Here is a 57,671-nt window from a genome sequence, read left to right as displayed (position 1 = left end):
TCTCAAAGGCAAGACGGTCGGGATCTCCGTGATCGGCGGCGGCACGCAAGGCCCGTTCAATCTGCTGCTGAAGCAGAATGGCGTCGATCCGGCCAAGGACATCAAGCTGGTCGAGGTCGGCTTTGCCATTTCTGAAGATGCGCTGCGGCAGGGCCGTGTCGATGCGGTCAACATGAACCAGCCGTTTGCCGCGCGCGCGGAGGCAAAGGGCGGCACTCGCAAACTGTTCTCGCTGTCGCAGGCCATGCCAAACATCGTGCATATCCTGGAAGCCTGCCGTGCGGATTTCGTCGACAAGAACCCGGAGCTGGTGAAGGCTTACGTGCGTGACATCACCTCCGGCATGAAGAAAGTGCTGGCCAACCGCGAAGAGACGTTGAAGGTGGTCAACGAAGTCCTGAAGGCACCTATTCCGGTTCTCGAGACCTATCTGCTCAAGGACAATGATTTCGGCCGCGATCCCGGTGCGGCACCGAATTTCCCTGCGATCCAGAAGATGCTGGACATCTACGCGGAGACAGGGATGCTACCAAAATTGGATGTCGCGCAATTCAAGCATTCGACGATTGTCGCTCCTTTGCAATAGGCGATAGGCGAACGATCCGAGTGAGGAAGTCGCGGCGTTCAGGATGATCCGGACGTTGCATGAAGAAGATGCACGTATGAAGAAGTTGCGATCACGGATCACGACGGACGGCCTCGATCGGGCCCCGCACCGCGCGTTCATGCGGGCCATGGGGCTCGACGACGCTGCGATTGCCAAGCCGATGGTGGGCGTCGTCAGCATGAAGGGCGAACAGACGCCCTGCAACATGACCCACGACTTCCAGGTCGCGGCGGCCAAGACGGGCATCGAGGAGGCCGGCGGGACGCCGCGCGAGTTTTCGACCGTGTCGGTTTCCGACGGCATCAGCATGAATCACGAGGGGATGAAGTTCTCCCTGTTTTCGCGGGAGCTGATTGCCGATTCGATCGAAGCCGTCGTCCATGGTCTCGCCTACGATGCGCTGATCGGATACGGCGGATGCGACAAGACGCTTCCCGGCGTGATGATGGGGATGGTCCGGTGCAACGTGCCGTCCATTTTCATCTATGGCGGTAGCTCGCTGCCGGGCCGTGTGGACGGGCGGGCCCTGACCGTGCTCGACTCCTATGAGGCTGTCGGCAGCTTCATGACCGGAGAGATCGACGGCGCCACGCTCGAGCGGATCGAGCGCGCCTGCCTGCCGACCATCGGCGCGTGCGCCGGGCAGTTCACCGCGAACACCATGGGGATGGTGTCTGAAGCGATGGGCCTCACCATTCCCAACGTGTCGATGGTGCCGGGCGTCTATGCCGAGCGCTCCCAGATATCCAGGCGGGCGGGGCGCCTCATCATGGAGATGCTGGAGCGCGGCGGGCCCTTGCCGCGCGACATCGTGACGCGGAAATCCCTGGAAAACGGTGCGGCAATCGTGGCTGCCACGGGTGGTTCGACCAATGCTGCGCTGCATCTGCCGGCGATGGCGAACGAGGCCGGGATCGCATTCACGATCGATGATGTCGGCGAGGTTTTTGCGAGAACGCCGCTGATCGGAAACCTGCGACCTGGAGGCAAATATACGGCGAAGGATGTCTACGATATCGGCGGCGCGGCCGTGATGATCCGGGAGCTGATCCAGAGCGGGCATATTGATGGCAGTTGCCTGTCCGTCACGGGGCGTACCCTTGCCGAAGAATATGGCGCCGCCAACGCACCCGACGGAGAGGTCGTTTACGCGGCTCGGGCGCCAATCATGCCCGATGGCGGCGTGGCAGTGCTGAAGGGAAACCTCTGTCCTGATGGCGCGGTGATCAAGGTCGCGGGCTTGAAGAGCCAGATGTTCGAAGGTGTGGCGCGCATCTTCGAAGACGAAGAAGCTTGTGTCGCAGCGGTTCGCGACCGCAGCTACAGTGCGGGCGACGTGCTTGTGATCCGCAATGAAGGGCCGGTGGGCGGTCCAGGCATGCGCGAGATGCTTGGCGTCACCGCGTTGATTTATGGACAGGGCATGGGCGAGAAGGTGGCCCTGATCACGGATGGACGATTCTCTGGCGCCACTCGCGGAATGTGCGTCGGCTATGTGTCTCCCGAAGCCTTCGTTGGCGGTCCGCTGGCGCTGGTTCGCGATGGCGACAAGATCCGGATTGATGCTGCAAATCGGCGGATGGATATGCTCGTCGACGAGCAGGAACTCACTGCTCGCCGGCACAATTGGAAGCCGCGTCCGCCTCGTCACCGTGCTGGCGCCCTCGCGAAATATGCGCGACTGGTTGGCCAGGCGCCAGGCGGTGCTGTCACGCATGAAGGGCCCGCAGAATGGCCCTGGTTCGAATGACGCGGCGCACCTGCTCGGAAACAGTCGGTAGTCTGGCAAATTTCTTGCTAAGCTCGTGCCGCTGACGGGGACGTTCAGCGAGTCTGTTGCGCAGGATTCGCGCGAGTGAAGTGAGACGGGATGAAGGTAGTGCCTTCGAGATCGAGCGAATGGGTGAGGCCGGTGAGGCCGCAAAAACCGGCTTCTGCAATCATCGAGATCGAGCGCGTCTCGCAGGTTTTCCAGACCTCGACGCGCAAGGATCATGTGGCGCTATCGGACATCTCGCTGACGATCGACGAGGGAGCCTTCGTCTCCATCCTTGGTCCGTCCGGCTGTGGCAAGTCGACCCTGCTTTACGTCGTCGGCGGCTTCGTCAGCCCGACCAGCGGCTCAGCAAAGATAAAGGGACGGACAATCACGGGGCCAGGGCCGGATCGCGGTCCGGTGTTTCAGGAATTCGCGTTGTTTCCGTGGAAGACCGTGCTGGGTAACGTGATGTATGGCCCGCGTCAGCAGGGCGTGCGGGCTACTGAGGCGGAAGCGCAGAGCCGGGCCCTGATCGAGATGGTCGGACTCAAGGGCTATGAGGGCTTCTATCCCAAGGAATTGTCCGGCGGCATGAAGCAGCGCGTGGCACTGGCCCGAACGCTGGCTTACGATCCTGAGGTTCTGTTGATGGACGAGCCATTCGGTGCGCTCGATGCTCACACCCGGACGCGCCTGCAGAACGATCTCCTGAACATCTGGGAGCGTGATCGCAAGACGGTGCTGTTCGTCACCCACTCTGTGGACGAGGCCGTCTTCCTGTCGGACAAGGTCGTCATGATGTCGACATCGCCCGGCCGCATCCGCGACGTCATCGACATCGACCTGCCGCGGCCACGCCGGCGTAACGAGCTGCTGCTCGACCCGCGCTACCAGAAATACGTCGTCGAGATCGAGCGGATGTTCGACGAGAGCGACCTAATTGGGTCTTCGTCATGATATCGCCTGCTGCCTTGGCGAGACGTGCTGCCCCGGTGCTTGCCTGCATCGGATTGCTCGCAATGTGGCAGGTGGCGTCGTTCGCGCTAAAGAATGACAGCTTTCCAACGGCGATCGAGGCGATCCGGGCGATTCCGGACATTCTTGGCGACAGGGAATCGCTGATCAACATCCTGGCCTCGCTGCGCCGCATGGCGATCGGATTCGGCATAGCGGTATTGATCTCGATTCCGCTGGGCCTGTTGATGGGCCGCAGCCGGGCCGTTGCGGCCTTCTTCAATCCGCTGCTGATGATCATCTATCCGGTGCCGAAGGCGGCCTTGATGCCGATCATCATGCTGTGGCTGGGCGTCGGTGATGTCACGAAGACGCTGGTGATCTTTCTGGGCGTCAGCCTGCCCGTGATCTATCACAGCTTCGAGGGCGCCAAGGCAGTGGAAGAGAAAATGCTCTGGTCGGGCGCCGCGATGGGGCTTTCACCTGCGCAACGGCTGGTCCGGATTGTGCTGCCGGCGGCGCTTCCGGAAATCTTGACCGGGTGCCGCACGGGACTCGTGCTGGCGCTGATCACGATGATCACCAGCGAGATGATTGCCCGCCAGTCGGGCGCCGGCAATATCCTGTTCAACGCGCTCGACATGGGCCAATACGACACCGTCTTTGCGATGATCATCGTCGTGGGGGCAATGGGAATTTGCCTGGATGCGATGTTCGAGCGGGTCCGCGCAAGGCTGGTGCGGTGGTCCGAGCCTCAGTTCGACATGCCGCTGAGCTTCTCATGACATCGCGCCTTCACTCCACAAGCATCCTCGGGCTCGCGCCAATCGTGCTGGTGCTCGCGCTATGGCAGGGCCTCGTATCATTTGGCTTTGCGCCTGCAGTCTTGCTGCCGCCGCCGGGATACGTCTTCGGCCGGCTGCTCCAGCAACTTTTTTCCTGGACGTTCCAGCAGGATATCGCGGCGACCCTGATCAGGTTGTTTGCCGGCTTTGCGATTGCGGTCGTGCTCGGTGTCAGCGTCGGCATCGCCGCTGCCGCCAATCCGGCCATCAACGCCGTGGTTCGGCCGATTGTTCGCGTATTGGCGCCGTTGCCCAAGGTTGCGCTTTATCCGGCACTTCTGTTGCTGCTCGGCTTCGGACACGGATCGAAGATCACGCTGGTGGCGGCAGACGCACTCTTTCCCATTTTGCTCTCTACCTATTACGGCGCGTCGACGGTGGAGCAGAAGCTGATCTGGTCGGCCATGGCGGCGGGAACGCCGCGCTATGAGATCCTGTTCAAGGTGGTGCTGCCGGCGGCGATGCCGTCGATCCTGACCGGTTGCCGGATCGGCCTTGTCATTTCCTGCATCGTGGTGTTTCTGGCCGAGATGATCACATCGACGGATGGGCTCGGACATGCGCTCGTCACGGCGGCCCGGACTTTTCAGGCCGTCGATATGTTCGTGCCGCTAATCACGATCTCGCTGCTGGGGTTGATCCTGAATGGTCTGCTGGGGGCCGTGCGCGCGTACCTGCTGCGGGGTTTCCCCGAAGCATGAACTGCGAAGAAGAAACCAGAAGACGGGAGTAAACCATGCTGGCTGATCGCATTGAGGCTAAATGGATCGACGCATTTTGCGAGATCTTTGAACGATGCGCCGTCAAGGCCGGCGATACCGCCGCGATCCTCTCGGAAACCCAGTCTCGTGCGTTGAATGTTCATCTGGCGGAGCTCGCGCTGCTGCGGATGGGCGCGCGACCGTTTCATGTGGTTATGCCGACCCCGCGTAACCGGAATATTGTTCCGGTTCGCTCAACGGGGGCGAGTGAGGCGATCCAACGGCTCGGGCCGGTCATCACCGCGCTTCAACAGGCCGGCTTTGTGGTGGATTGCACCATCGAGGGTCTGATGCATGCCGTGGAGACACCAGAGATCCTCAAGGCCGGTGCGCGCATCCTGGTGATCTCCAACGAGCATCCCGAGGCGCTGGAGCGGATGGTGCCGGATCCGGCGCTGGAGAAGCGCGTTCGCGCAGCGGCGAAGATGCTGCGCGGGACCAAGCGGATGCGGGTGACGTCAAAAGCCGGCACGGCGCTCGACGTCGATATGGTCGGCGCGTCCACGGTCGGCGTGTGGGGGTGGACGGACAAGCCCGGTACGTTGGCGCATTGGCCCGGCGGCATCGTTGTCAGCTTCCCCAAGAGCGGAACGATCAATGGCACGCTGGTGATGGCGCCCGGCGACATCAACCTGACCTTCAAGCGTTACCTGACATCTCCGGTGAAGATGACACTGAAGGACGATTATGTCGTCGAGCTCGACGGCGAGGGCACGGATGCCGCGATGATGCGTGCCTATCTCGCGGCCTGGGGCGATCGGGAAGCCTATGCGGTATCCCATGTCGGTTTCGGCATGAATCCGGGCGCACGCTACGAGGCGCTGTCGATGTATGACCAGCGCGATACCAACGGCACGGAGATTCGCGCCGTCTCCGGCAACTTCCTGTTTTCGACGGGGGCCAATGAATTCGCCGGCCGCTACACGGCGGGCCATTTCGATCTGCCGATGATGGGGACGACGATTGAGCTCGATGGCGTCGCAGTGGTGCGTGAAGGGGTGCTTCAGGACGTCTTCGGCTAATTGCGATCGAGTACGGGGGGCCGCGCCAGGTCGAAGTGCCGGAGCAGGTCGACCATTGCCTGAAGCCGCTTTGCCCGATAGGCGTCGACGTCGAGGCCGGAATAATCGAGAAAGCCTGCGCCCGTGCGCAGGCCAATCCGGCCCTCCTGCATGTTCCGCGAAATGACGTCCGGCGCGCGATACCGGTCACTGCCAAGTGCGCCTTCGAGATAGCGGCTGGCGTAGTACAAAATGTCGCCGCCGCCCCAGTCGATGAATTCGAGCAGCCCGAGCACGGCGTAGCGGAAGCCGAAGCCGTAGCGGATCGCCTTGTCGATCTCTTCGGCGCTGGCGACGCCTTCCTCGACCATGCGCGCGGCCTCGTTCATCGCGAGCGCCTGGATGCGCGGAACGATGAAGCCGGGCGTCGCCGCGCAGACCACCGGCACCTTGCCGATGCCTTCGAGCAGCGCCTTGACCTCGTCGATGATGGCAGGATCGGTAGCCTTGCCGGGCGAAACCTCGACCAGCGGTATCAGATAGGCTGGATTGAGCCAGTGCACGTTGAGGAAGCGTCGGGGGTTCGCGATGGCACCTGAGAGATCGTCGACGAGAATGGTCGACGTCGTTGAGGCGATGATCGTATCCGGGCCGATCTGCTTTGAAGCCGCCCCCAGGATCTCTCTCTTCAGTTCGACGACTTCGGGGACCCCCTCAAAGACTATTCCTGCGTCGCATAGTGCAACACCGCTCTGGCTGGCCGGCACCACCGAGATCCGTGCGATGAGCGGATCGACATCCGCCTCGGTCACTAGCCCCAGCTTCGACAGGCTGGCAAAGGTCTTCCTGACCTCGCCGAGCGCGTCAGCCTCCAGCCTGGCGAAATCTTCCGTTGAACGGGCCTTGATGTCGATCATCGTGACCGTATGCCCCGCGTAGGCGAACGCGACGGCGATGCCGCGGCCCATGCGGCCGGCCCCGAGACAGGCAATGTTAGCTCGGCTGGTCATCGGTCAAAATCCCTTGCGAAGACGCGTCTGCAGTTCGGCCTTGCCGAGATTGCCGAGCCCCAGCGTCTCGAGCGTCCGACCGCCTTGCGCAAAATCGTCACCGCAGACTGCGCCACCGATGGCCAGGAACGCCTTGGCCAATGGCGTGGCCACGCCCGCCAGGCCGGCGACGGAGACCAGCAGCGATAGCCCAAGCCGCAAATCTTCACGCATGTAGCGATGCTCCCTCAGCACGATCCGCTCGCGCCAGTCACCGGAATCGGTCAGCCGGTCATGCGAGCCGCGCCCATACATCCAGATCTCGCCTTCCCTCGCATAATGATGGGCGAGCGGAAAATGCGGTGCGCCATATCCGAGTGCCTCACGCACAGCGATCCGCTCGGCATCGAGTGCATCCGTAACTCCGCGAATCGCGGCTTGCGTTCCTTCCTTGTGGATGTCCCACCGCTCGAAATGCTCGATCGAGCCCGCATTCATCACGATCAGAGGCGGATGGATAATCGGGCCTGCGTTCATCAGCGCGCCGGAGAGAGCATCTCCGCATGGCTCGACCGCGCCGGGGAAAGCCTGTCCAATCACCTCAAGTGCATGCGGCGCTTGATCGAGCGGGAAAACGCCGACCGGAAGTCGCTTGGCGCGGATGGTGATCGCGACCTCGAATGGCCCGTGCTTGCGGGTCAGCCAGGGTAACGTCCCGGTCTCAGCAAAGCTCGCCTTGGCGCGATTGTCCGCATCCCGCGCAGCCTGTGCGAAGATCATCGAGCCGAACGTCGCCGGCGGCAGAAACACGACCTGTCCATCTCGTAGATGTGGAGCAAGCAGCCGCGCAATGTCGGGCTGCGCGAAGGCAGGTACAGGGCACAGGATCAACTCTGCGCCGTCGACCGCTTCGGCAATGTCGGTCGTTACCACCGCGAGCTTGACGTCGTGAGGACCGTTATGATCCTTCACCAGGATGCGCGAGCCGGCGGCGCGATGGGCTCCGACCTGGTCCGCGTCGCGGCGCCAGAGCCGGACCTCATGTCCCGACAGCGCAAAATCGCCCGCGGCCGCGAAAGAGCCGTTCCCCCCGCCTAGAACCGCAATCTTCAAGATGCTTCTCCTCGCGTGCGCGATTGCGCATCAAGCTGCTTCAGCAGAAAATGCTGGACCTTGCCCAGCGCGGTGCGCGGCAGGTCGGTGACGAAAACGATCTCGCGCGGAACCTTGTAGCGCGCGAGTTGTGCCTGAAGATGCACTTTCAACTCGTCTGCTTCCAGTCGACAGCCGGATCGCTGAATCACATAGGCGATTGGCACTTCGTCCCAACGCGGATCGGGCCGGCCGATCACGGCGCATTCGCTGACATCGGGGTGTTCGAGCAGGACGCGCTCGACCTCTGCAGGGTAGACATTCTCGCCGCCGGATATGATCATGTTTTTCTTGCGGTCGCGGACCCAGAAATAGCCGTCCGCATCGCACAGTCCGATATCGCCGGTGCGATACCAGCCGTCGTGCAGCGCATCGCGCGTGGCGTCCGCATTGCTCCAATATTCGAAGAACACGTTGGGGCCGCGAACCGCGATCTCGCCCGGCGCGCCCGCCGGCATCTCGTTGCCGACCTGATCAATCACCTTCGCTTCGCAGCACAGGCCGGCAAGTCCCGTCGATCCCGCGCGCGAGAGATCGCCACCAAGCCGAGTGTAGACTGCGATGGGACAAGTCTCCGTCGAGCCGTAGACCTGAAGCACCGGGACGCCACGGGCGACGAAGCGGTCGATCAGATGCGGCGGCACGATGGTCGAGCCGGTCGTGACGGCCTTGAGTGACGAAAGATCGGTCGTGGCCCAGGCGGGATGCTCGCTTACGGCCTGGATGATCGCCGGCACCATCACGGTCAGTGTCGGTCGTTCCCGTTCGATGGCTGCAAGCGCAGTGTCCGGCGTGAAGCGCGCGTGAACCGTGACCGTCGCGCCTAGCTGGAGTGCCGGCGTGGTTTGAATGTTGAGGCCGCCGACATGGAAAAACGGCAGCAGCGTCAGCACATGGTCATCGGACGTCATGTTGTGCATGTGCTGGCTCATGACGCCGTTCCAGAACAGCGCCTCCTGGCGCAGCACCGCGCCTTTGGGCCGTCCGGTCGTTCCTGACGTGTAGACAATGAGGAGCGGGCAGGAGAGATCAGTGTGCGGGTTGCGGCCGGTGCCCCGGCTTCGAGCCAACAGGTTTTCGAACGTCGTGCCGCGAAGCGGCTCGAAGTCGAGCCCGACAATTGCAGTCCCCTCAAGCTCGGCAAGAACCCCCTCAAATGCCTGCTCGAGCGCTAAAACCTTGGCGCCGGCATCGGTGAGGATGAAAAGCTGCTCGGCGATAGCGAGCCGCCAGTTCAGGGGCACCAGCATCGCGCCGAGCCGGGCGCAGGCATAAAGCAGAACCAGATAGTCCGGCCGGTTCAGGCTGAGGATGGCAACGCGGTCGCCCCGGCCTACGCCGAACTCCTGCTTCAATGTCGCCGCGGTCCGCTCGATCCGTGCGGCGAACGCTGCATAGCTCAACCGCTCGCCTTCAAAGGCAATGGCTGTCTTGTCTGGCGCGAACGCCGCGTTGCGATCGATCAGACTACAGAGGTCCACCGTCAGTCGTCCGTTTCGCCGGCCTCGTATAGTGCTTCGCGTCCGATCCGGTCGAGGCAGAGCTCGGCTGTCCAGGGCAGCATCAGCGAGCCGCAGCGGCTGTCTCGATAGATGCGCTCGAGCGGCAGCGAGCGGAGCATGGCCTGGCCGCCGCAGGTCCGGATCGCGAGTGTAGCGAGCTCATTGGCGCCCTCCATCACCGAATATTGCGCGGCATAGGCGCGCAGCACCTGCTCCTTGCTCGGATTGGCGCGGGCCTCGGTGACGGCCTGGAACCAGATCGCCTTGATCTGCTCGAGCTTGATCTGCATCTGCGCGACCGCAATTTGCTTGGTCGGATACATCCGGCGCTTGACCGGCGGCATGCCCGGTATTTCGCCGCGCAGATATCGCACGGTGAAGTCATAGGCGGCTTGCGCAAGGCCCATATAGGTCGGCGACAGCGTCAGGAACATGTGCGGCCAGCGCATCGCGGCCTGGAAATAGACACCCCGCGGCATCAGCGCCGAATCTCCCGGCACGAACACGTCCTTGAACAGCAGCGTGCGCGAGACCGTTCCGCGCATGCCGAGCGGATCCCAGTCGCCGACGACCGAAACGCCTTCCGATTTTGCGGGGATGGCGAGGTAAAGCGTATTGCGGCGCGAAGCCTTTTCGCCTTCCTCGATCTCGGTGCAGAGCACGCCGTAATAGTCCGCATGTCCGGAGAGCGATGCAAAGATCTTCTTGCCGTTGACGATCCAGCCGCCTTCGGCCGGCCGTGCTTCCGTGCCGAAAGCGACGCCGCCTGCCGCTGCCGCACCACCCTCCGAGAAGGGCTGCGAATAGATCGCGCCATCCTCGACGATGCGCTTGTAATGGACTGCACGCCGGCGCTCGTGCTCGGCGCGGGTCTCAGCGTCCATGTCGAGATCGTCGGCGAGCGGGCCCGACCACAGCGTCGAGCAGACATGCATGTTCCAGGTGAGCGCAGTCGCGCCGCAATAACGGCCGATTTCGGCTGCCGCCAAAGCGTAGGTCTGGTAGTTTGCGCCGAGCCCGCCATGTTTCTTGGGGACGGCAATGCCGAGCAGGCCGACGCGATGCAGGTCGCGATAATTCTCGGACGGGAAGATCGCCTCGCGGTCGTAAGTCGCGGCACGGCCAGCGAACACGCTCTGGCCGATCTCGCGCGCCCGCGCGATGATGCCGGCTTGTTCGTCGCTCAGGCGGAACGCGACGGGATCGAAGATCGGCGCATCGAGCGCGACCTTGTCGGTTGCGCCGATATTCTTGCTGACTTGCATGGTCATGGCGCAGTTACCCTACGTTTTGGTCGCGACGGAGTTCAGGAACCGGCCGAGGGCCCCGTCAAAGGCATCGGGGCGCTCAAGGTTCGCAAGATGGCCGGCACCGGCCAACTCGACATATTCGGCAGATGGAATGTAGGTCGCCGTCTTCGCCATCATGGCGGCCGGCGCGTTGTTGTCCCTGGAGCCGGACAGCAGCAGCGTCGGGATGGAAATGTCCTTGAGGGTGGCTCGCTGATCGAATCCAATCAAGGCCAGCATCATGGCGCGATAGCTCGCCTCGGGCACGCTTGCCATGCACTCGCGTGCGAGCTCCATTCCCTTGGGATCAGGATCGTCGCCCACGAGTTCCTCCACCAGAGAGGGCGCCAGCGACTTCATCGTTTCCCCACGATCGAGCGGTCCCAGGCGTGCGGCGATAAACGATTTCTGCCAATCGCCATCGGCCTTGCCGAAAGCCGGGCTGGTCTGCGCCAGCACGACTGCGCGCGCCAGTTTTGGGGATTGCACAAGCCATTTCTGGACGATCATGCCGCCGATGGAATGGCCAACCAGAATGGGCCTGCTCGCACCAAGCTGCTCGATGAATTGCTGGAGCGCATCGGCCAGGGCAGCGATGCTGACGCTGGCGAGCGGCGCCGATCCGCCATAGCCCGGCATGTCCCACGCAATCGCGTGGAAGCGGTCGCCGAATGTAGCAAGCTGCTGCCGCCAGGCCCGTGCCGCACCGCCGATGCCGTGCAGGAAAATCAGAGGCGTCGCGCCCGGATCGCCGGCGGCTTCATAGGCGAAGCGGCCGTCCTTTGTTATCATTGGCGCAGGCTGCGACACGCGACATCCTTTTGCTCGGCCCTTCGATGCTAACAGGCCTGTGAGGGATGGGAAGAGATAATTTTATACTTAAAGCAATTTTTGGGCCGGTCGTCGGCGTGCAGTTGTTCGCGGTGCCAAGTCGAGCCTTGTTTGCAAAAGTTTGAAGGTTAAAATATATCCAAGAGAGCGATCAGCAAAATGCAAGGAAGCCAGCGCATGTCCGGATTACCGCATTCGCCGCACGCGCTGGTGACCGGTGGCGGTCGCGGCATCGGTCGCGCCATCGCGGCAGCGCTCGTCGAGGCCGGCGCCACGGTGACGGTGCTTGGCCGGAACGCCGCGACGCTTGAAGAGGCCGTCAGTGCAGGAGCTGCGCATTTTGCAGCCGTCGCCGACGTCTCGAACGAAACCTCTTTGAAGGCCGCCATCGCTGAAGCGAGCGCGCGGCAGCCGATCGACATTCTGATCGCCAACGCGGGAAGTGCCGAGTCCGCGCCGTTCTTCAAATCCGACAGCGCCCTGTTCGCGCGCATGATGGACGTCAATTTCATGGGCGTGGTCCATGCCATCAGCGGTGTGCTGCCCGGGATGAAGGATCGCCCCTACGGGCGGATCGTCGCGATCGCGTCGACGGCCGGGCTCAAGGGCTATGCCTACGTCAGCGCGTACACTGCGGCCAAGCATGCTGTGGTCGGTCTCGTGCGGTCCCTTGCTATCGAGATGGCCGGCAGCAGCGTGACCGTAAACGCGGTGTGCCCGGGTTTCACCGACACGGATCTCGTCGCCGGCAGCATCGAAAACATCATGAAAAAGACGGGGCGTAGCCGCGAGCAAGCCATTGCCGAGCTCGCGAAACATAATCCGCAGGGGCGGCTGATCTCTCCTCAGGAGGTCGCGGATGCCGTGCTCTGGCTGTGCGGCGAGGGCGCCGGCGCAATCACGGGGCAGGCGATCGCCGTTGCCGGTGGTGAAATCTAGCGCGTATGGCGCAGGCGCGGAACAAAGAAGCTAAGGAGATCGCATGAGCAGACCAGCCAATCCCGTGACCTTACCGCTTGCGGACTATTCGCCGCAGCACTTCCTGTTGGCCGTAGTCGATGGCGTTGCAACAGTTACGCTCAATCGTCCGGAACGGAAGAATCCGCTGACCTTCGAGAGCTATCGCGAACTCACCGATTTCTTTCGCGCTTGCGCGTTCGATGATGCGGTCAAGTCCATCGTCATGACAGGCGCCGGTGCCAATTTCTCGTCCGGCGGCGATGTGTTCGAGATCATCGGTCCGCTCGTGAAAATGGACACCAAGGGGCTGACGGCGTTTACGCGGATGACCGGCGACCTCGTCAAAGCGATGCGGGCCTGCCCGCAGCCGATCGTTGCGGCGGTCGAAGGGATCTGCGCGGGCGCGGGCGCAATCATCGCCATGGCGTCGGACATGCGGCTTGCGGCGAGCGGGACCAAGGTCGCATTTCTCTTCAACAAGGTGGGCCTTGCCGGTTGTGACATGGGCGCCTGCGCGATCCTGCCGCGGATCATCGGACAGTCCCGCGCCTCCGAGTTGCTCTACACCGGCCGGTTCATGACTGCGGAGGAGGGCGAGCGCTGGGGCTTCTTCAGCCGCATCGTCACATCGGAGCAGGTGCTGCCCCAGGCACAGCTGCTGGCCAAGCAGATTGCGGAGGGACCGACCTTCGCCAACACCATGACCAAGCGGATGCTGGCCATGGAATGGGCGATGTCGGTGGAGGAGGCGATCGAGGCGGAAGCTGTTGCTCAAGCGCTGTGCATGACGACGGCGGATTTCGAACGGGCCTTCGAGGCCTTCGCCAACAAGGTCAAGCCGGTCTTCAGGGGCGACTAAGCCGGGCTTTGCCGGCATCCTGCCGCAATGGGGACTTGCGCGAAGGGGACTTGCGCGAAATTAGTTTAGGCTTAAAATAGTTTGGGCGGGTTGAACTGGCGAGGCTCCCATGAAAGTCGCGATCATTGGTGGCGGACCTGCGGGTCTCTACGCTGCAATCCTGCTAAAAAAGCAGCGGCCGAGCGCTGAGATTACGGTGTACGAGCGCAATCGCGCCGACGATACCTTCGGCTTCGGCGTGGTGTTCTCGGACGCGACGCTCGATAATTTCGAGAAGCACGATCTTCCGAGCTATCGCCGCATCACCCAGGAATTTGCTTACTGGGATGACATCGCCGTGCACTTCCGCGGAACGGTCCATCGGGTCGGTGGCAACGGCTTTTGTGGCTGCTCGCGGCAGAAGCTGCTCCTGATCCTCCAGGCGCGGGCGCGCGAACTGGGCGTCGCCCTGAATTTCGAAGCGGACGTCGAGGACGAATCCAGCTTCGCCGACGCCGATCTCATCCTGCTCGCGGACGGCATCAACAGCCGCTTCCGGGACAAATACGTCGGTCATTTCGCCCCGGAAGTCGATCTCCGTACCAACAAGTTTGCCTGGATGGGCTCGACCAGGCCGCTGGATGCCTTCACCTTCATCTTCCAGGAGACGGCGTGGGGACCGTTCATCGCCCATGCCTATCAATATCAAGCCGGGCACTCGACCTGGATTTTCGAGACCGATCCGCAGACGTTCGAGCGGGCGGGACTGACGGGACTGAACGAGACCGAATCTGCCGCGCGAATGGCCGAGATCTTCGGCTGGTTCCTCGAAGGGCACCAACTGCTCACCAACCGCTCGACGTGGCGTAACTTCCCGATGATCCGCAGCAAGCGCTGGGTCAAGGACAACATGGTGCTGCTCGGCGACGCCAAGGCAACCGCGCATTTCTCGATCGGCTCGGGCACCAAGCTCGCAATGGAAGACGCGATCGCGCTGGCTGACGCCATGGAGAGGGCGCCCAGCATCAAGGCGGCGCTGGACGTCTATGAGCACGGCCGCCGCGAAGAGGTCGAGAAGACGCAGCACGCCGCTGACGTCTCGCTGGTCTGGTTCGAACATGTCGACCGCTTCTGGGATTTTGATCCCGTGCAGTTCGCCTTCGGCGTGATGACGCGCTCGAAGGCGATCACCTATGACAATCTGAAACTCCGTGCCCCTGACTTCGTGGCGGAGGTCGAAAGATCGTTTGCCAAGCGTGTTCGTGACGGCGGCTTCGACGTCGACACCAAGAACCCGATGGTGCCGCTGTTCCAGCCATTCCGGCTGCGCGAGATGGAGATCGCCAACCGCGCCGTGGTATCGCCGATGTGCATGTATTCGGCGAAGGAGGGCGTGCCGACCGATTTCCATCTGGTGCATTACGGATCGCGCGCGATCGGCGGCGCCGGCCTGATCTTCACGGAGATGACCTGCGTTGCCCGCGACGCCCGCATCACGCCCGGCTGCACAGGACTGTGGAATGACGAGCAGGAGGCGTCGTGGTGGCGCATCGTTGATTTCGTTCATGCCAATTCGACTGCGAAAATCTGCCTGCAATTGGGCCACGCCGGGCGCAAGGGCGCGACCAAGCTGATGTGGGACGGCATGGATCGTCCGCTGGAGGAGGGCGGCTGGGACGTCTTTTCCGCATCGCCCCTGCCCTATTTCCCCGACAGCCAGGTTCCGCGTGAGCTCGATCGCGCCGGCATGAATGCGGTGAGGGACGCTTTCGTCGCGGCGGCCGAGCGCGGCGAACGCTGCGGTTTCGACATGCTCGAACTGCACTGCGCCCACGGCTATCTGCTCGCGAGCTTCATTTCGCCGCTGACGAATACGCGGACGGATGATTATGGCGGATCGCTCGCCAATCGCCTGCGCTTCCCGCTCGAAATTTTCGAGGCGCTGCGGGCCGTGTGGCCGTCGCACAAGCCGATGTCGGTGCGCATTTCCGCGACCGACTGGGCCGAGGGTGGTATCGGCGGCGATGACGCGGTGGCGATCGCGCGGGCTTTTGCCGAAGCCGGCGTCGATCTCGTCGACGTCTCAACCGGGCAGACCGTGCGCGATGCGCAGCCGGTCTATGGGCGCATGTTCCAGACCCCGTTCTCCGACCAGGTCCGCAATGAGGCTCGCGTGGCCACGATGTGCGTCGGCAACATCACGACCGCCGACCAGGCCAACACCATCCTGGCTGCCGGCCGGGCGGACCTCGTCGCGCTCGGGCGGCCGCATCTGGTCGATCCCTTCTTCACCATGCGGGCTGCAGCCTGGTACGGAGCAGGCGACGCGTTCTGCCCGCCGCAATATCTTCCCGGCAAAGATCAGATTTTCCGCAACAGCGTACGGGACCGACAGGATCTCGAGGAGCTGAGAATTAAGGCTAAGCCCAAGACCCGGGCCGAGCTCAAGGCGGAGGCGACAAAGCCGCTTGCGGCGGAGTGACCGCCCGTGCGAATTTGGCCGCATTGCCTGGTGTGTATCGAGTGGAGTGAGGGCGATGAAGGCGATTATCGTCGGTGGCGGTGTCGGTGGTCTCACCACCGCATTGATGTTGCGCTCGCGGGGCCTGGCTTGCGAGATATTCGAGCAGTCCGACACCATCCGCGAGCTTGGCGTCGGCATCAACACGCTTCCGCATGCCATGCGAGAACTGGCAGGCCTCGGGCTGCTCCAGCAGTTAGACGATGTCGCGATCCGCACCGACCAGCTCTATTACCTCAACCGCCACGGCCAGGAAGTCTGGCGCGAGGCCCGCGGCATCGACGCCGGGCACGATGTGCCGCAATTCTCGATCCACCGCGGCCGCCTTCAGGGCGTCATTCATCGGGCCGTCGAGGAGCGGCTCGGGCCGGAGGCCATCCACACCGGCTGCCGCCTCGGTGCCTTCACCCAGGACGAGGGCGGCGTCACCGCTTATTTCTTCGATCGCGCCGGCGCGCACATTCACACCGCGCGCGGGGACATTCTGATTGGTGCCGACGGCATCCATTCGCGGGTCCGCGACACGCTGTTTCCGAGCGAGGGGCCGCCGTGCTGGAACGGCCTGATGCTGTGGCGTGGTGCGCGAGATTGGCCGCTGTTCCTGACCGGCAAGTCGATGATCGTCGCCGGTGGCCTCAACGCCAAGGTGGTGATCTATCCCATCGCGGAGGGATCGAGCCCCGCGAGCCGTCTCACCAACTGGGCGGTGCTGGTGAAGGTCGGCGAGGGCAATGCCCCGCCGCCGCGAAAGGAAGACTGGTCCCGGCCGGGCCGGCGCGAGGAGCTGATGCCGCATGTCGCGCGCTTCTCGGTGCCTTACATCGACGTGAAGAGCCTGATCTCGGCCACGCCCGAGTTCTACGAATATCCGACCTGCGACCGCGATCCGTTACCCTATTGGTCGTCCGGGCGCGTCACGCTGCTCGGCGATGCCGCGCATCCGATGTATCCGGTCGGCTCCAATGGCGCCTCGCAGGCAATCCTCGATGCACGCTGCCTCGCCGACACGCTGGTGCGCGCCGAGCACCCGCGCCAGGCGTTGCTTGAATACGAGAAGAAGCGCCTGCCGATGACCGCTGACATCGTCCGCTCCAACCGTCGCGGCGGCCCCGAGGGCGTCATCGACGCCGTCGAGCAACTCGCGCCTGACGGCTTCGACAATGTCGACAACGTGCTGAGCTATCCCCAGCGCGAAGCCATCGTACGCGGCTATGCCACCAAAGCCGGCTTCGCTGCCGTGCCGGGACTTGCGGCGGTGCGCGCTTAGGATGCGCTGCTAGCCGCCGGAAGGCGGCGGCAGGAAGTGGATGTTGAACTCGGCCGCCATCGCCACCACGTCCTCCGGCTTCTGTTCCTTCATGTTGTGAAGGCCCCAGAACAGGTCGAACAGCTTGCGGGTCGGTGACACCCAGAACAGCACTTTTGCGGTCTGCTCCGACTTGTTGAAAATGCCATGCGGCACGCCCATGCCGAGCCGGATCAGATCTCCCGCGGTCGCCTGCGACTCGGAATTGCCGAGCATGAAATCGAGCTTGCCCTCCAGCATGTAGAGATATTCATCCTGGTCGGGATGAATATGCGGCGGCACGAACGTGCCCGGCGGCAGCGTCGCGTGCCAGGAGAAGCTGTGCTCTGTATTGCTCTTCGGCACATAGGTCTGGCCGAGGATGTTCCAGGAGATGCCCTGGATTCCCTCATTGGCCCGCGTGATGCCCGTGATTTCGCTCTTCATTGTGATCCTCCATAACGCGATGCGGCTTAGTTCGCCGCCTTGCAGTCCTTGGCGTAACGGTCGCCGTAATTCTCAAAAACCTTCTGGACGATCTCGGTCTGGAACTTGCCGTCCGCGCGCTTGGCGACCTTGGTCAGGTAGAAATCCTGGATCGGATAGCCGTTGGTGTTGAACTTGAAGGCGCCGCGCAGTGAGGTGAAGTCGGCCTTTTTCAGCGCAGCCCCAACTGCATCCTTGTTCGAGAGATCTCCCTTCACGGCTTTGACGGCGCTGTCGATCAGCATCGCGGCATCGTACGCCTGGAAGGCATAGGTGCCTGGCACGCTGTTGTAGGCGGCCTCGTAGGCGGCGACGAACTTCTTGTTCTGGGGATTGTCGAGATTTGGCGCCCAGTTCGCGCCGCCGAACATGCCGACCGCGGCGTCCTGCTGCGCCGGCAAGGTCGATTCATCCACCGTGAAAGCCGAGAGCACCGGAATGCTGTCGGCGAGGCCTGCCTGCTTGTATTGCTTGACGAGATTGACGCCGAGGCCGCCCGGCATGAACGTGAAAAGAGCATCGGGCTTCTGCGACGAAATCTTGGAAAGCTCCGGCTGGAAGTCCAGCGTGTTGAGCGGCATGTAGGATTCCTCGACGATCTCACCCTTGTAGTCGAGCTTGAAGCCGGCGACCGAGTCCTTGCCGGCCTGATAGTTCGGCACCATCAGATACATGCGCTTGTAGCCGCGATCCTGCGCGACCTTGCCGAGGATTTCGTGCACCTGATCGTTCTGGTACGAGGTTACATAAAAGAACGGATTGCAGTCCTTGCCGGCAAAAGTAGATGGGCCGGCGTTGGGGCTGATCAGGAAGGTTTTCGATTCCGTGACCGGCCGGTGGATCGCCTGGAGGATGTTGGAGAAGATCGGGCCGACCACGAAGTCGACCTTGTCGCGCTCCAGAAGGCCCTTGACCTTGGTGACTGCTGCGTCCGGCTTCAATTCGTCGTCGACCACGACGACCTCGACATCGCGGCCGCCCATCTTGCCGCCGAGATCCTTCATCCCGAGCGCAAAGCCGTCGCGAACCTGTTGGCCGAGCGCGGCGGCCGGTCCCGAGAGGGTCACGATCACACCCAGCTTGATCTTCTCCTGGGCGAAGGAAGGGCTCACCGCGGTGCCAAGCAGCAAGGCGGCTGCGGCCAAGGTCATCTGCGTCTTCATGATCAGTCCCCCGTGACGACGGTCTTGCGCTGCAAGCCGCTACTCCAATCCAAGCTTATGCCGATGATTGCTGCCGCGGCAAGCGAGCTCAGGGCGTCGTCATGCTGCGCGCAGCCGCGCATGCAAGCGGCGCGCCAATTATTTGAAGCCTAAAGAAATCAGCGTGCGGTCGATTGTTGCGGCTTTAGGCTTGCAGCCGGCTTCGATTTATTTGAAGCTCAAAACGTTGGGGAATCCGTGCCCGCGCCAATGCCGGCCGTGAGTGACTGCATCAACATGCTCGATTCCGAGACCAAGGCCGTCGAAACTCCGGAGGATCACGCCGAAGAGCTTCGGCTGTGGCTGCGGCTCTTGACCTGCACGACCCTGATCGAGGGCGAGGTCCGTGGCCGTTTGCGGCAGCGCTTCGACGTCACATTGCCTCGTTTCGACCTGATGGCGCAGCTCGACAAGGCGCCTGACGGCATGACGTTGTCCGACGTTTCCAAGCGCATGATGGTGTCGAACGGCAACGTGACCGGCCTCGTTGAACGCCTCGTGGAATCCGGTCATCTCGACCGCCGCACTTCGGAGACGGACCGCCGCGTCCAGGTGATCCGCCTCACGAAACTTGGTCGCGCCGAATTTCGCAAAATGGCCGCGGAACACGAGATCTGGATCGCCGATCTGTTCGCCGATCTGACGCCGAAGGATGTCCGCGAATTGATGCGGCTGCTCGCCAAGACCAAGGCATCGGCGCAGAAATCAGCCGGTCGTCGCCGGACCTAGGTCCGCGGGCTGACGCCCCACCAATCCCATTTGCTGCAGGAAAAAAGCACAGGATGCCCAAAATCCGCTATTGCACCAAATTGTTTTAAGCATAAAATGTTTTCAAGTTAGTGCTGCCGGGTGCTTTCCATGCCGAAAGGAGCGTGCGATGGCCAACGCCGCCAAGGTTCAAGTCTCGGGCTCGCATGACGGCAACGCCGCAACGGCTCATGTCGATGCGTTCGCGCGGCAACATCTGCCGCCGCGAGAGTTTTTGCCCGAATTCATTTTCTCGCGTCCCGAGCTGCAATATCCGCCCCGCTTGAACTGCGTCAGCTATTTCCTCGACCGCTGGGTCGAGCAGGGACATGGCGACGCCCCTTGCGTCATCAGCCCCGCTGGCAGCTACACCTATCGCGAGTTACAAGAGCTCGTGAACCGCATCGCCAATGTACTGGTCGGCAGGCTTGGTCTTGTGACCGGCGAACGCGTGCTGTTGCGCTCGGCCAACAATCCGATGATGGTTGCGACCTACCTCGCGGTGATCAAGGCTGGCGGCATCGTCGTCGCGACCATGCCATTGCTCCGCGCCAAGGAGCTGTCATATCCGATCCAGAAGGCGGAGATCACACTGGCGCTCTGCGATGGAAAACTCGCCGAGGAAATGGAGAAGGCGAAAGCCGCAGCACCCGGCCTCAGGCACGTGGTCTATTGGGGCAACGGGGCCGGCGACTCGCTCGAGGCGCTGATGGCGGAGGCGAGCCCGGAGTTCAGAGCTGTCGATACTGCCTCCGACGACATCTGCCTGATCGCCTTCACGTCGGGCACGACTGGCGATCCCAAAGGCACCATGCATTTCCACCGCGACATGCTGGCGGTCTGCGATGGTTATGCGCGCAACATCTTGCGTGCGGAGCAGAAGGATCGCTTCGTCGGCTCGGCACCGCTCGCCTTCACGTTTGGCTTCGGTGGCGTGCTGTTTCCGATGCACATCGGCGCCTCCTTCGTCGTTCTGGAGAAGACAGCGCCCGACGACATTCTGAACGCCATCGAGCAGCACAAGATCACGATCTGCTTCACCGCGCCGACCGCGTACCGGGCGATGATCGGCAAGCTCCCGGGCCGCGACATTTCCACGCTGCGCAAATGCGTGTCCGCCGGCGAGACGCTGCCCAAGCCGACATTCGATGCCTGGCTGAAGGCGACCGGCGTCAAGCTGATGGACGGCATCGGATCGACCGAGCTGCTGCACATCTTCATCAGCACTACCGAGGACGAGATCCGCCCGGGTGCGACAGGCAAGCCGGTGCCGGGGTATGAAGCGAAGATCGTCGACGATTCCGGCAATGATTTGCCGCCCGGCACGATAGGACAGCTCGCGGTACGCGGGCCGACCGGTTGCCGCTATCTCGCCGACGAGCGGCAGCGCAAATACGTCCAGAACGGCTGGAACATCACGGGCGACACCTATCTGATGGATAGCGACGGCTATTTCTGGTACCAGTCGCGCTCGGACGACATGATCGTGTCGGCCGGCTACAACATCGCAGGCACGGACGTCGAGGCGGCGCTGCTCACGCATCCCTCCGTCGTCGAGTGCGGGGTCGTCGGTGCGCCGGACGAGGCGCGCGGCATGATCGTGAAGGCCTATGTCATTGCCGCGCCTGGCGTGACGCCCGACGATCAGCTGGTCACCGCGTTGCAGGAGCATGTCAAGCGCGAGATCGCGCCATACAAATATCCGCGCGCGATCGAGTTCGTGACGCAGCTACCGAAGACCGAGACTGGCAAGTTAAAACGCTTCGCCCTGCGGCAACTGGCGCAAGCCGCAGTGACGTCCTCTGGCGTCGCGGCGGAATGAGAAGGATAGAGAATTGTCCGTGACGACGCCGAAAGGCCCGCACCTCGCGGTGCTGCCGACAGCAGCCGAGGACGAAACCCGCTCCAGGGCGCAGGTACTTCAGCCGTCTGGTTGGCCGGTGCCGAAAGGCTATGCCAACGGCATGGCCGCCGAGGGACGCATCGTGGTCACTGGCGGCGTGATCGGCTGGGATGCCGAGGAACGTCTCGCGGAGGGTTTTGTCGCGCAGGTGCGCCAAACCCTGGGCAACATCGCCGCGATCCTCGCGGAGGCCGGTGCGCAGCCCGAGCATTTGGTGCGGCTGACCTGGTACGTCGTCGACATGGACGAGTACCTGACGAACCTCAAAGAGCTCGGCAAGGCCTACCGCACCATCTTCGGCGCGCACTATCCGGCGATGGCGCTGGTTCAGGTGGTCCGCCTCGTCGAGAAGGCGGCGCGCGTCGAAATCGAGGCCACCGCCGTCATTCCGCGCTGAGCCGTGCCCGGTTTCAGCTCGCCTTGGCGAGATCACCTAATCCTCACGCTCCGCATTCGGCGCAAGGTCGGCGGAGCGGAACGGCTTGGCCTTGTCCAGTTTCCGGTAGGCGTCCGAGGCGGTCCGCAACAGCTTCTTTTCGCGCTTGCGGCTGAGGAAGCGAATGCCCGCATCGGGGACGGCCTCTTTCAATGACGCGGCCAGGGTCTGCCCTCGCGCATCGTCGTTCAACTGTCCCAGCGACTTTTGCGCCTTGCGCAATTGCTTGAGGATCGACTTCTGCTTCGTCAACGTGTCGTCGGCGAACAGGTCCTCCAGCGACTCGATCGAATAGGTCAGCCGCTTGTTGAGAAGCCGCAGCCTGTGCCGTTCCTCGACGTTGAGCTTGCGGAGCTTGCGCGCCTTCTTGAGCAGCGTCGTTTCCCACTCCGTGAGTTGCGCCGTCGCGTGGTCGGCAAGCGGGCAGCGGCGTAACCGGATGGCCTCCTTGCTGCGCCGGGTCGACCAGGGGCCGCTCTCGATCCAGCTGGAGGTCTGCTCGACGAGACGGCGATATCGCGCGGATTGCAGCGCGCGCGCCAGCAGACGATGGCTCTCGGCGCGCTTCTCGTCCCAGTGTTGAAGTTCGGCAATCACGGTCAACTCGCCGCCGCTCTCGGCGATGACCCGCTCGATCGCCACGTCGAGGTCCCGCACCATGCCGAGTTGGCTGTTCAGCCATTTCAGTTCGGTCCAGACCTGCGGGCGCAGGGCGTCATCCACCATCGGCGAGAAGAAGCGGATGGCGGTGCGTAGATGCGTCAGTGCGATTCGGATCTGGTGCAGCGCCTCTGGATCGCCGCGGCAGGTGCCGTCATGCTGGGCAAGAACGGCGTCGAGGTGACGGCGGGCAATGATGCGGAAGGCCGTGTCGCAGACCATGCCGGGGCTGAGCCGGCCGGGCAGGGCGTTGCGCTTCGCCGCAGGCTTGGCGCGCGCGGCCGCCGTCGAACTCGTGCTGGGTCGCGCCATCCTTACCCGCGTCAAACAGATTGCCTTATCTGCAGATTGCCTTACTTGCTCTCGGCGATCGCGTCCCGGCAGTTCTGGAGCGTCTGCTCTTGCGTCCCGGATGCATCGATGGTCGCCCAACCGACATGGCCGATATTATAGTGCTCTTGCAGCGCGGCAACCTCTTGCGTGGCGTCTGATGCGTCGCCCCGGCGGCTTCCGATCCGCGCCTGCCGGGTCGCGAGGTCCGCAACCAGAAACAGGCCGCTCAGCGGCACGTTGCGCTCGCGTGCCAGTGCGGCGACCGCGTCTCGTTCGTTCTCGCGGGCGAATACGCCGTCGATGATCGCCGAATGGCCTTGCGCCAGCACCCGCCGGGCGTGCTGAGCCAACATGTCGTAAACGCGGGCTGTAACCTCCGGCGTGTATGCGGATGCCGGCAGCCGGTGCGTGTCCTCGACCCCGAGCATTTGCTTGCGGAGGAGGTCGCTGCGCAGCACGACGGCCCCCGGCTGCGGTGTAACGTCCGGCGCGAGCGTGCGTGCCAAAATCGTCTTTCCGGTGCCTGACAGTCCGCCGACCGCGATTAGGCGGGGAGCGGGAGGGTGGATCAGCGCCCGGGCGAGGCCAAAATAGCGCCGTGCGTCGTCTACGATGCCGGGATTACTAGAATGTGACGGCTTCAGCCGTGCCCGGGCCACCTGGGCGCGGATCGCGGCCCGGACGGACATGAACAGCGGCAATGCGGAGAGCGCGTCGAGATTTTCGGGCGGCGTCGCGGCGAGATAACGGTTCAGCACGATGTTGGCCGCGTATCGTTGATCATGGTGCAGCAGGTCCATCAGCGTGAATGCGAGATCGTAGAGCACGTCGATGGTTGCGATCTGGGCGTCAAACTCGATGGCGTCGAACAGCACCGGCTTCTTGTCGATCGACACGATGTTCGCAAGATGCAGGTCGCCGTGGCAGCGGCGCACGAAGCCCCGACGGCCGCGCTCTATGAGCAGCGGCCGGAGGCCCCTGAACATCGCGAGCGAGGCTGTACCGAGCCGTGCAATCTCTCCGGCTTCGAAGCCGGTCCGCAGGCCATTGCTGTTGCCGTCGATCAGGCCGGGGATGGAGGAAACCCATGCCTCCCCGTCAGCGGGGATCGCCGCGGCATGCGAAGCTACGATGGCGTCGGCGACAGCCGAGGCAAAATTAGCATCCAGCGGACCGGCCTTGGCCAGATGGTCCAGCGTCCGGCTCTCGTCGAAGCGCGACATCTCGACCGCATACTCGATCGGCCGGCCGGGGCCGTCGACCTTCACCGATCCGCCGGGCTCTTCCGTGATCGCCACGACCCGATGATAGATCTGCGGCGCCTGCGGCCGGTTGATCCTGAGCTCCTCCTCGCACGCCGCCTTGCGCTTCTCGAGAGTCGAATAATCGAGGAACGGAAACTGCACGGCGCGCTTGATTTTCAGCGCGCGCCTGCCTTCGAGAAAAACCGAAGCTGCGTGCGTATCGATCCGCCTCACGCCTGGATGCATGACAGAATCGGTGAGCGCCGCAAAGATCCGGTCCTGGGTCGCAGAATCCTCTATCATTCTAGTTGGCACTTCCACATGCATCGAAAGGCGGTCCACCAAGCGACAGGTTAACCCTTAGGAGGAGATCGCGGCCAGTCCTTGATCTTGGTCAACGCCTGTCCCGGCTGGCGGAGTTCCCCGGGCTTGACGAGGATCAAGCGTCCCGACGAAGCCGAGCCTAATCCAGCAGTCCAAGGAGAATCCCGATGCCCATCAAGGACGTCTTTCTGCCGCTTGTCGGCCAGCCGCGCGAGCCGGCCCTTGCTGCGATCGAGAAATGCGTTGCCGTTGCCGCCGACCTCGGCGCCAGGATCACCGCGCTGGGACTCGAAGAGGATGTTTTCGTGCGGCCGAAGGTGATGCTCCCAGACGATTCCGATGCGGCCGAGGCAAAAGGGTTGCTCGAGGCCGGCGACATGCAGCAGCTCCTGAATGCGTTCAGCCATGCGACGTCCCGCGCCAACATTCGCGCTCACAGCCGATCGGCCAAGGTGCCGGCCGACCAGATCGCGTCAATCCTGGCCGAGCACGGGCGTTTCAGCGATCTCACGCTGGTCCCCGTGAAGCCGCACGACAGCCGGACGGAGCACATCATCGAGACGCTCCTGTTCGAATCCGGGCGGCCAGTGCTGCTCTGCCCGGAGCAGCATGTGGACGAATTGCGACCGGAATTCGAGAACGTTATGATCGCATGGGATCACTCCGCGCGTGCGGCGCGAGCGGCCGGTGACGCGCTGCCTATCCTTCAGGCAGCTACCTCGGTCCGCGTGGTGACCGTGGCGGACGACAAGTCCGACCGGATCGTGCAATCCGGCACGGCTTTGGTCGATCACTTAAGGGAGCACGGGATCTACGCCTCGTTCGAAACCACGACGGGCAGCGGCAGTTCGATCGGCAAGGTGCTGGGAAGCTGGGCGAATTCCCATGCCATCGATGCGATCGTGATGGGTGCCTACCATCATTCGCGCCTGAACGAGATCGTTTGGGGCGGTGTGACAAAGACCGTCATTGGCGAGCCACCGTGCTGGGTTATGATCTCGCACTAGGCGGGTAGCCAGTTCATCGGCCTGATCGTCAACCATCGGAACCGCCACCGACCGGGCGCATTTGCTTTCATGTCAACTTATCGTCTGAAGAACCTGCTGTCGCCGCGTTCCGTTGCGCTCGTCGGTGCGAGCGCCCGCCCGGTCTCCGTTGGACGCGCCATTCTGGAGAACATTCGGAAGGCTGAATTCACGGGGCAGTTCGGCCTCGTCAATTCGCGCCATGCCGAGATCGGCGGCGTCGCGGCGGTGGACAGCCTCGACAAACTGTCATTCGTGCCCGAACTCGTGGTCATCACCGCGCCGGCGCGCGCGGTTCCCGACATTATCGATCAAGCCGGCCGTCGCGGCTCGGCGGGCGCGCTGATCGTCTCGGCCGGGCTCGGTCACGGACCGGGGTCCCCGCACGAGGCCGCCATCGCGGCGGCACGCAAATTCGGCATGCGGCTGATCGGGCCGAACTGCCTCGGCATCATGATGCCTGGCGTGAGCCTCAATGCGAGTTTTGCCGCGCACATGCCGGGGGCGGGAAATCTCGCGCTGATTTCGCAATCGGGTGCCATCGCGGCCGGCATGGTCGATTGGGCCGCGCAGCGCGGCGTTGGCTTCTCCGGCATCATCTCGATCGGCAATCAGATTGACGTCGATATTGCCGATCTGCTCGACTATTTCGCGATGGATCACAAGACTCGTGCGATCCTGCTCTATATCGAGGCCATCAAGGACGCGCGGAAGTTCATGTCGGCAGCGCGCGCCGCGGCGCGCGTGAAGCCGGTCGTCGTGGTCAAATCCGGCCGCATGGCGCAGGGCGCGAGGGCGGCAGCCACCCACACCGGTGCGCTCGCGGGCGCCGACGCCGTCTATGACGCGGCGTTCCGCCGCGCGGGCGTCCTGCGGGTCTCCGATCTGCGCGAGCTGTTCGATTGCGCCGAGACGCTCGGCCGCGTCGAATCCCCGGCCGGAAAGCGCCTCGCTATCCTGACCAATGGCGGCGGGATCGGCGTCCTCGCCATTGACCGATTGGTCGAGCTCGGCGGCATTCCGGCGGGCATCTCGGCGGAGGCCCGCAAGAAGCTCGATGATGCGCTGCCGCCGACCTGGTCCGGCGCTAATCCCGTCGACATCGTGGGCGACGCCGATGCGTCGCGCTATGCGGCGGCGCTGGAGGTGCTGCTCGCCGATTCCGGCAATGACGCTGTCCTGGTCCTCAATGTGCAGACCGCGATCGCCTCGGCTGCCGATATCGCAACGATGGTGACCGAACGCGCCAAGGCATATCGCCAGAGGCACCGCAGTTGGGCCAAGCCCGTGCTCGCCTCGTGGATCGGAGCAGACCAGAACATCATCGAAACATTGTCTGGCGCCGGCATTCCGAACTACCCGACTGAAGACGACGCGGTACGCGGCTTCATGTACCTCGTGAGGCATCGCGAAGTCGTGGAGGAGCTGAGCCAGGTTCCTCCGGCGATGCCCGATACGTTCGTGCCTGACGCCCAGGCTGCCAGGCAGATTGTTACGTCTGCGATCGCTGACGGTCGCGAATGGCTCGAACCCGTCGAGATCAAGCTTCTGCTGGAGGCTTATGACATCGCAATGGTTCCGACCTATGCCGCCACTGATGTCGAGCAGGCGGTAGCCTACGCGAAAGAAATCTTCGCGCAAGGCGCCACCGTCGTGCTGAAAATCATGTCGCGCGACATCGTCCACAAATCCGATGTTGGCGGCGTCGTGCTCAATCTGACCGTGCCCGAGGCGGTGCGCACCGCTGCCACCGACATTATCGCTCGGGCAAGGAAGCTGCTTCCCGAAGCTCGCATCGAGGGCGTCATCGTGCAGGCGATGGTCGTCAAGGCGAAGGCGCGTGAGCTGATCCTGGGCCTCGCCGACGATCCCACCTTCGGCACCGTCGTTGTCTTCGGCCGCGGCGGGATCGCGGTCGAGATCATCAACGACAGGGCGCTTGCGCTGCCGCCGCTCGATCTGCAACTGGCCCGCGACCTGATCGACCGCACGCGCGTGTCACGGCTGCTTCGCGCTTACCGGGACGTGCCGGCGGTGAAGCCCGACGCCGTCGCCATGGTCCTGGTCAAGCTGGCGCAGATGGCCGCCGACATTCCCGAGATCCGCGAATTCGACATCAATCCGCTGCTCGCGGATGAAACCGGCGTCACCGCGGTCGATGCCCGCGTCGCGGTCGGGCCGCTGCAACGGAAGTTTGCCGGCTCAGGTCCTGCCAACCTCGCCGTTCGGGCCTATCCGTCGCAATGGGAACGCCGCCTCGAGCTCAAGGACGGCTGGCGCATCTTCGTGCGGCCCTTGCGTCCCGAAGACGAACCGACCATCCACGAATTCCTGCGTCACGTCACGGCGCACGACCTTCGCCTGCGTTTCTTCGCGCCGATGAAGGAGTTCACCCACGAGTTCATCGCGCGCCTGACTCAGCTCGACTATGCGCGCGCGATGGCATTTATCGCATTCGACGAGGCGACCGGCGAGATGGTGGGCGTGGTCCGGCTCCATTCGGACTCGATCTACGAGAGCGGCGAATACGCGATCCTGCTGCGGTCCGATCTCAAGGGCAGGGGGCTGGGCTGGGCGCTGATGCAACTGATCATCGACTACGCGAAGTCGGAAGGGCTCAAAGCGATCTCCGGTGATGTTCTCAGGGAGAACACCACGATGCTTGAGATGTGTCGCCAGCTCGGCTTCGAGGTGAGGCCGGATCCCGCCGAGCCCGATATTTGCGACGTCAGGCTGAAACTCTGAGCATCTCGGACGCCGCGTCCATTTTGCCTCCGGCGAGACGTGTTCTCCGAGGAGGACATCACAACCTCGTTCTACAATCTCCTCGAGGGCGTCATGCGGCTATACAAGCTGCTGCCCGACGGCCGGCGTCGAGGCTCTGGCCGCGGCCTGACCTTCTGTCCACAACGCTCTCGCAGGCCCTCGCGCGATCATCGTGATCTGGCGCGCCAAATCGCGATGCTCACCCCGGGCCAGCTCCGGGCGTTCGGCAGCGTCTCAACGCAATAAGAATTGCGTTACCTGCAACTCTGAATCTATCAAATGCATCGGCGCATCCTTCGGATGCCGACTTGGGGCCCCGACCGCCGCATTTTCGCGGCATTTGTCTACAGATGCGCGCGTGCTTTCTGGTTGAAAAGCCTGATAACGTTGACTACGCAGGAACTTCAGTGCCTTGCAGTCTTAGGAGCCCCGCGGCGTGCCTCAGGACAAGACCGGCGACCCGCGACAGTCGGCGGGCAACAAACTATCGGTCCTGCGCAAGCACCCGATCTTCGCGGATCTGGAGCCGGACGCGCTTGATCAGCTCTGCCGCTACGCCAAGCACACCATGGTGAAGCGCGGTGCGACGATCGCCGCCAAGGGCGATCCCGGAAACAATTTGTTCGCGGTGATCGCCGGGACAGTGAAGATTTCCTCTTCGTCGCCTGATGGGCGGAATGCCATTCTCAACCTGATCGGTCCTGGAGAAATCTTTGGCGAGATCGCCGTGCTCGACGGCGCGCCAAGGTCGGCCGACGCGACCGCCAACACCAATTGCGAGCTCTACATCATCGACCGCCGGGACTTCCTGCCGTTCGTGAAGAGCCAGCCGGCGCTGGCGATGAAATTCATCGAGCTGCTCTGCGCGCGCTTGCGCTGGACCAGCCAGCAAGTCGAGCAGGTGATCCTGCAAGATCTACCGGGTCGGCTCGCGAGCGCGCTGCTCGGTCTCACTGAGGAGCGCAAGCTCGACTCCGGCAGCGGCACGCTCACCATCACGCAGCAGGAGATCAGCGAGATGGTGGGGATGACGCGCGAGAGCATCAACAAGCAATTGCGCGTCTGGGCAGGTCGCAACTGGGTTCGCCTCGAGCACGGCGCCATCGTCGTGCTCGACATTGATGCCTTGCGCGAACTCGCCGAGAGCGGCCTCGACGGTAACTAGCTGTCGATGATTGCGACTGCGCGAGTCCAGCCTGCGGAGGCACGCTCGATCTTCACCGGAAAGCATGACACCGTGAACCCGGTCGAGGGCAGCTGGTCGAGATTGTGCAGCTTCTCGAGATGGCAATAGCCGATGTGCCGTCCCGCCTTGTGGCCTTCCCAGATCAGGCCGGCATCTTTTGTTTCCGCATATTTCTTCGCGGTATAGACGAATGGCGCGTCCCAGCTCCATCCGTCGGTGCCGGTCAGCCGCACGCCGCGTTCGAGCAGATACATGGTGGCCTCATAGCCCATGCCACAACCCGAGTTGACGTAGTCGGCGCGGCCGAATTTGGCGCCGGCGCTGGTGTTGACGACGACGATCTCCAGCGGCGACAGCGTGTGCCCGATCCGCCTCAACTCCTTCTCGACGTCGTCGGCGCTCGCTACGTAACCGTCGGGCAAATGCCGGAAGTCGAGCTTCACGGCGGGCTGAAAGCACCATTCCAGCGGCACCTCGTCGATCGTCCATGACCGCTCGCCGCGATTCATGGTCGGATGGAAATGCCAGGGCGCATCGAGATGCGTGCCGTTATGGGTCGACAGCGAGACTTGCTCGACGGCCCAGCCCTGGCCGTCCGGCAGGTCTTGCGCCTTGAGGCCGTCGAAGAACTGCAGCATGCGCGGCAGGCCTTGCTGGTGATCGATATACTGGATCGTCGGGTGATTGCCCGGGGGATCGGCCGTCACGTCGTTTCTGAGCGGCACGGAGATGTCGATCAGCTTCCGCGGCATGGGTGTTCCTCGGGACGGTCCGTTTTGTTTCGAAGCATCTTGGAGGGGCCGCACCGGGGGCGTCAAGCGACGCGCGTGAACGTTTCCCGCGGCAGGCGGCCAGATGGTTTCGGAAAAAGCTGACTATTCCCAGATTGCCTCTCCGAACCCGCTTGATCCATCGATGCAACTCTAGCATTGATCGATGCCGGATTTGGCTTGGACTCAGAATGCCGCCCGCCCTACGGACGACAATGGCGCTTGACTTCACACCTGAAGTGGAGCGACCCAAGGCGGCCCACAGCATCTGCCCAACGATATAATCACCTCAGGAGGAAGCCCAGATGAAGACACTCACCGGCATCATTGCAGCCGCTCTGCTTGCGGTCTCAGCCCCCTTGGCGACCGCACGCGATTTCCGTTCCGCCGACATCCATCCCGCTGATTATCCGACCGTCGAGGCCGTCAAGTTCATGGGCAAGCAGCTCGCGACGGCGAGCGGCGGCAAGCTTGGTGTGAAGGTGTTTCCCAACGGAGCCCTGGGCTCCGAGAAGGACACCATCGAGCAGCTCAAGATCGGCGCACTCGACATGATGCGGATCAACGCATCGCCCTTGAACAACTTCGTGCCGGAAACGATCGCGTTGTGCCTGCCCTTCATCTTCCGGGACACGCAGCACATGCGCACGGTCCTTGACGGGCCCATCGGCGACGAGATCCTGGCGGCTATGGCGCCCGCAGGCCTGATCGGCCTCGCCTATTATGACAGCGGCGCCCGGTCCATCTACACCGTCAAGGCACCGATCAAGTCGCTCGCCGACCTCAAGGGACTGAAGATTCGCGTCCAGCAATCCGACCTGTGGGTCGGCATGATCCAGAGCCTCGGGGCCAACCCGACGCCGATGCCGTATGGCGAGGTTTACACCGCGCTCAAGACGGGTCTGGTGGACGCTGCCGAGAACAACTGGCCCTCTTACGAATCCTCGCGCCATTTCGAGGCCGCCAAGTTCTACAACGTCACCGAGCACTCCCTGGCGCCCGAAGTTCTCGTGATGTCCAAGACGGTCTGGGACACGCTGAGCAAGGAAGATCAGGCGATGGTCCGCAAGGCGGCCAAGGAATCGGTGCCCGTCATGCGCAAGCTCTGGGACGAGCGTGAGCAGGCGTCCCGCAAGACGGTCGAGGCGGCCGGCGTTCAGGTCGTGACGATCGCCAACAAGGCGGAATTCGTCGATGCGATGAAGCCGGTGTACGACAAGTTCGCCGGCGACGAGAAGCTGAAGGGCCTCGTCAAGCGGATCCAGGACACGAAGTAAGACCATAGCGTCGGTCCGGCGTCGCCGCATGGCGACACCGGGCCCCGCAAGGAGAGCTGATGACAGACCCTCACGTCGCAAGCCACGAGCAGGAAGTCGCCGGACGACCGTCGACCGGCTTGCTGTCGCGGATCAACGCCGTCGTCGCTCGGCTGGGCATGTATGTGTCTGTGACCGGACTGCTCGTTATCGTCACCATCGTGTTCTACCAGGTGTTCGGACGTTACGTGCTGAATTCCAGCCCGACCTGGACGGAGAACCTCGCGCTGGTTCTGATCCTGTATGTCACGCTGATCGGCGCCGCTGTCGGCGTACGCGATGCCGGACACATCGGAATGGACAGCTTGCTGGTGATGCTTCCTGATCAAGTGCGTGAGAAGATCGAACTCGTGATCCACGTCCTGGTGGCCGTGTTCGGCATTGCGATGGCCTACAACGGCTGGATCCTCGGGGCGTCGGTCGGAACGGTGAAGATCCCCAATCTCGGCCTGCCGGAGGTCATCCGCTACGTGCCGCTGATCGCCTCCGGCGTTTTGATCGTTTCCTTTTCAATCGAGCACATCATTGCTCTCCTGCGCGGCGAAGAGGTCGTCCCCTCATGGAATTGATCATTCTCGGCGCCACTTTCTTCGGCTTTCTCGTCATCGGTGTACCCGTTGCCTTCGCGATCGGTCTCTCGGCGATTTGCACCATCCTCTACGAAGGCCTGCCGGTCGCCGTCATCTTCCAGCAGATGATGTCGGGGATGAACATCTTCTCCTTCCTCGCCATCCCGTTCTTCGTCTTCAGCGGTGAGCTGATGCTGCATGGCGGCGTCGCCGACAAAATCGTGCAGCTCGCCAAGAATCTCGTCGGGCACATCCGCGGCGGGCTCGGCATGTCGAACGTGGTCGCCTGCACGCTGTTCGGCGGCGTCTCCGGTTCGCCCGTGGCCGACGTGTCGGCAATGGGGGCCGTGATGATCCCCATGATGAAAAAGGAAGGCTTCGACACCGACTACGCCGTCAACGTCACCACCCATGCCTCGCTGGTCGGAGCGCTGATGCCGACCAGTCACAACATGATCATCTATGCGCTCGCCGCCGGCGGCAAGGTATCGATCGGCGCGCTGATCGCCGCCGGCCTGCTGCCGGCGCTCGTGCTGATGGTGTGCATGCTGGCCGCCGCTTACGGGGTCGCGGTGAAGCGAGGCTATCCGGCCGGCAAGTTCCCGGGCTGGCCAGCGGTTTTTCGCTCGTTTGCGGCCGCTCTGCCTGGCCTTCTGATTGTCGGCATCATCCTCTCAGGCATCCTGTCGGGCGTGTTCACGGCAACCGAATCCGCGGCCGTCGCGGTCACCTACACGATCCTGCTGACGTTCTTCATCTATCGTACCATGACCTTGCCGAACTTCCTGCGCGCCGCGGCCAAGGCGGTGAAGACGACGGGCGTGGTGCTGCTGCTGATCGGCGTCTCCACCATGTTCCAGTATCTGATGGGACTATACGAGGTGGCCGACTTCGCCGGCGACATGATGAGCAAGGTCTCGACGCAGCCCTGGGTCATCTTCCTGCTCATCAACGTCATCCTGTTCGTGCTCGGCACGTTCATGGACATGGCCGCGACCATCCTGATCTGCACGCCGATCTTCCTGCCGATCGCGATGAAGGCGGGCATGGATCCGGTGCAGTTCGGCATGCTGATGCTGATCAACTGCGCGCTGGGGCTGAACACCCCGCCGGTCGGAACGACGCAGTTCGTAGGCTGCGCCATCGGCGGCATCTCGGTGGGCGCGGTGATGCGCACCATCCTGCCGTTCTACGCCGCCCTGATCGCAGCTCTGATGTTCGTGACCTACGTCCCCGCCTTCTCGCTGTGGCTACCCCGCCTGCTGATGGGCTACAAGGGATAGCAGCAACACAGGAGAATCTATCCGTGACTGACTATCGCAAGCTCTTCGATCTCACCGGCAAAACGGCCGTGGTGCTCGGCGCCGCATCGGGCATCGGCAAATCGTCAGCCGAGGCGCTGGCCGGGCTCGGCGCCCGTGTCGTCTGCGCCGATCGCGCGCTTGATGCCGCCGAAGCGACCGCCGCCGGCATTCGCGACAAGGGCGGCTGGGCCGAGGCGGCTGCGTGTGACGCCGCGAGCGCTGCGGACGTCAATGCGCTGGCCAAAACCGTGATGCAGAAATTTCCGCGGCTCGATATCGCGGTGACCACGCCTGGGCTCAACATTCGCAAGACCATCCTCGACTATACCGAGGAGGATCTCGACCGCGTCCTCAACCTCAACATCAAAGGCACGGTCTGGTTCTTCCAGGCGTTCGGCCGCATCATGGTCGAGCAGAAGGGCGGCAGCATCATTGCCTGCTCCTCGGTGCGTGCGGTGACCATCGAGCCGGGCCTGGGCGTCTACGGCTCGACCAAGGCGGCCATCGGCCTGCTGGTGAAGGGGTTTGCTTCCGAGGTCGGACGCTCCGGCGTGCGCGTCAATGCGATCGCGCCGAGCATCGCCGAGACCGCGCTGACCGGCCCGTTCAAGCAGCGTCCAGACATCTACAATCTTTACGCCGGCCACACCGTGTTCAACCGCTGGAGCAGCGCCGACGAGGTCGCGACCGCCGTCGCCTATCTCGCCTCGGACGCCGCAAGCTATGTCAGCGGCAGCACGCTGTTCGTCGACGGCGGCTGGACCGCGGTGGACGGGCCGCCGACCGGCCTCACCCAGCTGCACAAATAGGGCGGTTGTCTAGCCGGTGAAGCCTGCACGCTGGCGCAGTTCCTTGTGATCTGCGCCGGTCAGCAGCGCGATCAGCGCGGCCGCTTCTTGCGGATGCGCGGCCCGCGTGGTCACGCCGGCCGTGTACATCGTCACGAGCTCGCAGCCCGGCGGCAGCGCCCCTGATAGCGCGATGCCGTCGGTCGCGATGATCTCGGTCGCCTGGGTGCAGCCGATCGGACGCGTCGCGGTCGATGACGCAAGCTCCCGCATCGCGGCCGCGCCATTGGGAAAAATCTTGAGGCGCGAAGCAACCTCGTAGGCGATGCCGAGCTGATCCAGGACTTTTGCGACGTGCTGTCCCGCTGTCGAGGCTTTGATATCCGGGACGAAAATCGCGTCGGCGCTGCGCAGCACCTCGCGCAAATCGGTCTCGGTCTTCACCGTTACCTTGGGATCGCGGCTGCGGACCGCCAGCGCGGTCTCGACCCGGCCGACATCTGCGATGGAGGAGGGGGTGACGAGATTCCCCTCCGCGAGCTTTGCAAGCAGCGCCTGCGTCAGGATGACGAGATCGGCCGCCGTCCCCGCGCGCAGCTTGTCGGCCATGACGCCGACCGCGCCGAACTCGCCGTCGATACCGAGGCCGGTCTGCGCCTTGAAGGGCTCGCTGAGGCCGCGTACCAGGCCTTGCGCCGCACCTCCGCTCAAAATGTTCAGTGACGTCACGATGCGAGCTCCATGGCTGTGATGATCTTGGCGCGCGTGATCGGCAGGTCGCGCACGCGCACGCCGAGGCAATCGTAGACCGCATTCGCGATCGCCGCGGTCACCGGGCCGTGGGCGGCCTCGCCGGCGCCGACCGGCTCGATCTCCGGCCGCTGGATGATCTCGACATCCACCGCCGGCACCTCGCTGAAGGTCAGGATCGGATAGTCGGTCCAGGACGTCGATGTGATCCGCATCCGGTCGAAGCGGACACGTTCCTTCAACACCCAGCTTGTCGCCTGGATCGCGCCACCCTCGATCTGGTTGATGACACCGTCCGGATTGACGGCCTCGCCGACATCGACCGCAAGCGTCAGCCGCTTGACGCGGACATCATCAGTGCTTTCGATCTCGGCAATCGCGGCGCAATAGGCCCCTGTGTTCTTGTAGCGGGCGAAGCCGACGCCGTGGCCCGTGCCGGACTCTTTCTGCGGTTTCCACTGCGCGCGTCGTGCCGTGGCGCGGATGACGTCCTTCGCCCGCTCGTCGCGCAGATGACGCAAGCGGAACGCGATCGGATCCTCGCCGCGCAGGGCGGCGATCTCGTCGAGCAAGGACTCGATGGCGAACACATTGCCCTGTCCGCCGAGTGTCCGCAGCGCCGAGGTCCGCACCGGCATGGTCAGCAGCCGGTGGCTCGTCACCGTCCAGGCTGGGAGGTCGTAGAGCGGAATGGAGTTCCGATCGCCGCCGCCGCCGTTGGCAGCGGGCGGGTTGGTCGAGATCATGTGCGGGTAGGGGTTCGCAATCTCGGTCGCGGCAAGCAGCGCGGGCTGTGCCGCGCGCCCCGGTCGCGCCGCGTGGCCGTTGCTCCAGATCGCATGACGCCAACCGACGATCTCGTTGTCCGCGTCGAGATCAGCCTCGACCTCGATCGCCATCGCTGCGCCAAACGGCGCCTGGGCCATCTCGTCGTGGCGCGACCACTGCACCCGCACCGGACGGCCGCCTGCCGCTTTCGCCAGCAGCACGGCATCGAGCGCGACGTCGTCGGCGGCATTGTGCCCGTAGCAGCCCGCACCCTCCATGTGCTCGACCACGATGTTTTCGGCCAACAGCTTGAGCACGATCGCGAGATCGGCGCGCAGCAGGTAAACACCCTGGCTGTGCGTCCAAACGTGGACACGATCGTCGCCGGCCCATTGTGCCATGGCGCAGGAAGGCGCGATCGAGGCATGCGCGATGTAGGGGCGGGTGTATTGCCGGCGGAGAGTCCGAATGGGCTTGCCTGTCGTTGCCGCCATCCTGGTGTCGATGACATCAGTCTCGACCGGCTGGCTCTTCAGGAAGCCCGCCAGATCATTTTCATCGGGCAACGGTTCGCCGGCTGACCATGTCGCGCCCTTGCGCAAGGCTTTCAGCGCGGTTTCCGCCGCTGCCTCGCTGTCCGCAACCACGCCGGCAAAGCCGCCGTCGCGGACGATCGCGACGAGGCCGGAAACGGCGCGCGCGGCCGCTTCGTCCAGTGCGATCAGCTTGGCGCCCGAGACGTGCGGCCGCAACACGCGTCCGTGCACCAGGTCCGGCAGCGCATGGTCATGGATGAAGCGCGGCCGTGCGAACACCTTGTCGGGAATATCGACGCGCTGGACCGAATGTCCGGCGATAGCGCGTTTGGCGAAGTTCTTCGTTGTCGCGCCCGCATTGGCGTCGTGGTCGAGCGAGACGTCGCCGGCAAGCTCCCAATAGCTGGTCCTGACATTGCCGGGGCCCGAGATCGTGCCGTCATCGATCTCGAGCAGCGACGCATCGACGCCGAGACGTTCCGATGCCGCGACGAGGAAGCGCTGGCGCACCTCGGCGCAGGCGTGGCGCAGCGCGCGGCCGGACTGCTGGATTGAGAGGCTGCCCGAGGTGACGCCCTCGTTCGGGCTGGTCGCTGTGGAGGCACGGATCATCTCGATCCTGATGATATCGACGTCGAGCTCGTCGGCGGCGATCTGCGCCAGCGCCGTGACGATGCCCTGACCGATCTCGACCTTGCCGGGCGAGATCGCGATACGGCCTTCGCCGATGAGCCTCACCCAGGAGGACAGCTTTGGATTGGCCGCAAGGCTGACCGGCAGTGTCGGGGCAGGGGACGCCGTACTCATGATGCCGCCATCTGCGACGCCGCCCGCAGTACGGCGCGGACCATCCGGTTGTGCGATCCGCAGCGGCACAGATTGTGATCCAGCGCCGCTTTGACCTCCGCCTCGGTCGGCGACGGATTGCGCTTCAGCAACGCCGCCGCGCTGATCAGGATCCCGGAGACGCAATAGCCGCATTGCATCGCCTGTTCGGCGATAAAGGCACGTTGCAGCGGGTGCGGTTGCTCTGCCGTGCCGAGGCCCTCGACCGTGACGATGTCCTTGTCCGCGACCGACCACATCGGCAAGTCGCAGGAGGCCATCGCGCGGTCGCCGACCATGACATAGCAGGCGCCGCACTCGCCCGCTCCGCAACCGAAATGCGGACTGGTGACGCCGAGCGGGCCGCGCAGCACATCGAGTAGCGTCCGATCGGGAGCGGCATCCACGGACGTGGCCGCGCCGTTGAGCTGGAATTGAATGGTAGGCATTGTCGCTCTACAGCCTCAGGACTTGTCGAACTTCTTGACGACGTCGGCCCATTTTTCGATGTCGCCGCGCAGGAATTTCTCAAATTGGTCCGGCGTCATCGACATGGGTACGGCACCCTGCTCGGTCCAGAGCTTTATGATGTCGGGGCGCTTCACCATCGCGTTCACGGCGGCATTGAGTTTGTCGATGACAGGTTTCGGCGTGCCGGCCGGCGCCATCAGGCCGAGCCAGATCGTGGCTTCATAACCTGCCACGCCTGCCTCGATCGCCGTCGGTACGTTTGGCAGCACCGCTGAGCGCTGCTTGCCAGTGGTCGCGAGCGCGCGGACCTGGTTCTCGCCGATATTAGGCGCCATCGCCGGCACTGCGTCGATCATCATCTGCACCTGCCCGCCGATCACGCCGCTGCGCGCCTCGCCGCTGTTGCGGTAGGGGACGTGCACGAGGTCGATGCCGGCCATGGCTTTGAACAGCTCCCCGGCCATGTGATAGGGCGTGCCCTGGCCGGAGGACGCGTAGTTCAACTTGCCCGGCTGCGACTTGGCGAGCGCGACGAACTCCAGCAGTGTCTTCGCTGCGACTTGCGGGTTCACCACGATGACGAGATCGGAATAGTTCACCGGCGTGATCGGCGCGAGGTCACGCATCAGCTCGTATTTGCGTTTATCCGGCGTCAGCAGGGATTCGTTTGCGGTCTGGGTGTTGGACATCATCAACAGCGTGTAGCCGTCGGCCGGCGACTTCGCCGCTTCGACCGTGCCGATGACGCCGCCCGCGCCGGTTCGGTTCTCGATCACGAAGGGCTGGCCGAAACTCTCCTGGAGCGCATTGCCGATCAGCCGGGCCGCGACATCGGCCGGCCCGCCGGCGCCGAAGGGCACGACGATCCGGACCGCGTGGTTGGGATAGTCTTGTGCCAGGGACGGGGCTGCGGAGAATGCGCTGAGCAGGCCGGCGGCCAGCGCCAGCATAAATTGTCGGGCCGTCACACCCACCTCCCTGATATCGTTCTTGTTGGCCGGCACTGTAGCGGCAGGGGAGGCGGACTGTCGACGCCTCACAAAGCCGACGGTGCCTGGAATATCGGGCGGTTTGCGGTGTGGCGGTGCCGCTCTTCGCGGTTGCGGCAGGAACCGGCAGCGCAGGCGGCCTGAGCAAATCGCATGGGCATTGCCGGATAAATACGCTCGGCTGACAGGTATTTTGGTGTTACCAAATTGGACATGAACCAGCACGCCAAGATCGAAATCCGCCATTCCACCTGCCCGCATGATTGCCCGTCGGCCTGTGCCCTCGACATCGAAGTCGTCGAGGGACGCAGCATCGGCCGCGTCCGCGGTTCCAAAAAGCAGACCTATACGGCCGGCGTGGTCTGCGCCAAGGTTGCCCGTTATGCCGAGCGCATCCATCACCCCGAGCGGCTGATGTATCCAATGCGCCGCACCGGGCCGAAGGGTTCCGGTCAATTTGCGCGGATCAGCTGGGACGAGGCGCTCGACGAAATCGGGCATCGCTTCAACCAGGCCGAGCGCGAGTTCGGCGCAGAATCGATCTGGCCCTATTATTACGCCGGCACGATGGGGCTGGTGATGCGCGACGGCCTCAATCGTCTCACGCATGTGAAGAAATATTCGCGCTTCTATCAGACCATCTGCGCCAATGTCGGGCGTATCGGGTTCGCGATCGGCACTGGCAAGATCGCCGGCGTCGATCCGCGCGAGATGGCACTCTCCGACCTCGTCGTGATCTGGGGCACCAATCCCGTCAACACGCAGGTCAACGTGATGACGCACGCGGCACGTGCGCGGAAGGAGCGCGGCGCCAAGATCGCGGCGGTCGACATCTACGACAATGAGACCATGAAGCAGGCCGACATCAAGATCATCCTGCGGCCCGGCACCGATGGTGCCTTCGCCTGCGGCGTGATGCATGTCCTGTTCCGCGACGGCTATGCCGACCGCGCCTATATGGACAAGTACACCGATTGCCCTGACGAGCTCGAGGCGCATCTGAAGACGCGCACGCCGGAATGGGCGTCCGCGATCTCGGGCGTGCCGGTGGCGGAGATCGAGGCCTTTGCCAAATTGGTCGGCGAAACCAAGCGCACCTTCTTCCGGCTTGGCTACGGCTTCACCCGCTCGCGCAACGGCGCGGCGCAGATGCATGCCGCGAACTGCATTCCCGCGGTGACCGGCGCCTGGCAATATGAAGGCGGCGGCGCCTTCTTCAACAATTACGCGCTGTGGCACTTCAACGAATCCATCATCGAAGGCCATGACGCCATCGACCAGACTATCCGAGCGCTCGACCAGTCGCAGATCGGCCGCATTCTCACCGGCGATTCCAAGGCCCTGCACAGCAAGGGGCCGGTCAAGGCGCTGCTGATCCAGAACACCAATCCGATGACGGTGGCGCCGGAGCAGGCGCTGGTTCGGCAGGGTTTTGCGCGCGAGGATTTGTTCGTCGCGGTGCACGAGCAGTTCATGACCGAGACGGCCGAGATGGCCGACATCGTGCTGCCGGCGACGATGTTCATGGAGCACGACGATCTCTATTACGGCGGCGGCCACCAGCACATCTCGGTCGGGCCGAAGCTGATCAATCCGCCCGGCGAATGCCGCTCCAACCATGAGGTCCTGCAGGCGCTGGCGCCGCGGCTCGGCGCCAGGCATCCCGGCTTCGAGCTGACGCCGCGCGAATTGATCGACGCGACGCTGAAGCTCAGCGACCACGGCGACATTGCCGGCCTTGAAGCCGATCTCTGGCGTGACCTGCAACCGGACTTCCGCACCTCGCATTATCTCGACGGCTTCGCCCATGCCGACAGGAAATTCCACTTCAAAGCCGATTGGGCGCATCCGCCGTTCGGCCAGACGATGGGGGACTTCGACAAGATGCCGTCGCTGCCGGACCATTGGGCGGTGATCGAGCACTCCGATCAGGCCCATCCGTTCCGGCTTGCCACCAGCCCGTCGCGCAGCTTCCTCAACACCACCTTCAACGAGACGCCGTCCTCGCAGGCGCGCGAGGGCAAAGCGAGCGTGATGATCCATCCCCTGGATGCGGCCGCGCTCGACATCGCCGACGGCGACGCCGTGACGCTCGGCAACACCCGCGGCGAGACCACGCTGATTGCCATTCTGTTCGAGGGCGTGCGCCGTGGTGTGCTGATCGCGGAGTCGGTTCATCCCAACAAGAACCATATCGGTAACCGCGGCATCAACATGTTGACGGGCGCGGACACCATCGCGCCGATCGGCGGAGCCGCTTTCCACGACAACAAGGTCTGGATCAGGAAAGCGGTCGCGGCCTGAGCGCTCGCGCTTCGTTCGCCTTTCAAGTTTGTGTCGAGGCGCTAAAGCGGCGGCTCGCCGCAGATTGCCCTTGCACCTTCCGCCCGTGCTGCCGCAAATGGCTGCAAAACGGGAACTAAGGAAGCGAGTGCGCCATGTCCGACACCACAGCCGTGATCACTGAGAAGCGCGGGCAGGCGCTCTGGATCACCATCAACCGGCCCGAGAAACGCAATGCACTGAATGGCGAGGTCATCGCCGGCATCGCACGCGGCTATCGCGACGCGCATGACGACAAGGATGTCCGCATCATCGTGCTGACGGGTGCGGGCGAGAAGGCGTTCTGCGCCGGCGCGGATTTGCAGAACTCCGGCGCGGCTTTCGCGATGGATCATTCCAAACCAAATGTCGACTATGCCGATCTGCTGCGTTTGTCGCAGAACGCGACCAAGCCGGCGATCACGCGCGTCGGCGGCGTCTGCATGGCCGGCGGCATGGGCCTGCTCTGCATGACCGACATGGCGGTCGGCGCCGATCACGTCATCTTCGGCCTGCCGGAGGTGAAGGTCGGCGTGTTTCCGATGCAGGTGTTGAGCCTGTTGCAGTCGATCGCGCCGCCTCGGCTCGTCAACGAATGGGCGCTGACCGGCGAGCCGTTCGACGCGAAAGCGGCGCAAGGAGCCGGCCTGCTCAATTATGTCGTGCCCACGGCCGAGCTGGACGCCAAGGTCGACTGGCTGATCGGCCGCATCGTCGACAAATCCCCGACCGCGATCCGCCGCGGCAAATACGCCATGCGCGCGATCTCCTCGATGTCGTTCGACGAGAGCATCGCCTACACCGAAAGCCAGATCGCGCTGCTCGCCATGACCGAGGACGCCAAGGAAGGGCTGAAAGCGTTCGGCGAAAAGCGCAAGCCGATTTGGACGGGGCGGTGAGGGCGCACCGCTCTCGTGTCCCGGACGCGCTGCAACGCTCTTGCGTTGCTGCGCAGAGCCGGGACCCAGAAGGCAGTTCGGTACAGCGCGGCGGGATAGGCCCCGGCTCTGCAGCGCACCGCTGAAGAAGCGCTGCGCTGCGTCCGGGGCACGAGAGCGACTTCCACCAGCTTAGATTCGATTGTCAAACAGCAAACACGCCTTCGCCTTCTCGCGGCGTATTCCGCCCGAGGTTTGCTCTCCGTTTTCACGCCCTTTCCGGAGAAAGGGCGCAGGGAAGGCCGGGTGCCGGCTGGCACCCCGCATAACTCCCGTGCGAGAACGTTGCACACGCAATGCACAGGAGAGAAACAGGGCAGCCTGACATCCGGCCTTCCCTGCGCAGTGGTTTGACGGCTTATGCGCGCTCTCCCCGGAGACGAATTCCTGCTTGCCTCCGTCACCTTGCGAAAATCACGGACATCCTCCCGGTTGAGGCGATGCCGCATTCGCAAAGGCTTGACCGTAGCAACGACGGCCAGGACCACGCGGTTTTGCCGTACGCATTCGGCGCCGTCCGTCGTGCGCGGTCCGCGATGTGCTCACGGGGTTCATCCCGCCCTGCACACTACGTTCCGCATCGGCGCCGCTCGCGTCCACCGCAGCCCGATCCGCGGTTCGTGACGACGTACGACCGCCCCTTTCGCCGGATCAAGATGTGGCGGAGAATGCGATAAAACAGAAATTCTGTAAAGGCGAATATTTTGGCGAACGATGGTTGACCGAGGGCTAGCGTGTTTTGCCCGTCGGGTGGCGCAAAGTGTTGTGGCCGCGTAGGGCGTAACCCACCTCTTTAGTCTCCGCGGTGACAGAAGTGGTGGGTTACGTCAGCGACTGCGCTTCGCGCAGCCGCCGTCTAACGAACCCACCCTACGGGATTCACCCCGCGTTGGCTTTCAACCCCGCGGCCTGGATGCCCGCCACGGCACACGCCTCGTCATTGTCCGACGTGTCGCCGGAGACGCCGACGGCGCCGAGCAGCGTCGCGCCGTCCATGATCAGCACGCCGCCGGGGACCGGGACCAGCGCGCCCTTGGCGATAGTGTTCACTGCGTCGATGAAATAGGCCTGCTCCTGCGCGCGCTGGAACAAAGCGCGCGAGCCCATGCCCAATGCGAGCGCGCCATAGGCCTTGCCGTGCGCGATCTCCGCGCGCATCAGGCTGGTGCCGTCCTGCGCCGCGGCGATCTTGAGCACGCCGCGGGCGTCGAGGATGGTGACGACGAGCGGCTTCAGCTTCAGCTCGGTGGATTTCGCGAAGGCGGCCTCGAGGATCTTGCGAGCGGTGTCGAGGGTGAGGTCAGCCATGGCTGGTTTCCTTTGCAAGGGGAGTGGTTGTGGATTGGGTTTTGGCACGATCAAGGCTCATCGCCAGCACACGCGCGACGTGAAGCGCCTCGCGCTGGGCGCCGTCGCGGATCTGGTGCCGGCAGGAGGTGCCATCGGCAACGACCAGCGTCGCCTGATCCGCGCGGCGCACGGCAGGCAGCAGCGACAGCTCGGCCATCTCGATCGAGGCGTCGTAGGTGTCCGCGCCATAACCGAACGCGCCGGCCATGCCGCAGCAGCTCGACTCGATGATCTCAACCGCAAGGCCGGGGACGAGGCGCAGCACCTGCTCGACCGGCTTGAAGGCGCCAAAGGATTTTTGATGGCAATGGCCGTGCACCACGGCCTTGTCGGCGACGGTGCCGAGCGGCAGTTGCAGCCGGCCGGCCTCGGCCTCGCGCACCAGGAATTCCTCGAAGGTCAGCGCATGGGCGCCGACCGCCTTGGCATCGTTGTCCTTGCGCAGCGAAGCCAGCTCGTCGCGCAGGGTCAGCAGGCAGCTTGGCTCGAGACCGACAATCGGCACGCCGCGCGCGGCGAAGGGCGCGAAGGCGGCGACGAGACGATCGAGCTCGACCTTGGCTTGGTCGACGAGACCGGCGGACAGGAAGGTGCGGCCGCAGCACAGCGGCCGGCCGCCGCTCGCGGGCTTCGGCAGGTGCACGCGATAGCCGCCGGCCGCGAGCACGCGCAGCGCGGCCTCGAGGTTTTCGCGCTCATAGATGCGATTGAAGGTGTCGGCGAACAGCACGACCTCGCGGCCGGTTTCAGGTCCCACGCTGTCCGCAGGCAGCACGAACACATCACTGCGGAAGGCGGGCAGGGCGCGTCGCGCGCTGATGCCGGCGAAGCGCTCGAACAGACTTCGCAGCAGCGGGCTGTGATTGCGCAAGTTGACGAGTGGCGCGAAGCGCGACGCGAGACCGGCATAGCGCGGCAGGTAGCCGACGAGCCGGTCGCGCAAGGTCAGGCCATGCGAAGCTGCGCGCGCGGCGAGCACCTCGATTTTCATCTTGGCCATGTCGACGCCGGTCGGGCATTCGTGGCGGCAGGCCTTGCAGGAGACGCAGAGCTTTAGCGTCTCCATCATCTCGTCCGACGACAAGGCGCCCTCGCCGAGCTGGCCGGAGATGGCGAGCCGCAAAGTGTTCGCACGCCCTCGCGTGACGTCCTTCTCGTTGCGCGTCGCGCGGTAGGACGGGCACATCACGCCGCCTTCGAGCTTGCGGCAGGCGCCGTTGTTGTTGCACATCTCGACCGCGCCCTGAAAACCGCCGCCGGCCCCGGGATAAGCGGACCAGTCGAGTTTTGTCTTGAGCTCGGCGACGCGATACTCAGGCTTGAAGCGGAATAGCGAACGATCGTCCATCTTCGGTGCGTCGACGATCTTGCCGGGGTTGAGCACGCCATCGGGATCGAAGCGCTGCTTCACCTCGCGGAAGTCGGCGACCAGGCGCTCGCCGAACATTGTTTCGTGGAATTCGGAGCGCACCAGGCCGTCGCCATGTTCGCCGGAATGCGAGCCCTTGTATTCGCGCACCAACTCGAAGGCCTCTTCGGCGATGGCGCGCATCGCCTTGACGTCCTTCTCGAGCTTCAAATTCAACACCGGCCGCACATGCAGGCAGCCCTCGGAGGCATGGGCGTACATCGTGCCGCTGGTGCCGTGCCTGGCAAACACCTCGCTCAGCCGCGCGGTGTAGTCGGCGAGATGCGGCAGCGGCACGGCGCAGTCCTCGACAAAGGAGACCGGCTTGCCCTCCTGCTTCATCGACATCATGACATTGAGGCCGGCGGCGCGGAAATCGGCGATGCCACTCTGCAGCGCAGGCTCGATGATTTCGACCACGCCGCCCCATTTGCGCTTGTCGTTATTCCAGCCGAAGCCGAGATCGCCCATCAGCTCGCCGAGCTGCTTCAGGCGTACGAGATTATCCGCCTGATCCTCCTCCGCGAATTCGACCACCAGCACCGCATCCGGATCGCCCTTGATGGCAGCAGAGATGATCGGCTGGAACATCGCGATGTCGCGGCCGAGCGCGAGCATGGTACGATCGACCAGCTCGACCGCGATCGGCTTCAGCTTGACCAGATGCTGGGCGGCGTCCATCGCCTCGTAAAAACTGCCGAAATGGCAGATGCCGAGCGCCTTGTTGCGGATCACCGGCCACAGCTTCAGCTCGACCTTGGTGGTGAAGGCGAGAGTGCCCTCGGAGCCCACGAGAAGATGCGCCATGTTGTTGCGCGCATTGCGCGGCACCAGCGCATCGAGATTGTAGCCGCCGACACGGCGCTGCACCTTCGGGAAGCGCGCCGCGATCTCCTCGGCCTCGCGGGCGCCGAGATCGAGCATGTCGCGGAACAGGGCGCGTGCGCTGTCGTTCGCATCGAGATCAGAGAGATCGCGCGCCACCTCGCCGTAACGGCTCAGTGTGCCGTCCGCGAGCGCGGCCTCCATCGACAGCGTGTTGTCGCGCATGGTGCCGTAGCGCAAGCTACGGCCGCCGCAGGAATTGTTGCCGGCCATGCCGCCGATGGTCGCGCGCGAGGCCGTGGAGACGTCGACCGGAAACCACAGACCGTGTTTTTTCAGCTGGCGGTTGAGGTCGTCGAGCACGATGCCCGGCTCGACCACGCAGGTGCGGGCCTCGACGTCGAGCGACAGGATTCGGGTCAGATGCTTCGAGAGATCGACCACAAGGCCGTCATTGACGGTCTGGCCGCATTGCGAGGTGCCGCCGCCGCGCGGCGTGACCTTGCGTCCGTCGTCCCGGGCGATTGCCAGCGCCCGCAAGGCCTCGTCCATGGTCTTGGGCACAACCACGCCCGCGGGCACGATCTGGTAGAACGAGGCATCGGTGGCGTAGCGGCCGCGGCTGAAACCGTCGAACAGGACGTCGCCGGTCATTTCCGCGCGCAGGCGCCGTTCGAGCGAGGAGGCGTTTGTCATCCCTGGTCCCGGACTGATCCAGCGAGGCCTACGGCCGGACTGGAGTATTCATTCTTGTTTCTGATCGATTACATTGTGAATGCAAATGAGCAAGCCCGGCTGCCCTTCACGGCGCGGCCGAAGCGCCCTCTTGGGACTCGGTCAGGTGCTCAATCGCGGCCGTCCGCTTGTTGCGCAGGTGCTGGAACAGGATGTCGCTGAGCTCGCTGCCGGCACGGCGGCGGAGCGCGTCGAGGATGGCCTCGTGCTCGCGCATCGCCTCCGCCCAGCGCTGGCGCTTGCGGGCAAAATTGGCGGAGTAGCGGACGCGGCGGATCCGGCCCGCAAAGTTGGCGTAGGCGGTCTTCAGCGTCTCGTTGCGCGCGGCAGTGACGATGCTTTCGTGGATGCGCTGGTTGATCTGGAAATAGCCGTGCATGTCGCGATGCAGATAGTGGCCATACATCTCGTAATGCAACTGCTCGATCGCGGCGATTTCCGCATCCGTGATGGCTTCGCAAGCGAGGCGCCCGGCCAGGCTCTCCAGCCCCGCCATGACGTCGAACAGCTCCTCGAGGTCGCGCTGGCTGAGCCGGCGGACCCGCGCGCCGCGGTTGGGGAGAAGCTCGATCAGCCCCTCGGCGGCGAGCACCTTTAAGGCCTCGCGCAACGGCGTGCGGGAGATGCCGAGCATCTCGCAGAGCTGCCGCTCGGGAACGCGGGCGCCTTCCGGAATGTTGCCCTCGACCACGTAGTCGCGCAGCCGCAGCAGGATCTCGCCGTGAAGCGAGGCCTCCTGGCGGTCGCCGCCATTTGCGGCGGACGGGGCAATCGGAACCCCTGTGTCGGGAATCGTGGATTTCATTTGCAGCACAATAGTTTGCTCGTTTGGTCGCGTCGATGTCCACAATCGAATACCAAATTTTGATTGAAAGTACAAAAAATGAATGCAAACTAGCTCGCAGGGCCGGCCAGAATCCGCCGACAGGGAGGTTTTCATGCATCAGGGACGCCATTTCCTTCAGATTCCCGGCCCGAGCCCGGTCCCCGAGCGCGTCCTGCGCGCCATGGACATGCCCGTCATCGACCACCGGAGCGCGGAATTCGGCGAGCTCGGCCGGGCCGTGCTCGAAGGCAGCCGGAAAATCTTCCAGACCGCCGGCCCGGTGGTGATCTTCCCCTCGTCGGGAACCGGTGCCTGGGAGGCCGCGATCGTCAACACGCTGTCGCCGGGCGACAAGGTGCTGATGGTCGAGACCGGCCATTTCGCCACCCTGTGGCGCCAAATGGCGGGACGGTTCGGCATCGAGGTCGATTTCGTTCCCGGCGACTGGCGCCGCGGCGCCGATCCGGCCGTGATCGAGGCAAGACTCACTGACGACACCGCCCACGCGATCAAGGCCGTGATGGTCGTGCACAACGAGACCTCGACCGGCGCGACCAGCCGCATCGCCGAGATCCGCGCCGCGATCGATCGTACAGGACATCCGGCGCTGCTGATGGTCGACACCATCTCCTCGCTCGGCTCGGTCGACTACCGCCACGACGAATGGAAGGTCGATGTCAGCGTCAGCTGCTCGCAGAAGGGTTTCATGCTGCCGCCCGGCCTCGGCTTCAACGCGATCTCGGAGAAGGCGCGCGCTGCGGCGAAGACCAACAAGATGCCGCGCTCCTATTTCGACTGGGAGGAGATGCTCAAGCCCAATGCAAACGGCTTCTTCCCCTACACGCCGGCAACCAATCTGCTCTACGGCCTGCGCGAGGCGATCGCGATGCTGCTCGAAGAGGGGCTCGACGACGTGTTCGCGCGGCATCAGCGGCTGGCTGCTGCGACCCGTGCCGCCGTCAATCATTGGGGCCTCGAAATCCTCTGCCAGGAGCCATCGGAATTTTCGCCGGTGCTCACGGCGGTGCTGATGCCGCCGGGACATGACGCCGATCAATTCCGCAAGATCGTGCTCGACAATTACAACATGTCGCTCGGCTCGGGCCTGTCGAAGGTCGCGGGCAAAGTCTTCCGCATCGGCCATCTCGGCGAATGCAACGCGTTGACGCTACTCGGCGCGCTCACCGGCGTGGAGATGGGCCTTTCGGTCGCGGGCGTGCCGCACCGCTCCGGCGGCGTCGATGCCGCGATGAAGCTGCTGGAGCAGCGCCCGCAGGGCAATACGTCGCCGCATCTGAAAGTGGTCGGCACTTAAACCGCGCGGGGACAACCACAAAAAGCATTCAGGGAGGGTGAGATGGGAGTATGGCCGCAGAGTAGGGGGCGGCCGCCCTCCGGCCATGCATGGGAGCCGCCTTTAGAAGAGGGGACAAGCCGCTCAAATGGTGCTATTCGGCGGCCATCCAAAATCAAGGCAAGACCGGGAAGGACGCCGATGACCGTGCATACTGGAAGGCATTTCCTACAGATTCCAGGACCGACCAACGTGCCCGACCGGGTGCTGCGGGCGATGGACATGCCGACGCTGGACCATCGCGGTCCGGAGTTCGCCGAGCTCGGTTTCGCCGTCCTCGCCGGAATGCAGCGGGTGTTCCGCACCAAGCAGCCCGTGATCATCTTCCCCTCGTCCGGCACCGGCGCCTGGGAAGCTGCGATGGTCAACGTGCTAGCGCCCGGCGACAAGGTGTTGATGTGCGAGACCGGCCAGTTCGCCGTGCTGTGGCGCGGCATCGCCGAGAAGTTCAAGCTCGACGTCGACTTCATCCCGAGCGACTGGCGCCATGGCGCCGATCTCGCCGAGATGGAGAAGCGGCTTGCCGCCGACAAGCAGCACGCGATCAAGGCGGTCTGTGTCGTCCACAACGAGACCTCGACCGGCTGCGTGACGCCGCCGCGCGACGTGCGCAAGCTGCTCGACCGGGTCAAGCATCCGGCGCTGCTGATGGTCGACACCATCTCCGGCCTCGGCTCGATTGAATACGAACACGATGCCTGGGGCATCGACGTCTCGGTCGCCGGCTCGCAGAAGGGCCTGATGCTGCCGCCGGGCCTCGGCTTCAATGCCGTCTCGGAGAAGGCGCTCGCGATGGCCAAGGCCAACCCCGGCATGCGCTCTTATTGGGACTGGCAGGAGGTGATCAGCTTCAACAAGCTCGGTACCTTCCCCTACACGCCCGCCACCAATCTGCTCTACGGCCTGCGCGAAGCGGTCAAGATGCTGGAAGAGGAGGGGCTTGAGAACGCCTGGACCCGCCACAAGCGCCACAGTGCGGCGACGCGTGCCGCGGTCAAGGTCTGGGGCCTGGAGACGCAGTGCGCCGATCCCGCCGCACATTCGCCGGCGCTAACCGGCGTGCGCGTGCCTGATGGCCATGACGCCGACGCCTTCCGCAAGGTGGTGCTGGAAGCCTTCGACATGTCGCTCGGCACCGGCCTGAACAAGGTCAAGAGCAAGGTGTTCCGCATCGGCCATATCGGCCATTTCAACGATCTGATGCTGATGGGCACGCTCGCCGGCGTCGAGATGGGCCTGGATCTTGCACAGATTCCGCACCGGAGCGGCGGTGTATTGGCGGCCATGGACGTCCTGAAGGGACGCGACGTGGTGCCGTTGGCCAAGGCTCAGGTGGCTTAAAGGCCCAAGTGGTCTGAAGGTTCAAATGGCTTGAACTAGCTTAGAAAAGAAGTGAGCGCGATGAACGCACCGACGACTGCCAACGAAGACCTGCTCTACTCCGTCACGGACGGCATCGCGCGGATCACTTTCAACCGACCGCAGGCGCGCAACGCACTGACCTTCGCCATGTACGAGCGCATGGCCGAGATCTGCCTGGAGATCAACGCCGATCGCTCGATCAAGGCACTGATCCTGACCGGCGCCGGCGACAAGGCGTTTGCCTCCGGCACCGACATTTCTCAGTTCCGTGCGTTCAAAACCGCGCAGGATGCGCTCGACTACGAGGCCCGCATCGACCGCGTGCTCGGCACGCTGGAGCAGTGCCGCGTGCCCGTGATCGCGGCGATCGCGGGGGCCTGCACCGGCGGCGGCGCCGGAATTGCGGCCTGCTGTGACCTTCGCATCGGGACTGAAGCGACGCGCATCGGCTTTCCGATCGCGCGCACGCTCGGCAACTGCCTGTCGATGTCCAATATCAGCCGCGTCGTCTCGCTGGTCGGCCCCGCCCGCACCAAGGATATGATCTTCAAGGCGCGCCTGGTCGAGGCGCCGGAAGCGCTCGCGCTCGGCCTGCTCACCGAAATCGTGCCCGATGTCGAGACGCTCCAGCGCCGCGCCGACGAGACCGCCAAGCTTGTGGCGAGCCACGCCCCGCTCACGCTGGAAGCGACCAAGGAGGCGGTGCGCCGCATCCGCCGCACGCTGTCGCGCGAAGAGGGCGAGGATCTGATCCTCAAGGCCTATATGAGCGAAGATTTCCGCGAGGGAATGGACGCCTTCCTCAACAAGCGCACGCCCAACTGGAAGGGCAAGTAGCGTATCTCCGGCTTGGGCTTCGTCAGCCGAAAGTCATAGGCGGCGGGATGCCCGCCTGCTTGAACTCGCTGGCCTTAGTCCGCACAATGCGCCGATAAATTACTGACAAGCCAACAATAACCAGGGGACGAAACTCGTGCGAATTCTAGTGAAAGCTGTCGGGGTCGCAGCGGCGCTAACGTTGAGCGCGCCGGCGTTTGCCGCCTGGGAACCGACCAAGCCGGTCGAGATCGTGGTGGCGGCGGGCGCGGGCGGCGCCTCCGATCAGATGGCGCGGATGATGCAGGCCGCGATCCAGAAGAACAATCTGATGAAGCAGCCGATCGTGGTCTCGCTCAAGGGCGGCGCGTCAGGTGCGGAAGCGCTGATGTACATGAAGTCCAGCGAGGCCGATCCCAACAAGGTGCTGATCGCCTATTCGCTGATCTACATGCTGCCGCTGTCGGCGAAGATTCCGTTCAACTGGCGTGAACTGACCCCGGTCTCGGTGATCGCGCTCGACCAGTTCGTGCTGTGGGACAACAGCGCAGGTCCCAAGACGGTGAAGGAGTTCGTCGCCGCCGCGAAGGCTGCGAGCGCCCCGTTCAAGATGGGCGGCACCGGTTCCAAGCGCGAGGATCACGTGCTGACGGTGTTCCTCGAGCAGAAGACCGGCGCGAAATTCTCCTATCTGCCCTACAAGTCCGGCGGCGAGGCCGCGACCCAACTGGTCGGCAACCACACCGAATCCAACGTCAACAACCCGTCCGAAAATCTCGAAGTCTGGCGCGCGGGCCAGGTGCGTCCGCTCTGCGTGTTCGACAAGGAGCGCATCTCCTACACCAGCAAAGTGACGGACACGCAGTCCTGGGCCGACATCCCGACCTGCAAGGAGGAGGGCGTCGACGTCCAGTATCTGATGCTGCGCGCGACGTTCCTGCCCGGCAAGGTCACGGCTGAGCAGCAGGCGTTCTATGTCGATCTGTTCCACAAGGTGACGCAGACCGCCGAATACAAGGACTACATGGAAAAGCAGGCGTTGAAGCCGATCTTCCTCACCGGCAAGGACATGGTGCAATTCCTCGAAGAGGACGATGCAGTCAACAAGTCGCTGATGACGGAAGCCGGTTTCGTCGCGAAGTAATCACATCCTCCACGTCGTGCCCCGCGGAACGCGGGCATCCGGTATTGCACAGAGCTCGACGAAAGACGGCTTCTGCACGGCGTACTGGATCATCCGCTCCTGTGCGCAATTGCGCGTTAGGCGGATGATGACAGCGCAATTTGAACTGGCAGAGCATGTCCCAAACCGATCTTGAAATCGTCGTCGACGATCCGACCGCGCCCGAAGACGACTCGCCTTCCGTCGTCTCCTCCGGCACGGTCGAGATATTCGTCTGTCTCCTGTTGCTCGCGCTGGCTACCACGCTCGGCTACGACAATTGGCGCACCGGCGCCTCCTGGGATTCGACCGGGCCGGAGCCTGGCTATTTCCCGTTCTATCTCTCCGTCATTCTCGGCGGCGGCAGCCTCTACGGCCTGATCGTGGCCCTGGTCGCGCACCGCAAGGCGGCTGAGACCTTCGTCACGCGCGCGCAGGCCCGCCGCGTGATGGCGGTGTTCGTGCCGACGCTGCTGTTCTGCCTGACGACGCAGTTTCTCGGCCTCTATGTCGCGAGTTTCCTGCTGATCGCGGGCTTCATGCGCTTCGTCGGCAAGATCGCGCCGTGGAAGTCGCTGCTCACCGCTGTCGTGTTCACGGCGATCATGTTCGTCACCTTCGACATCGCCTTCGACGTCATCATGCCGAAAGGGCCGCTCGAAGCGGCCTTCGGCTACTAGGCGGGGCCCGCGATGGAAGCTTTCGGTCTCTTGCTTCACGGCTTCGCCGTCCTGCTGACGTGGAAGACGCTCGCGCTGATGATGGTCGGGCTGGTGCTCGGCATTTTCGTCGGCGTGTTGCCCGGCCTCGGCGGACCCAATGGCGTCGCGATCCTGCTGCCGCTCACCTTCACGATGGATCCGACCTCGGCGATCGTGATGCTATCCTGCATCTACTGGGGCGCGCTGTTCGGCGGCGCGATCACCTCGATCCTGTTCAACATCCCCGGCGAAGCCTGGTCGGTCGCGACCACGTTCGACGGCTATCCGATGGCGCAGCAGGGCAGGGCGGCGGAGGCGCTGACCGCCGCGTTCACGTCCTCTTTCATCGGCTCGCTGGTCGCTGTGCTGCTGATCACTTTCCTCGCCCCGATGATCTCGTCCTTTGCGTTGAAGTTCGGCCCGCCCGAGTTCTTCGCGGTGTATCTGCTGACCTTCTGCTCCTTCGTCGGATTGGGGCGCGAGGCCAAGCACAAGACTGTCATCTCGATGTCGTTGGGGCTCCTGCTCGCGGGCGTCGGAATGGATACCGTGTCGGGGCAGCTGCGCATGACCTTCGGTTCGTCCGAGCTCTTGCGCGGCATCAACTTCCTTGTCGCCGTCATCGGCCTGTTCGGCATCAGCGAGATCCTGCTGACGATGGAGGAGCGCCTCGCGCTGCGCGGGCATGCGGCGAGCATTTCGCTGCGTGTCGTGCTGAGCGTGTGGAAGGACTTGCCGAAATACTGGGTGACGCTGCTGCGCTCCTCCGTCATCGGCTGCTGGCTCGGCATTACCCCGGGCGGCGCGATCGCGGCCTCCTTCATGGGCTACAATCTGGCAAAGCGCTTCGCCAAGGATCCCGAGAGCTTTGGCAAGGGCCGCATCGAGGGCGTGTTCGCGCCGGAAACGGCGGCGCATGCCTCCGGCACCGCGGCGCTGCTGCCTATGCTGGCGCTCGGAATTCCCGGCTCCGGCACCGCGGCGATCCTGCTCGGTGGGTTGATGGTGTGGGGGCTCAATCCCGGCCCGCTGCTGTTCGTCGAGCACAAGGATTTCGTGTGGGGCCTGATCGCCTCGATGTATCTCGGCAATGTCGTCGGCCTCGTGCTGGTGCTGACGACGGTACCGATCTTCGCCTCGATCCTGCGCGTGCCGTTCGCCGCGGTGGCGCCGATGATCGTGGTGTCCTGCGCTATCGGTGCCTATGCGATCCAGAACGCCATGTTCGACATCTGGCTGATGCTCGGCTTCGGCGTCGTCGGCTACGTCTTCAAGAAGATCGGCATTCCCCTGGCGCCGTTCACGCTCGCGCTCGTGCTCGGCAACCGCGCGGAGGATGCCTTCCGCCTGTCGATGATCGGGTCCGGCGGCGACCTCAAGGTGTTCTGGTCGAACGGCCTGGTCGGCTCGATCACGACGCTCGCGATCGTGCTGCTGTTCTGGCCCATCATTGATGGGCTTCTGACACGCATTGGAGGGATGCAACGGGGTAAAGCCAGGTCACTTTGACGTCTATCACTCAAAACATCCCGGACAAGTTCCCGGACCTTCCGCAGCGGATCGTTCGCCGGCACACGTTTATCCGGCGCGATGTACGAAAACAGGCCGCGCTGATCCGTAAACCTGCCGCGCATGATCGTCTCCGCCGATTCGAAATGATAAAGTGGATCATCAAGTCCCCTCCCTGGGAGGGTTTTTTTCAGCAGACTGTTAGACGACTTTCGCCTCCCTTAAACGAGCTACTTCCTCCTTGTTGAAGCCGAACTCCTTCAGCACTTCGTCGGTCTGCTCGCCGAACTCCGGCGGCCGCGCCACCATCCTGCTCGGCGTGCGCGACAGCGTCACGGGCTGGCCGACCAGGCGTATGTCGCGGTCTTCATCGTTCGGCACCTCCTGCGCGATGCCGAGATGCTTGACCTGCGCGTCTTCGAACATCTGGTCGATGGCGTAGATCGGCCCGCAGGGCACGCCGGCCTCGTTGAGTTCACTGACCCAGGTCTCGGTGGACTTCGTCAAGGTACGCTTCTCGATCTCGGCGTTGAGTGCATCGCGGTTCTTGGAGCGGGCCGGCGCGGTCACATAGTCGGGATGGCTGTAAAGTTCCGGCGCGCCGAGTGCCTGCGCGCAGCGCTCCCAGATCCGGCCGCCCGTGGTGGCGATGTTGATGTAGCCGTCCGAGGTCCTGAACACGCCGGTCGGGATGCTGGTCGGGTGATTGTTGCCGGCCTGTTTTGCCACGTCCTTTTCCATCAGCCAGCGCGCGGCCTGGAAGTCGAGCATGAAGATCTGGGCTTGCAGCAAAGAAGTCTGTACCCACTGGCCCTTGCCCGAGACCTCGCGCTCCAGCAGCGCGGTGAGGATGCCCATGGCGCAGAACAGGCCCGCGGTGAGGTCGGCGACGGGAATGCCGACCCGCATCGGGCCTTCGCCCGGCGCGCCGGTGATCGACATCAGCCCGCCCATGCCTTGCGCGATCTGATCGAAGCCCGGCCGCTTGTGGTAGGGTCCGTCCTGGCCGAAGCCGGAGATGCTGCCATAGACGATGCGCGGGTTGATCTCGCGCAGGGTCTCATAGTCGATGCCGAGCTTCTTCTTCACGTCGGGCCGGAAATTCTCCACCACGACGTCGGCCTTGGCGGCCAGGCGCTTGAACACGGCAAGCCCGCGCTCGTCCTTTAGGTTCAGCGTCATCGCCCTCTTGTTGCGATGCAGATTCTGGAAGTCAGAGCCACGCCGCGGCCCGCCCGGCTGCTCGCCGCCGGAATCCTCGGTCAGCGCGTCGATCTTGATCACGCTGGCGCCCCAGTCCGCGAGCTGCCGCACGCAGGTGGGTCCGGACCGGACGCGGGTCAGATCGAGTACGGTGAAGCGCGACAGGGCTTCGGAGGCATGCGGAAAGGGCATCTTGAAAGGCTCCGGGAAAGATTGCGGGCCTACCATAGTGCCGAAAGACCATGCGGCAAGACATCACGCGGCAGGTCTGGGCCGCGCGGATGCCGTCTGTCGAAATGCAATGCCTGAGGGGGCGCGGCGCGCGAAGGATCAGCGCGCCAGCTGCTTCAGCTCGGTACGCGCCTTCTCGGCCAGGGGATCGTCACCGTGACGCGCGATGAAGAGCTCGAGCGCCTCCCGTGTACCCTGCCGGCGGGCGGCTTCGTACTCCTCCGCTACCGCAGCCGAGGGGTCGCGGGCCATTGGAACGGAGGGGGCGCGTCCCGCTGTGCCACCTTGCTTGCCACTCTCATCCGCGCTGGCTTTCCCGACCATGACGGGCAGTCCTCCCAAGGGTAGATGGTCCGGCCCGGCGAGCGCCACCAGGGCGCCGAACAGACCGACCGAGAGCGGACTTAGTTTCATTGTTCTGCCAATCACGTGGGTAGCCGGAACCGGCATCCTTGTCCTTGCCCCGTATGATTACGGGAATTGATGGCTAACACAGCATTATGGAAGAGGTCCGGGTGCGGACGCCAAAATTAAACCAAACGTCCATCTCAAGCTGGGATATTCCGCCTGCGCCCCAATCGAGCGCCATGCGCTGTTTCGGAGAGTCCATTGGCTACCACTGTCACCGTCAGCAGGACCAACAACGCAGACATCGACGGCCTGCTGTCGGGCTACAAATGGTCTGGCGCGATCACCTACAGCTTTCCGGACGCTGCAAGCGACTACTCCAGTCCTTACTCCGGCGGCAGCAGTGAGCCAACCACGTCGGGTTTTGCCTCGGCGCCGAGTCAGATGCAGGCGGCGATCAATTACGCGATCGGGCTGATCCTCGGCTACACCAACGCCAACATCCAGTACGCCGGGACGAACGGTGCCGACATCATGGTCGCGCAGTCGCCGGCGGCCAATCCGACCTCCTACGCCTACTACCCAGGTAACTATGCGGCAGGCGGCGACGTGTGGTTCGGGACCCAATACAATTACTCGCTGGCCAAGCTCGGCAATTACTATTTCACCACGGCGTTGCACGAGCTCGGACACGCCCTTGGCCTGAAGCATAGCCAGGAAACGGGCGGCGTCGCCAACGTCGCGGTGCCGAGCGCGCATGACGACAGCGAATACACCGTCATGAGCTATCGCAGCTATGTCGGTGCTTCGACGACGAGCGGCTACACCAACGAAGCCTATGGATATCCGCAAACCTACATGGCCAACGATATCCTCGCGCTGCAGACGATGTACGGCGCGGACTACACTACCCAGGGCGGAGCCACCGTCTATACCTGGAGCTCCAGCACCGGGCAGGAGTTCATCAACGGCGTTGGCCAGCCGGCCGACAATGGCGGTGCCGGTGGCTCGGCCAATCGCATCTACCAAACGATCTGGGATGGTGGCGGCGTCGATACCTACGACCTGTCGAACTACACGACGAACCTGAGCATCAACCTCAATCCGGGTGCGTCGTCCGTGTTCTCCAGCGTGCAGCTCGCCTATCTCGGCAACGGCCATTATGCGTCCGGCAACGTCTACAACGCTTATCTCTACAATGGCGACACGCGGTCGCTGATTGACAACGCAACCGGCGGCTCCGGCAATGACATCATCATCGGCAATGCCATCGCCAATGTGCTGAAGGGCGGCGCGGGCAACGATACCATCACTGGCGATGGCGGCAACGACACTATCGACGGCGGTCCCGGCACGGACACTGTCGTCTATTCAGGCAACAGGGCGGATTACCTCGTCACCTACAATGTGAGTTCAGCGACGTGGACCATCGCCGATCAGCGTAGCGGCTCCCCCGATGGCACCGACACCGTCACAGCGGTAGAGAATTTCAAATTTGCCGATGGCATTATCGACAGCACTGTTGTTGTACAGCCCCCTCTGCCAGATTTGACCGCGTCGTACGACAGCGTGAGCAGCACGACGATAGCGGCGGGTGAGAGCACCAACGTTGACTTTTGGGTGGTGAATTTTGGCAAGGCTGCCGCCGCCGCGTCGATCTCGGGCCTCTATCTATCGACCGACGCAACGATCACGACTGGAGACACGCTGCTGACGACGGTGGCCTCGCCAGGGCTGTCGGCGAACGGGGCGACGGGCTATTTCGATCATCAGACGATCTCATTGGGGCTGCCCGCCAATCTGGCGCCCGGCACGTATTACGTCGGCGGAATCGCGGACTACAACAATGCGATTTCGGAGAGCAACGAGGCCAACAACAATCACAATGT

48 protein-coding genes and 1 pseudogene (1 of these 49 running past the window's edge) are annotated in these 57,671 nt (G+C 63.7%); 30 read left to right on the top strand and 19 right to left on the bottom strand.

Going from position 1 to position 57,671, the window contains the following annotated elements:
- From ABIB00_RS25590 to ABIB00_RS25565, 6 genes are all read left to right on the top strand, one after another.
- A protein-coding gene (locus ABIB00_RS25590) for an ABC transporter substrate-binding protein (RefSeq protein ID WP_247443805.1) crosses the window boundary here: on the top strand, window positions 1-586 show its 3' portion. It extends 398 nt beyond the left edge of the window; only the last 586 of its 984 coding nucleotides appear in the window; the start codon falls outside the window, past its left edge; the stop codon is at window positions 584-586.
- A 76-nt stretch (window positions 587-662) separates the two neighbouring features.
- A complete protein-coding gene (gene ilvD / locus ABIB00_RS25585; RefSeq protein ID WP_354106358.1) occupies window positions 663-2,357 on the top strand; it encodes a dihydroxy-acid dehydratase in 1,695 nt (564 codons plus the stop codon).
- A 120-nt stretch (window positions 2,358-2,477) separates the two neighbouring features.
- Window positions 2,478-3,323: an ABC transporter ATP-binding protein gene (locus ABIB00_RS25580; protein ID WP_354106276.1), complete on the top strand. Its 846-nt coding sequence runs from the start codon at window positions 2,478-2,480 to the stop codon at window positions 3,321-3,323.
- Window positions 3,320-4,105 (top strand): ABC transporter permease, encoded by a 786-nt coding sequence (locus tag ABIB00_RS25575; RefSeq protein ID WP_354106275.1) that lies wholly within the window; start codon window positions 3,320-3,322, stop codon window positions 4,103-4,105. The genes ABIB00_RS25580 and ABIB00_RS25575 overlap by 4 nt, the downstream gene beginning before the upstream one ends.
- Window positions 4,102-4,866 carry an ABC transporter permease gene (locus ABIB00_RS25570; RefSeq protein ID WP_354106274.1) on the top strand — a complete coding sequence of 255 codons (765 nt, stop codon included), beginning with the start codon at window positions 4,102-4,104 and terminating at the stop codon, window positions 4,864-4,866. The genes ABIB00_RS25575 and ABIB00_RS25570 overlap by 4 nt, the downstream gene beginning before the upstream one ends.
- A gap of 35 nt (window positions 4,867-4,901) precedes the next feature.
- Window positions 4,902-5,948 carry a 2,5-dihydroxypyridine 5,6-dioxygenase NicX family protein gene (locus tag ABIB00_RS25565; RefSeq protein WP_354106273.1) on the top strand — a complete coding sequence of 349 codons (1,047 nt, stop codon included), beginning with the start codon at window positions 4,902-4,904 and terminating at the stop codon, window positions 5,946-5,948.
- Here ABIB00_RS25565 and ABIB00_RS25560 read toward each other — a convergent pair.
- Genes ABIB00_RS25560 through ABIB00_RS25540 form a run of 5 tightly spaced genes read right to left on the bottom strand, consistent with a single transcriptional unit; the run spans window position 5,945 to window position 11,651 of the window.
- Complete coding sequence (locus tag ABIB00_RS25560) at window positions 5,945-6,937, bottom strand: 3-hydroxybutyryl-CoA dehydrogenase (RefSeq protein WP_354106272.1); 993 nt, start codon at window positions 6,935-6,937, stop codon at window positions 5,945-5,947. The genes ABIB00_RS25565 and ABIB00_RS25560 overlap by 4 nt on opposite strands.
- Before the next feature lie 3 nt (window positions 6,938-6,940).
- Complete coding sequence (locus ABIB00_RS25555; protein WP_354106271.1) at window positions 6,941-8,029, bottom strand: NAD/NADP-dependent octopine/nopaline dehydrogenase family protein; 1,089 nt, start codon at window positions 8,027-8,029, stop codon at window positions 6,941-6,943.
- Window positions 8,026-9,549, bottom strand: a complete 1,524-nt coding sequence (locus tag ABIB00_RS25550; protein WP_354106270.1) for a class I adenylate-forming enzyme family protein — start codon at window positions 9,547-9,549, stop codon at window positions 8,026-8,028. Before ABIB00_RS25550 ends, ABIB00_RS25555 begins: the two co-directional genes overlap by 4 nt.
- Window positions 9,550-9,551: 2 nt before the next feature.
- On the bottom strand, window positions 9,552-10,841 hold the full coding sequence (locus ABIB00_RS25545) for an acyl-CoA dehydrogenase family protein (RefSeq protein ID WP_354045111.1): 1,290 nt from the start codon (window positions 10,839-10,841) through the stop codon (window positions 9,552-9,554).
- Between the two features lie 12 nt (window positions 10,842-10,853).
- A complete protein-coding gene (locus tag ABIB00_RS25540; RefSeq protein WP_354106269.1) occupies window positions 10,854-11,651 on the bottom strand; it encodes an alpha/beta fold hydrolase in 798 nt (265 codons plus the stop codon).
- Between the two features lie 216 nt (window positions 11,652-11,867).
- Between ABIB00_RS25540 and ABIB00_RS25535 the strand changes: the two genes are divergently transcribed.
- The 4 genes from ABIB00_RS25535 to ABIB00_RS25520 all read left to right on the top strand — a co-directional run bounded on the left by ABIB00_RS25535 (window position 11,868) and on the right by ABIB00_RS25520 (window position 17,276).
- Window positions 11,868-12,629: an SDR family NAD(P)-dependent oxidoreductase gene (locus tag ABIB00_RS25535; RefSeq protein ID WP_247443788.1), complete on the top strand. Its 762-nt coding sequence runs from the start codon at window positions 11,868-11,870 to the stop codon at window positions 12,627-12,629.
- 43 nt (window positions 12,630-12,672) lie between these two features.
- A complete protein-coding gene (locus ABIB00_RS25530) occupies window positions 12,673-13,509 on the top strand; it encodes an enoyl-CoA hydratase family protein (protein ID WP_354106268.1) in 837 nt (278 codons plus the stop codon).
- A gap of 109 nt (window positions 13,510-13,618) precedes the next feature.
- Window positions 13,619-15,970, top strand: a complete 2,352-nt coding sequence (locus tag ABIB00_RS25525) for a bifunctional salicylyl-CoA 5-hydroxylase/oxidoreductase (RefSeq protein ID WP_354106267.1) — start codon at window positions 13,619-13,621, stop codon at window positions 15,968-15,970.
- A 55-nt stretch (window positions 15,971-16,025) separates the two neighbouring features.
- Complete coding sequence (locus ABIB00_RS25520; RefSeq protein WP_354106266.1) at window positions 16,026-17,276, top strand: flavin-dependent oxidoreductase; 1,251 nt, start codon at window positions 16,026-16,028, stop codon at window positions 17,274-17,276.
- Between the two features lie 9 nt (window positions 17,277-17,285).
- On the opposite strand, the gene ABIB00_RS25515 is transcribed toward ABIB00_RS25520, so the two are convergent.
- Together ABIB00_RS25515 and ABIB00_RS25510 are read right to left on the bottom strand one after the other, a co-directional pair.
- Window positions 17,286-17,741 (bottom strand): cupin domain-containing protein, encoded by a 456-nt coding sequence (locus tag ABIB00_RS25515; RefSeq protein WP_354106265.1) that lies wholly within the window; start codon window positions 17,739-17,741, stop codon window positions 17,286-17,288.
- Window positions 17,742-17,767: 26 nt separating this feature from the next.
- A complete protein-coding gene (locus ABIB00_RS25510) occupies window positions 17,768-18,943 on the bottom strand; it encodes an ABC transporter substrate-binding protein (RefSeq protein ID WP_247443780.1) in 1,176 nt (391 codons plus the stop codon).
- Window positions 18,944-19,192: 249 nt separating this feature from the next.
- On the opposite strand from ABIB00_RS25510, the gene ABIB00_RS25505 reads away from it, so the two are divergent.
- The 3 genes from ABIB00_RS25505 (at window position 19,193) to ABIB00_RS25495 (ending at window position 22,029) form a co-directional block, all read left to right on the top strand.
- Window positions 19,193-19,711, top strand: a complete 519-nt coding sequence (locus ABIB00_RS25505; protein WP_354106357.1) for a MarR family winged helix-turn-helix transcriptional regulator — start codon at window positions 19,193-19,195, stop codon at window positions 19,709-19,711.
- Between the two features lie 148 nt (window positions 19,712-19,859).
- Window positions 19,860-21,551, top strand: a complete 1,692-nt coding sequence (locus ABIB00_RS25500; protein ID WP_354106264.1) for a benzoate-CoA ligase family protein — start codon at window positions 19,860-19,862, stop codon at window positions 21,549-21,551.
- Between the two features lie 19 nt (window positions 21,552-21,570).
- The gene (locus ABIB00_RS25495; protein WP_456649806.1) at window positions 21,571-22,029 is read left to right on the top strand and encodes a RidA family protein; all 459 of its coding nucleotides are present in this window, start codon (window positions 21,571-21,573) and stop codon (window positions 22,027-22,029) included.
- A 36-nt stretch (window positions 22,030-22,065) separates the two neighbouring features.
- Here ABIB00_RS25495 and ABIB00_RS25490 read toward each other — a convergent pair whose 3' ends face one another.
- Both ABIB00_RS25490 and ABIB00_RS25485 read right to left on the bottom strand, forming a co-directional pair.
- The gene (locus ABIB00_RS25490) at window positions 22,066-23,040 is read right to left on the bottom strand and encodes a CHAD domain-containing protein (RefSeq protein WP_354106262.1); all 975 of its coding nucleotides are present in this window, start codon (window positions 23,038-23,040) and stop codon (window positions 22,066-22,068) included.
- A 41-nt stretch (window positions 23,041-23,081) separates the two neighbouring features.
- Window positions 23,082-24,608 (bottom strand): bifunctional aminoglycoside phosphotransferase/ATP-binding protein, encoded by a 1,527-nt coding sequence (locus ABIB00_RS25485; RefSeq protein ID WP_354106261.1) that lies wholly within the window; start codon window positions 24,606-24,608, stop codon window positions 23,082-23,084.
- Between the two features lie 188 nt (window positions 24,609-24,796).
- On the opposite strand from ABIB00_RS25485, the gene ABIB00_RS25480 reads away from it, so the two are divergent.
- The 4 genes and pseudogenes from ABIB00_RS25480 (at window position 24,797) to ABIB00_RS25465 (ending at window position 29,585) form a co-directional block, all read left to right on the top strand.
- Complete coding sequence (locus ABIB00_RS25480) at window positions 24,797-25,636, top strand: universal stress protein (RefSeq protein ID WP_354106260.1); 840 nt, start codon at window positions 24,797-24,799, stop codon at window positions 25,634-25,636.
- A gap of 69 nt (window positions 25,637-25,705) precedes the next feature.
- Window positions 25,706-28,399, top strand: a complete 2,694-nt coding sequence (locus ABIB00_RS25475; RefSeq protein WP_354106259.1) for a bifunctional acetate--CoA ligase family protein/GNAT family N-acetyltransferase — start codon at window positions 25,706-25,708, stop codon at window positions 28,397-28,399.
- A pseudogene (locus ABIB00_RS25470) lies at window positions 28,398-28,549 on the top strand (cyclic nucleotide-binding domain-containing protein); the annotation flags it as partial. The gene ABIB00_RS25475 and the pseudogene ABIB00_RS25470, both read left to right, overlap by 2 nt.
- Before the next feature lie 307 nt (window positions 28,550-28,856).
- Window positions 28,857-29,585: a Crp/Fnr family transcriptional regulator gene (locus ABIB00_RS25465; protein ID WP_247350731.1), complete on the top strand. Its 729-nt coding sequence runs from the start codon at window positions 28,857-28,859 to the stop codon at window positions 29,583-29,585.
- Here the strand turns inward: ABIB00_RS25465 and ABIB00_RS25460 are convergent.
- Window positions 29,582-30,358, bottom strand: coding sequence for a cyclase family protein (locus ABIB00_RS25460; protein WP_247350732.1), 777 nt, complete (start codon window positions 30,356-30,358; stop codon window positions 29,582-29,584). The genes ABIB00_RS25465 and ABIB00_RS25460 overlap by 4 nt on opposite strands.
- A gap of 323 nt (window positions 30,359-30,681) precedes the next feature.
- Here ABIB00_RS25460 and ABIB00_RS25455 point away from each other — a divergent pair, with 323 nt between their 5' ends.
- The 4 genes from ABIB00_RS25455 to ABIB00_RS25440 are packed head-to-tail and all read left to right on the top strand — an operon-like array spanning window position 30,682 to window position 34,374.
- Window positions 30,682-31,653: a TRAP transporter substrate-binding protein gene (locus ABIB00_RS25455; RefSeq protein WP_247350733.1), complete on the top strand. Its 972-nt coding sequence runs from the start codon at window positions 30,682-30,684 to the stop codon at window positions 31,651-31,653.
- A gap of 59 nt (window positions 31,654-31,712) precedes the next feature.
- Complete coding sequence (locus tag ABIB00_RS25450) at window positions 31,713-32,261, top strand: TRAP transporter small permease (RefSeq protein ID WP_247443767.1); 549 nt, start codon at window positions 31,713-31,715, stop codon at window positions 32,259-32,261.
- The gene (locus ABIB00_RS25445; RefSeq protein ID WP_247350737.1) at window positions 32,252-33,544 is read left to right on the top strand and encodes a TRAP transporter large permease; all 1,293 of its coding nucleotides are present in this window, start codon (window positions 32,252-32,254) and stop codon (window positions 33,542-33,544) included. Before ABIB00_RS25450 ends, ABIB00_RS25445 begins: the two co-directional genes overlap by 10 nt.
- A gap of 23 nt (window positions 33,545-33,567) precedes the next feature.
- On the top strand, window positions 33,568-34,374 hold the full coding sequence (locus tag ABIB00_RS25440; RefSeq protein WP_247350739.1) for an SDR family NAD(P)-dependent oxidoreductase: 807 nt from the start codon (window positions 33,568-33,570) through the stop codon (window positions 34,372-34,374).
- A gap of 9 nt (window positions 34,375-34,383) precedes the next feature.
- Here ABIB00_RS25440 and ABIB00_RS25435 read toward each other — a convergent pair whose 3' ends face one another.
- From ABIB00_RS25435 to ABIB00_RS25420, 4 genes are read right to left on the bottom strand one after another with little or no spacing between them, the layout of a single operon-like run.
- The gene (locus ABIB00_RS25435; protein ID WP_354106258.1) at window positions 34,384-35,082 is read right to left on the bottom strand and encodes a molybdate ABC transporter substrate-binding protein; all 699 of its coding nucleotides are present in this window, start codon (window positions 35,080-35,082) and stop codon (window positions 34,384-34,386) included.
- Window positions 35,079-37,214, bottom strand: coding sequence for a xanthine dehydrogenase family protein molybdopterin-binding subunit (locus tag ABIB00_RS25430; RefSeq protein WP_354106257.1), 2,136 nt, complete (start codon window positions 37,212-37,214; stop codon window positions 35,079-35,081). Before ABIB00_RS25430 ends, ABIB00_RS25435 begins: the two co-directional genes overlap by 4 nt.
- Complete coding sequence (locus ABIB00_RS25425; RefSeq protein WP_247443760.1) at window positions 37,211-37,681, bottom strand: (2Fe-2S)-binding protein; 471 nt, start codon at window positions 37,679-37,681, stop codon at window positions 37,211-37,213. The genes ABIB00_RS25430 and ABIB00_RS25425 overlap by 4 nt, the downstream gene beginning before the upstream one ends.
- 15 nt (window positions 37,682-37,696) lie before the next feature.
- Entirely contained in the window at window positions 37,697-38,653 is a 957-nt protein-coding gene (locus tag ABIB00_RS25420) for a tripartite tricarboxylate transporter substrate binding protein (protein WP_247444026.1), read from the bottom strand.
- Window positions 38,654-38,905: 252 nt separating this feature from the next.
- On the opposite strand from ABIB00_RS25420, the gene ABIB00_RS25415 reads away from it, so the two are divergent.
- A complete protein-coding gene (locus ABIB00_RS25415; protein ID WP_247443758.1) occupies window positions 38,906-40,996 on the top strand; it encodes a molybdopterin-dependent oxidoreductase in 2,091 nt (696 codons plus the stop codon).
- A 134-nt stretch (window positions 40,997-41,130) separates the two neighbouring features.
- Entirely contained in the window at window positions 41,131-41,913 is a 783-nt protein-coding gene (locus tag ABIB00_RS25410; RefSeq protein ID WP_354106256.1) for an enoyl-CoA hydratase/isomerase family protein, read from the top strand.
- Between the two features lie 918 nt (window positions 41,914-42,831).
- On the opposite strand, the gene ABIB00_RS25405 is transcribed toward ABIB00_RS25410, so the two are convergent.
- The 3 genes from ABIB00_RS25405 to ABIB00_RS25395 form a co-directional block, all read right to left on the bottom strand.
- Window positions 42,832-43,260: a GlcG/HbpS family heme-binding protein gene (locus ABIB00_RS25405; protein ID WP_354106255.1), complete on the bottom strand. Its 429-nt coding sequence runs from the start codon at window positions 43,258-43,260 to the stop codon at window positions 42,832-42,834.
- Window positions 43,253-46,231 carry an FAD-binding and (Fe-S)-binding domain-containing protein gene (locus ABIB00_RS25400; RefSeq protein ID WP_354106254.1) on the bottom strand — a complete coding sequence of 993 codons (2,979 nt, stop codon included), beginning with the start codon at window positions 46,229-46,231 and terminating at the stop codon, window positions 43,253-43,255. Before ABIB00_RS25400 ends, ABIB00_RS25405 begins: the two co-directional genes overlap by 8 nt.
- 106 nt (window positions 46,232-46,337) lie before the next feature.
- Complete coding sequence (locus ABIB00_RS25395; protein WP_354106253.1) at window positions 46,338-47,075, bottom strand: GntR family transcriptional regulator; 738 nt, start codon at window positions 47,073-47,075, stop codon at window positions 46,338-46,340.
- Window positions 47,076-47,208: 133 nt separating this feature from the next.
- On the opposite strand from ABIB00_RS25395, the gene ABIB00_RS25390 reads away from it, so the two are divergent.
- From ABIB00_RS25390 to ABIB00_RS25365, 6 genes are all read left to right on the top strand, one after another.
- Window positions 47,209-48,411: a pyridoxal-phosphate-dependent aminotransferase family protein gene (locus tag ABIB00_RS25390; protein ID WP_456663832.1), complete on the top strand. Its 1,203-nt coding sequence runs from the start codon at window positions 47,209-47,211 to the stop codon at window positions 48,409-48,411.
- Window positions 48,412-48,591: 180 nt separating this feature from the next.
- Window positions 48,592-49,791, top strand: a complete 1,200-nt coding sequence (locus ABIB00_RS25385) for a pyridoxal-phosphate-dependent aminotransferase family protein (RefSeq protein WP_354106251.1) — start codon at window positions 48,592-48,594, stop codon at window positions 49,789-49,791.
- 60 nt (window positions 49,792-49,851) lie between these two features.
- A complete protein-coding gene (locus ABIB00_RS25380; RefSeq protein ID WP_247443746.1) occupies window positions 49,852-50,649 on the top strand; it encodes an enoyl-CoA hydratase/isomerase family protein in 798 nt (265 codons plus the stop codon).
- 136 nt (window positions 50,650-50,785) lie between these two features.
- Window positions 50,786-51,772, top strand: a complete 987-nt coding sequence (locus ABIB00_RS25375) for a Bug family tripartite tricarboxylate transporter substrate binding protein (protein ID WP_354106250.1) — start codon at window positions 50,786-50,788, stop codon at window positions 51,770-51,772.
- 155 nt (window positions 51,773-51,927) lie between these two features.
- Window positions 51,928-52,470: a tripartite tricarboxylate transporter TctB family protein gene (locus ABIB00_RS25370; protein ID WP_354106249.1), complete on the top strand. Its 543-nt coding sequence runs from the start codon at window positions 51,928-51,930 to the stop codon at window positions 52,468-52,470.
- Between the two features lie 12 nt (window positions 52,471-52,482).
- Window positions 52,483-54,000: a tripartite tricarboxylate transporter permease gene (locus ABIB00_RS25365; protein ID WP_354049815.1), complete on the top strand. Its 1,518-nt coding sequence runs from the start codon at window positions 52,483-52,485 to the stop codon at window positions 53,998-54,000.
- Window positions 54,001-54,201: 201 nt separating this feature from the next.
- Here ABIB00_RS25365 and ABIB00_RS25360 read toward each other — a convergent pair whose 3' ends face one another.
- Both ABIB00_RS25360 and ABIB00_RS25355 read right to left on the bottom strand, forming a co-directional pair.
- Window positions 54,202-55,395, bottom strand: coding sequence for a CaiB/BaiF CoA transferase family protein (locus tag ABIB00_RS25360; RefSeq protein ID WP_354106248.1), 1,194 nt, complete (start codon window positions 55,393-55,395; stop codon window positions 54,202-54,204).
- A 138-nt stretch (window positions 55,396-55,533) separates the two neighbouring features.
- Window positions 55,534-55,848 (bottom strand): hypothetical protein, encoded by a 315-nt coding sequence (locus tag ABIB00_RS25355; RefSeq protein WP_354106247.1) that lies wholly within the window; start codon window positions 55,846-55,848, stop codon window positions 55,534-55,536.
- A 195-nt stretch (window positions 55,849-56,043) separates the two neighbouring features.
- Here ABIB00_RS25355 and ABIB00_RS25350 point away from each other — a divergent pair.
- Window positions 56,044-57,671, top strand: a 1,628-nt coding sequence (locus tag ABIB00_RS25350; protein ID WP_354106246.1) for a M10 family metallopeptidase C-terminal domain-containing protein, incomplete at its 3' end; no start/stop codon positions are given.

The organism is Bradyrhizobium sp. LB14.3, assembly GCF_040547985.1.
Taxonomy (GTDB): domain Bacteria; phylum Pseudomonadota; class Alphaproteobacteria; order Rhizobiales; family Xanthobacteraceae; genus Bradyrhizobium.
This window is presented reverse-complemented; position numbering and strand designations above follow the sequence as displayed.

Bases quoted from the DNA above. Each gene is read 5' to 3' on its own strand.
- ABIB00_RS25530 (WP_354106268.1), top strand. From the start codon at position 12,673: ATGAGCAGACCAGCCAATCCCGTGACCTTACCGCTTGCGGACTATTCG.
- ABIB00_RS25510 (WP_247443780.1), bottom strand. From the start codon at position 18,943: ATGAAGACGCAGATGACCTTGGCCGCAGCCGCCTTGCTGCTTGGCACC.
- ABIB00_RS25450 (WP_247443767.1), top strand. From the start codon at position 31,713: ATGACAGACCCTCACGTCGCAAGCCACGAGCAGGAAGTCGCCGGACGA.
- ABIB00_RS25430 (WP_354106257.1), bottom strand. From the start codon at position 37,214: ATGAGTACGGCGTCCCCTGCCCCGACACTGCCGGTCAGCCTTGCGGCC.
- ABIB00_RS25415 (WP_247443758.1), top strand. From the start codon at position 38,906: ATGAACCAGCACGCCAAGATCGAAATCCGCCATTCCACCTGCCCGCAT.
- ABIB00_RS25425 (WP_247443760.1), bottom strand. From the start codon at position 37,681: ATGCCTACCATTCAATTCCAGCTCAACGGCGCGGCCACGTCCGTGGAT.
- ABIB00_RS25500 (WP_354106264.1), top strand. From the start codon at position 19,860: ATGGCCAACGCCGCCAAGGTTCAAGTCTCGGGCTCGCATGACGGCAAC.
- ABIB00_RS25460 (WP_247350732.1), bottom strand. From the start codon at position 30,358: ATGCCGCGGAAGCTGATCGACATCTCCGTGCCGCTCAGAAACGACGTG.
- ABIB00_RS25520 (WP_354106266.1), top strand. From the start codon at position 16,026: ATGAAGGCGATTATCGTCGGTGGCGGTGTCGGTGGTCTCACCACCGCA.
- ABIB00_RS25535 (WP_247443788.1), top strand. From the start codon at position 11,868: ATGTCCGGATTACCGCATTCGCCGCACGCGCTGGTGACCGGTGGCGGT.
- ABIB00_RS25515 (WP_354106265.1), bottom strand. From the start codon at position 17,741: ATGAAGAGCGAAATCACGGGCATCACGCGGGCCAATGAGGGAATCCAG.
- ABIB00_RS25505 (WP_354106357.1), top strand. From the start codon at position 19,193: ATGCCGGCCGTGAGTGACTGCATCAACATGCTCGATTCCGAGACCAAG.
- ABIB00_RS25405 (WP_354106255.1), bottom strand. From the start codon at position 43,260: ATGGCTGACCTCACCCTCGACACCGCTCGCAAGATCCTCGAGGCCGCC.
- ABIB00_RS25420 (WP_247444026.1), bottom strand. From the start codon at position 38,653: ATGCTGGCGCTGGCCGCCGGCCTGCTCAGCGCATTCTCCGCAGCCCCG.
- ABIB00_RS25370 (WP_354106249.1), top strand. From the start codon at position 51,928: ATGTCCCAAACCGATCTTGAAATCGTCGTCGACGATCCGACCGCGCCC.
- ABIB00_RS25575 (WP_354106275.1), top strand. From the start codon at position 3,320: ATGATATCGCCTGCTGCCTTGGCGAGACGTGCTGCCCCGGTGCTTGCC.
- ABIB00_RS25390 (WP_456663832.1), top strand. From the start codon at position 47,209: ATGCATCAGGGACGCCATTTCCTTCAGATTCCCGGCCCGAGCCCGGTC.
- ABIB00_RS25570 (WP_354106274.1), top strand. From the start codon at position 4,102: ATGACATCGCGCCTTCACTCCACAAGCATCCTCGGGCTCGCGCCAATC.
- ABIB00_RS25560 (WP_354106272.1), bottom strand. From the start codon at position 6,937: ATGACCAGCCGAGCTAACATTGCCTGTCTCGGGGCCGGCCGCATGGGC.
- ABIB00_RS25485 (WP_354106261.1), bottom strand. From the start codon at position 24,608: ATGATAGAGGATTCTGCGACCCAGGACCGGATCTTTGCGGCGCTCACC.
- ABIB00_RS25365 (WP_354049815.1), top strand. From the start codon at position 52,483: ATGGAAGCTTTCGGTCTCTTGCTTCACGGCTTCGCCGTCCTGCTGACG.
- ABIB00_RS25395 (WP_354106253.1), bottom strand. From the start codon at position 47,075: ATGAAATCCACGATTCCCGACACAGGGGTTCCGATTGCCCCGTCCGCC.
- ABIB00_RS25410 (WP_354106256.1), top strand. From the start codon at position 41,131: ATGTCCGACACCACAGCCGTGATCACTGAGAAGCGCGGGCAGGCGCTC.
- ABIB00_RS25580 (WP_354106276.1), top strand. From the start codon at position 2,478: ATGAAGGTAGTGCCTTCGAGATCGAGCGAATGGGTGAGGCCGGTGAGG.
- ABIB00_RS25445 (WP_247350737.1), top strand. From the start codon at position 32,252: ATGGAATTGATCATTCTCGGCGCCACTTTCTTCGGCTTTCTCGTCATC.
- ABIB00_RS25400 (WP_354106254.1), bottom strand. From the start codon at position 46,231: ATGACAAACGCCTCCTCGCTCGAACGGCGCCTGCGCGCGGAAATGACC.
- ABIB00_RS25490 (WP_354106262.1), bottom strand. From the start codon at position 23,040: ATGGCGCGACCCAGCACGAGTTCGACGGCGGCCGCGCGCGCCAAGCCT.
- ABIB00_RS25540 (WP_354106269.1), bottom strand. From the start codon at position 11,651: ATGATAACAAAGGACGGCCGCTTCGCCTATGAAGCCGCCGGCGATCCG.
- ABIB00_RS25565 (WP_354106273.1), top strand. From the start codon at position 4,902: ATGCTGGCTGATCGCATTGAGGCTAAATGGATCGACGCATTTTGCGAG.
- ABIB00_RS25360 (WP_354106248.1), bottom strand. From the start codon at position 55,395: ATGCCCTTTCCGCATGCCTCCGAAGCCCTGTCGCGCTTCACCGTACTC.
- ABIB00_RS25380 (WP_247443746.1), top strand. From the start codon at position 49,852: ATGAACGCACCGACGACTGCCAACGAAGACCTGCTCTACTCCGTCACG.
- ilvD (WP_354106358.1), top strand. From the start codon at position 663: ATGAAGAAGTTGCGATCACGGATCACGACGGACGGCCTCGATCGGGCC.
- ABIB00_RS25545 (WP_354045111.1), bottom strand. From the start codon at position 10,841: ATGACCATGCAAGTCAGCAAGAATATCGGCGCAACCGACAAGGTCGCG.
- ABIB00_RS25455 (WP_247350733.1), top strand. From the start codon at position 30,682: ATGAAGACACTCACCGGCATCATTGCAGCCGCTCTGCTTGCGGTCTCA.
- ABIB00_RS25475 (WP_354106259.1), top strand. From the start codon at position 25,706: ATGTCAACTTATCGTCTGAAGAACCTGCTGTCGCCGCGTTCCGTTGCG.
- ABIB00_RS25385 (WP_354106251.1), top strand. From the start codon at position 48,592: ATGACCGTGCATACTGGAAGGCATTTCCTACAGATTCCAGGACCGACC.
- ABIB00_RS25355 (WP_354106247.1), bottom strand. From the start codon at position 55,848: ATGAAACTAAGTCCGCTCTCGGTCGGTCTGTTCGGCGCCCTGGTGGCG.
- ABIB00_RS25525 (WP_354106267.1), top strand. From the start codon at position 13,619: ATGAAAGTCGCGATCATTGGTGGCGGACCTGCGGGTCTCTACGCTGCA.
- ABIB00_RS25480 (WP_354106260.1), top strand. From the start codon at position 24,797: ATGCCCATCAAGGACGTCTTTCTGCCGCTTGTCGGCCAGCCGCGCGAG.